54 protein-coding genes and 1 pseudogene (1 of these 55 cut by a window edge) are annotated in these 56,206 nt (G+C 63.1%); 35 read left to right on the top strand and 20 right to left on the bottom strand.

The features are described from left to right. Positions 1-1,688, top strand: the 3' portion of a protein-coding gene (locus tag VGP39_RS22725) for a type I secretion system permease/ATPase (protein WP_327570343.1). Its footprint begins 58 nt before the window's first position; only the last 1,688 of its 1,746 coding nucleotides appear in the window; its start codon lies off the left edge, out of view; the stop codon is at positions 1,686-1,688. After that, positions 1,685-3,007: an HlyD family type I secretion periplasmic adaptor subunit gene (locus VGP39_RS22720; RefSeq protein WP_327570342.1), complete on the top strand. Its 1,323-nt coding sequence runs from the start codon at positions 1,685-1,687 to the stop codon at positions 3,005-3,007. The genes VGP39_RS22725 and VGP39_RS22720 overlap by 4 nt, the downstream gene beginning before the upstream one ends. Positions 3,008-3,154: 147 nt before the next feature. On the opposite strand, the gene VGP39_RS22715 is transcribed toward VGP39_RS22720, so the two are convergent. Further along, positions 3,155-3,646 carry a CinA family protein gene (locus VGP39_RS22715; RefSeq protein ID WP_327570341.1) on the bottom strand — a complete coding sequence of 164 codons (492 nt, stop codon included), beginning with the start codon at positions 3,644-3,646 and terminating at the stop codon, positions 3,155-3,157. Between the two features lie 173 nt (positions 3,647-3,819). On the opposite strand from VGP39_RS22715, the gene VGP39_RS22710 reads away from it, so the two are divergent. From VGP39_RS22710 to VGP39_RS22700, 3 genes are read left to right on the top strand one after another with little or no spacing between them, the layout of a single operon-like run. After that, complete coding sequence (locus VGP39_RS22710) at positions 3,820-4,905, top strand: amidohydrolase family protein (RefSeq protein WP_327570340.1); 1,086 nt, start codon at positions 3,820-3,822, stop codon at positions 4,903-4,905. After that, the gene (locus VGP39_RS22705) at positions 4,902-6,011 is read left to right on the top strand and encodes an amidohydrolase family protein (RefSeq protein WP_327570339.1); all 1,110 of its coding nucleotides are present in this window, start codon (positions 4,902-4,904) and stop codon (positions 6,009-6,011) included. The genes VGP39_RS22710 and VGP39_RS22705 overlap by 4 nt, the downstream gene beginning before the upstream one ends. After that, positions 6,011-6,424, top strand: a complete 414-nt coding sequence (locus VGP39_RS22700) for a Rieske (2Fe-2S) protein (RefSeq protein ID WP_327570338.1) — start codon at positions 6,011-6,013, stop codon at positions 6,422-6,424. The genes VGP39_RS22705 and VGP39_RS22700 overlap by 1 nt, the downstream gene beginning before the upstream one ends. A gap of 151 nt (positions 6,425-6,575) precedes the next feature. Here the strand turns inward: VGP39_RS22700 and tcuB are convergent, their stop codons facing one another. The 3 genes from tcuB to VGP39_RS22685 all read right to left on the bottom strand — a co-directional run bounded on the left by tcuB (position 6,576) and on the right by VGP39_RS22685 (position 10,268). Further along, entirely contained in the window at positions 6,576-7,673 is a 1,098-nt protein-coding gene (gene tcuB / locus VGP39_RS22695; RefSeq protein ID WP_327570337.1) for a tricarballylate utilization 4Fe-4S protein TcuB, read from the bottom strand. 227 nt (positions 7,674-7,900) lie between these two features. Then, entirely contained in the window at positions 7,901-9,298 is a 1,398-nt protein-coding gene (gene tcuA, locus VGP39_RS22690) for an FAD-dependent tricarballylate dehydrogenase TcuA (protein ID WP_327570336.1), read from the bottom strand. 73 nt (positions 9,299-9,371) lie between these two features. Next, positions 9,372-10,268: a transcriptional regulator GcvA gene (locus tag VGP39_RS22685; RefSeq protein ID WP_327570335.1), complete on the bottom strand. Its 897-nt coding sequence runs from the start codon at positions 10,266-10,268 to the stop codon at positions 9,372-9,374. A gap of 110 nt (positions 10,269-10,378) precedes the next feature. Here VGP39_RS22685 and VGP39_RS22680 point away from each other — a divergent pair, with 110 nt between their 5' ends. Then, positions 10,379-10,582 (top strand): DUF1127 domain-containing protein, encoded by a 204-nt coding sequence (locus VGP39_RS22680; protein ID WP_327570334.1) that lies wholly within the window; start codon positions 10,379-10,381, stop codon positions 10,580-10,582. Between the two features lie 76 nt (positions 10,583-10,658). Next, on the top strand, positions 10,659-11,270 hold the full coding sequence (locus VGP39_RS22675) for a GNAT family N-acetyltransferase (protein ID WP_327570333.1): 612 nt from the start codon (positions 10,659-10,661) through the stop codon (positions 11,268-11,270). Between the two features lie 66 nt (positions 11,271-11,336). Here VGP39_RS22675 and VGP39_RS22670 read toward each other — a convergent pair whose 3' ends face one another. The 4 genes from VGP39_RS22670 to VGP39_RS22655 form a co-directional block, all read right to left on the bottom strand. After that, entirely contained in the window at positions 11,337-11,564 is a 228-nt protein-coding gene (locus VGP39_RS22670) for a hypothetical protein (protein ID WP_327570332.1), read from the bottom strand. Positions 11,565-11,731: 167 nt separating this feature from the next. Further along, positions 11,732-12,565, bottom strand: a complete 834-nt coding sequence (locus VGP39_RS22665) for an enoyl-CoA hydratase (RefSeq protein ID WP_327570331.1) — start codon at positions 12,563-12,565, stop codon at positions 11,732-11,734. Continuing rightward, positions 12,565-13,266, bottom strand: a complete 702-nt coding sequence (locus VGP39_RS22660; protein WP_327570330.1) for an SDR family NAD(P)-dependent oxidoreductase — start codon at positions 13,264-13,266, stop codon at positions 12,565-12,567. The genes VGP39_RS22665 and VGP39_RS22660 overlap by 1 nt, the downstream gene beginning before the upstream one ends. A 29-nt stretch (positions 13,267-13,295) precedes the next feature. Beyond that, the gene (locus VGP39_RS22655) at positions 13,296-14,294 is read right to left on the bottom strand and encodes a glutathione S-transferase family protein (RefSeq protein ID WP_327570329.1); all 999 of its coding nucleotides are present in this window, start codon (positions 14,292-14,294) and stop codon (positions 13,296-13,298) included. A gap of 140 nt (positions 14,295-14,434) precedes the next feature. Here VGP39_RS22655 and VGP39_RS22650 point away from each other — a divergent pair, with 140 nt between their 5' ends. Further along, a complete protein-coding gene (locus VGP39_RS22650) occupies positions 14,435-16,216 on the top strand; it encodes an acyl-CoA dehydrogenase family protein (protein ID WP_327570360.1) in 1,782 nt (593 codons plus the stop codon). Positions 16,217-16,355: 139 nt separating this feature from the next. After that, positions 16,356-17,444 carry a Zn-dependent alcohol dehydrogenase gene (locus VGP39_RS22645; protein ID WP_327570328.1) on the top strand — a complete coding sequence of 363 codons (1,089 nt, stop codon included), beginning with the start codon at positions 16,356-16,358 and terminating at the stop codon, positions 17,442-17,444. Between the two features lie 103 nt (positions 17,445-17,547). Here VGP39_RS22645 and VGP39_RS22640 read toward each other — a convergent pair whose 3' ends face one another. Further along, the gene (locus VGP39_RS22640; RefSeq protein WP_327570327.1) at positions 17,548-17,898 is read right to left on the bottom strand and encodes a nuclear transport factor 2 family protein; all 351 of its coding nucleotides are present in this window, start codon (positions 17,896-17,898) and stop codon (positions 17,548-17,550) included. Positions 17,899-18,022: 124 nt separating this feature from the next. Further along, a complete protein-coding gene (locus VGP39_RS22635) occupies positions 18,023-19,495 on the bottom strand; it encodes an amidase (RefSeq protein ID WP_327570326.1) in 1,473 nt (490 codons plus the stop codon). 331 nt (positions 19,496-19,826) lie between these two features. On the opposite strand from VGP39_RS22635, the gene VGP39_RS22630 reads away from it, so the two are divergent. The 5 genes from VGP39_RS22630 to VGP39_RS22610 all read left to right on the top strand — a co-directional run bounded on the left by VGP39_RS22630 (position 19,827) and on the right by VGP39_RS22610 (position 23,861). After that, positions 19,827-20,300, top strand: a complete 474-nt coding sequence (locus tag VGP39_RS22630) for a hypothetical protein (RefSeq protein WP_327570325.1) — start codon at positions 19,827-19,829, stop codon at positions 20,298-20,300. 95 nt (positions 20,301-20,395) lie between these two features. Further along, positions 20,396-21,088, top strand: coding sequence for a hypothetical protein (locus tag VGP39_RS22625; RefSeq protein ID WP_327570324.1), 693 nt, complete (start codon positions 20,396-20,398; stop codon positions 21,086-21,088). A 26-nt stretch (positions 21,089-21,114) separates the two neighbouring features. Continuing rightward, entirely contained in the window at positions 21,115-21,942 is an 828-nt protein-coding gene (locus VGP39_RS22620) for a hypothetical protein (RefSeq protein WP_327570323.1), read from the top strand. A 16-nt stretch (positions 21,943-21,958) separates the two neighbouring features. Continuing rightward, positions 21,959-22,693, top strand: coding sequence for a hypothetical protein (locus VGP39_RS22615; protein WP_327570322.1), 735 nt, complete (start codon positions 21,959-21,961; stop codon positions 22,691-22,693). 166 nt (positions 22,694-22,859) lie between these two features. Further along, entirely contained in the window at positions 22,860-23,861 is a 1,002-nt protein-coding gene (locus VGP39_RS22610; protein WP_327570321.1) for an ABC transporter substrate-binding protein, read from the top strand. 143 nt (positions 23,862-24,004) lie between these two features. On the opposite strand, the gene VGP39_RS22605 is transcribed toward VGP39_RS22610, so the two are convergent. The 3 genes and pseudogenes from VGP39_RS22605 to VGP39_RS22595 form a co-directional block, all read right to left on the bottom strand. After that, on the bottom strand, positions 24,005-25,168 hold the full coding sequence (locus VGP39_RS22605) for an alpha/beta hydrolase (RefSeq protein WP_327570320.1): 1,164 nt from the start codon (positions 25,166-25,168) through the stop codon (positions 24,005-24,007). Between the two features lie 136 nt (positions 25,169-25,304). Continuing rightward, positions 25,305-26,838 (bottom strand): annotated as a pseudogene (locus VGP39_RS22600) (acyl-CoA synthetase). Between the two features lie 159 nt (positions 26,839-26,997). After that, positions 26,998-28,173 (bottom strand): acetyl-CoA C-acetyltransferase, encoded by a 1,176-nt coding sequence (locus tag VGP39_RS22595; protein ID WP_327570319.1) that lies wholly within the window; start codon positions 28,171-28,173, stop codon positions 26,998-27,000. A gap of 143 nt (positions 28,174-28,316) precedes the next feature. On the opposite strand from VGP39_RS22595, the gene VGP39_RS22590 reads away from it, so the two are divergent. The 7 genes from VGP39_RS22590 to VGP39_RS22560 all read left to right on the top strand — a co-directional run bounded on the left by VGP39_RS22590 (position 28,317) and on the right by VGP39_RS22560 (position 36,796). Beyond that, complete coding sequence (locus VGP39_RS22590; RefSeq protein ID WP_327570318.1) at positions 28,317-28,985, top strand: TetR family transcriptional regulator; 669 nt, start codon at positions 28,317-28,319, stop codon at positions 28,983-28,985. Between the two features lie 75 nt (positions 28,986-29,060). Then, positions 29,061-29,819: an SDR family NAD(P)-dependent oxidoreductase gene (locus VGP39_RS22585; RefSeq protein WP_327570317.1), complete on the top strand. Its 759-nt coding sequence runs from the start codon at positions 29,061-29,063 to the stop codon at positions 29,817-29,819. 149 nt (positions 29,820-29,968) lie between these two features. Continuing rightward, entirely contained in the window at positions 29,969-31,843 is a 1,875-nt protein-coding gene (locus VGP39_RS22580) for an AMP-binding protein (RefSeq protein WP_327570316.1), read from the top strand. Between the two features lie 198 nt (positions 31,844-32,041). Continuing rightward, positions 32,042-33,169, top strand: coding sequence for an acyl-CoA dehydrogenase family protein (locus VGP39_RS22575; protein WP_327570315.1), 1,128 nt, complete (start codon positions 32,042-32,044; stop codon positions 33,167-33,169). A 171-nt stretch (positions 33,170-33,340) separates the two neighbouring features. Next, the gene (locus VGP39_RS22570; RefSeq protein ID WP_327570314.1) at positions 33,341-34,585 is read left to right on the top strand and encodes an acyl-CoA dehydrogenase; all 1,245 of its coding nucleotides are present in this window, start codon (positions 33,341-33,343) and stop codon (positions 34,583-34,585) included. Between the two features lie 96 nt (positions 34,586-34,681). Further along, positions 34,682-35,926: an acyl-CoA dehydrogenase gene (locus VGP39_RS22565; protein WP_327570313.1), complete on the top strand. Its 1,245-nt coding sequence runs from the start codon at positions 34,682-34,684 to the stop codon at positions 35,924-35,926. A 180-nt stretch (positions 35,927-36,106) separates the two neighbouring features. Next, on the top strand, positions 36,107-36,796 hold the full coding sequence (locus VGP39_RS22560) for a nitroreductase (RefSeq protein ID WP_327570312.1): 690 nt from the start codon (positions 36,107-36,109) through the stop codon (positions 36,794-36,796). Between the two features lie 193 nt (positions 36,797-36,989). Here the strand turns inward: VGP39_RS22560 and VGP39_RS22555 are convergent, their stop codons facing one another. Both VGP39_RS22555 and VGP39_RS22550 read right to left on the bottom strand, forming a co-directional pair. Beyond that, positions 36,990-37,772, bottom strand: coding sequence for an enoyl-CoA hydratase/isomerase family protein (locus tag VGP39_RS22555; RefSeq protein WP_327570311.1), 783 nt, complete (start codon positions 37,770-37,772; stop codon positions 36,990-36,992). 11 nt (positions 37,773-37,783) lie between these two features. After that, positions 37,784-38,893 carry a cyclic nucleotide-gated ion channel gene (locus VGP39_RS22550; RefSeq protein WP_327570310.1) on the bottom strand — a complete coding sequence of 370 codons (1,110 nt, stop codon included), beginning with the start codon at positions 38,891-38,893 and terminating at the stop codon, positions 37,784-37,786. A gap of 200 nt (positions 38,894-39,093) precedes the next feature. Here VGP39_RS22550 and VGP39_RS22545 point away from each other — a divergent pair, with 200 nt between their 5' ends. Together VGP39_RS22545 and VGP39_RS22540 are read left to right on the top strand one after the other, a co-directional pair. Continuing rightward, a complete protein-coding gene (locus tag VGP39_RS22545) occupies positions 39,094-39,747 on the top strand; it encodes a cyclic nucleotide-binding domain-containing protein (RefSeq protein ID WP_327570309.1) in 654 nt (217 codons plus the stop codon). 16 nt (positions 39,748-39,763) lie between these two features. Then, positions 39,764-40,639, top strand: a complete 876-nt coding sequence (locus tag VGP39_RS22540) for a DUF6537 domain-containing protein (protein WP_327570308.1) — start codon at positions 39,764-39,766, stop codon at positions 40,637-40,639. A 249-nt stretch (positions 40,640-40,888) separates the two neighbouring features. Here the strand turns inward: VGP39_RS22540 and VGP39_RS22535 are convergent, their stop codons facing one another. Further along, the gene (locus tag VGP39_RS22535) at positions 40,889-42,268 is read right to left on the bottom strand and encodes a TAXI family TRAP transporter solute-binding subunit (protein ID WP_327570307.1); all 1,380 of its coding nucleotides are present in this window, start codon (positions 42,266-42,268) and stop codon (positions 40,889-40,891) included. A 350-nt stretch (positions 42,269-42,618) separates the two neighbouring features. Between VGP39_RS22535 and VGP39_RS22530 the strand changes: the two genes are divergently transcribed. Together VGP39_RS22530 and VGP39_RS22525 are read left to right on the top strand one after the other, a co-directional pair. Further along, a complete protein-coding gene (locus tag VGP39_RS22530; protein WP_327570306.1) occupies positions 42,619-43,023 on the top strand; it encodes a DUF3307 domain-containing protein in 405 nt (134 codons plus the stop codon). Between the two features lie 152 nt (positions 43,024-43,175). Continuing rightward, complete coding sequence (locus VGP39_RS22525) at positions 43,176-43,580, top strand: hypothetical protein (RefSeq protein ID WP_327570305.1); 405 nt, start codon at positions 43,176-43,178, stop codon at positions 43,578-43,580. A gap of 131 nt (positions 43,581-43,711) precedes the next feature. On the opposite strand, the gene VGP39_RS22520 is transcribed toward VGP39_RS22525, so the two are convergent. After that, the gene (locus VGP39_RS22520; RefSeq protein WP_327570304.1) at positions 43,712-44,020 is read right to left on the bottom strand and encodes a YkgJ family cysteine cluster protein; all 309 of its coding nucleotides are present in this window, start codon (positions 44,018-44,020) and stop codon (positions 43,712-43,714) included. An 18-nt stretch (positions 44,021-44,038) separates the two neighbouring features. Further along, positions 44,039-44,668, bottom strand: coding sequence for a pyridoxamine 5'-phosphate oxidase family protein (locus VGP39_RS22515; protein ID WP_327570303.1), 630 nt, complete (start codon positions 44,666-44,668; stop codon positions 44,039-44,041). A gap of 124 nt (positions 44,669-44,792) precedes the next feature. On the opposite strand from VGP39_RS22515, the gene VGP39_RS22510 reads away from it, so the two are divergent. Further along, positions 44,793-45,680, top strand: a complete 888-nt coding sequence (locus tag VGP39_RS22510; RefSeq protein WP_327570302.1) for a LysR family transcriptional regulator — start codon at positions 44,793-44,795, stop codon at positions 45,678-45,680. Positions 45,681-45,795: 115 nt separating this feature from the next. Here VGP39_RS22510 and VGP39_RS22505 read toward each other — a convergent pair whose 3' ends face one another. Together VGP39_RS22505 and pobA are read right to left on the bottom strand one after the other, a co-directional pair. Next, positions 45,796-46,212, bottom strand: coding sequence for a PaaI family thioesterase (locus VGP39_RS22505; RefSeq protein WP_327570301.1), 417 nt, complete (start codon positions 46,210-46,212; stop codon positions 45,796-45,798). Positions 46,213-46,443: 231 nt separating this feature from the next. Beyond that, positions 46,444-47,613 carry a 4-hydroxybenzoate 3-monooxygenase gene (gene pobA / locus VGP39_RS22500; protein WP_327570300.1) on the bottom strand — a complete coding sequence of 390 codons (1,170 nt, stop codon included), beginning with the start codon at positions 47,611-47,613 and terminating at the stop codon, positions 46,444-46,446. Positions 47,614-47,746: 133 nt separating this feature from the next. Here pobA and VGP39_RS22495 point away from each other — a divergent pair, with 133 nt between their 5' ends. From VGP39_RS22495 to VGP39_RS22455, 9 genes are all read left to right on the top strand, one after another. Beyond that, positions 47,747-48,763, top strand: a complete 1,017-nt coding sequence (locus VGP39_RS22495; protein ID WP_327570299.1) for a TRAP transporter substrate-binding protein — start codon at positions 47,747-47,749, stop codon at positions 48,761-48,763. Between the two features lie 343 nt (positions 48,764-49,106). Continuing rightward, entirely contained in the window at positions 49,107-49,616 is a 510-nt protein-coding gene (locus tag VGP39_RS22490) for a TRAP transporter small permease (RefSeq protein ID WP_327570298.1), read from the top strand. Positions 49,617-49,622: 6 nt separating this feature from the next. Next, positions 49,623-50,939: a TRAP transporter permease gene (locus tag VGP39_RS22485; RefSeq protein WP_327570297.1), complete on the top strand. Its 1,317-nt coding sequence runs from the start codon at positions 49,623-49,625 to the stop codon at positions 50,937-50,939. Between the two features lie 2 nt (positions 50,940-50,941). After that, entirely contained in the window at positions 50,942-51,403 is a 462-nt protein-coding gene (locus VGP39_RS22480; RefSeq protein WP_327570296.1) for a DUF3237 domain-containing protein, read from the top strand. A gap of 235 nt (positions 51,404-51,638) precedes the next feature. After that, on the top strand, positions 51,639-52,439 hold the full coding sequence (locus tag VGP39_RS22475; RefSeq protein WP_327570295.1) for a crotonase/enoyl-CoA hydratase family protein: 801 nt from the start codon (positions 51,639-51,641) through the stop codon (positions 52,437-52,439). Next, positions 52,439-54,316 (top strand): feruloyl-CoA synthase, encoded by a 1,878-nt coding sequence (locus tag VGP39_RS22470; protein WP_327570294.1) that lies wholly within the window; start codon positions 52,439-52,441, stop codon positions 54,314-54,316. The genes VGP39_RS22475 and VGP39_RS22470 overlap by 1 nt, the downstream gene beginning before the upstream one ends. A 20-nt stretch (positions 54,317-54,336) precedes the next feature. Then, complete coding sequence (locus tag VGP39_RS22465; protein WP_327570293.1) at positions 54,337-55,098, top strand: SDR family NAD(P)-dependent oxidoreductase; 762 nt, start codon at positions 54,337-54,339, stop codon at positions 55,096-55,098. 235 nt (positions 55,099-55,333) lie between these two features. After that, positions 55,334-55,753: a thioesterase family protein gene (locus VGP39_RS22460; RefSeq protein ID WP_327570292.1), complete on the top strand. Its 420-nt coding sequence runs from the start codon at positions 55,334-55,336 to the stop codon at positions 55,751-55,753. An 85-nt stretch (positions 55,754-55,838) separates the two neighbouring features. Continuing rightward, positions 55,839-56,206, top strand: a 368-nt coding sequence (locus VGP39_RS22455) for an ABC transporter substrate-binding protein (RefSeq protein ID WP_327570291.1), incomplete at its 3' end; no start/stop codon positions are given.

Below are 56,206 nucleotides of genomic sequence, written 5' to 3'. Positions count from 1 at the left end.
GCAGCGCTTTCATCGGCGTCGGCATCATGAGCTGCATGATCAATCTGCTGTATCTGACCGGCTCGATCTTCATGCTGGAGATCTACGACCGCGTGCTTCCGAGCCGGAGCGTGCCGACGCTGGTCGCGCTGGTCATTCTCGCGGGCGGATTGTACATCGTCCAGGGCGTTCTCGACCTGATCCGGGGGCGCGTTCTGGCCCGCATCGGCACGTCGCTCGATGAGGCTCTCAGCGGCCGGGTGTTTGAAACCGTGGTGCGGCTGCCGCTGATAGCCGGTGGCCGCAATGAGGGCCTTCAGCCCTTGCGCGATCTCGACAATATCAGGTCTTTCCTCTCCAGCATGGGTCCGGGCGCGTTCTTCGACCTGCCGTGGTTGCCGTTTTATCTGGCGATCTGCTTTGCCTTCCACGTCCTGATCGGCGTGACGGCGCTGGTCGGCGCGATCATCCTGGTCATCCTGACCATCCTCACCGAATTCATGACGCGCAGGCCGGCGCGCGAGGCCATGACTCTGGCCGCGCGCCGCAACGACCTTGCTGCCGCCAGCCGGCGCAACGCCGAAGTTCTGGTCGCGATGGGAATGTCGGGGCGCCTGACCAAGCGCTGGAGCGCGGTCAATGAGGAATACCTGACGGGAAATCAGCGCACCAGCGATGTCGCGGGCGGGCTAGGCGCCACAGCCAAGGTCATGCGCATGACCTTGCAGTCGGCGGTGCTCGCAGTCGGCGCGTATCTGGTGATCCACCAGGAGGCCACCGCGGGCGTCATTATTGCAGGCTCGATTCTGGCCGCGCGGGCGCTGGCCCCGGTCGATCTGGCGATTGCGCATTGGAAGGGTTTTGTGGCCGCGCGCCAGAGTTGGCACCGCCTGAATGGCTTGCTTGGATCGCTGCCGGCACCGGGCACTCCGACCCGGTTGCAGAACCCCTCCAAGCGCCTGTCGGTGGAAAATATCAGCATCGTCCCGCCCGGCACCCAGAAGGTCATCGTCCAGGACGTGACCTTCGCGCTCGACGCCGGCACCGGACTCGGCGTAATCGGACCGAGCGGATCGGGCAAGTCGTCGCTGGTGCGCGCCCTCGTCGGGGTGTGGCTGCCGGTGCGTGGAAAGGTCCGGCTCGATGCCGCCGCGCTCGATCAGTGGTCATCCGACGTGCTCGGCCGCCATGTCGGATATCTGCCGCAGGACGTCGAACTGTTTGCCGGGACGGTGGCGCAGAATATCTGCCGCTTCGATCCCGAGGCCATTTCCGAAAACATCATCGCCGCCGCCAAGGAGGCGGGCGTTCACGAGATGATCGTGAAGATGAGCGATGGTTACGACACCCAGGTCGGCGAACACGGCGTTTCGCTTTCGGCCGGACAGGCGCAGCGCGTTGCATTGGCGCGCGCGCTGTACGGCGAGCCGTTTCTCATCGTTCTCGACGAGCCCAACTCCAATCTCGACACCGAGGGCGACGAGGCGTTGACGCGGGCCGTCCGCTCGGCGCGCGAGCGCGGCGCCATCGTGGTGGTGGTCGCGCATCGCCCGATCGGCATCGAGGCGGTCGACATGCTGCTGGTTCTGAAGGACGGGCGCATGCAGGCCTTCGGTCCCAAGGAACAGGTGTTGGGGCAGGTCCTGCAGCGGGTAGCCCCGCCTTCTCCGATCAAGATCGTGTCCGAGGGAGGCGTTGCGAAATCATGAGCGACGTCAAGAAAGACGTTACGAAAAAAGGCGCGCGGCGTTCGATCAGGCTGCATCTGATCGTCGGGCTGGCGGTGGTTATCGTCCTTGCCGGCGGATTCGGCGGCTGGGCGTCGACGGCCTTGATCTCGGGCGCGCTGATTGCGCCGGGAGCCGTTGTCGTCGATACCAACGTCAAAAAGGTTCAGCATCCGACCGGCGGCGTCGTCGGCGAGGTGCGCGTGCGCGACGGCGACGTGGTCAAGGCCGGTGACGTGGTGGTGCGGCTCGATGACACCGTCACCAAGGCCAGCCTTGCCATCGTCAACAAGACGCTCAACGGGCTGTGGGCGCGCGCCGCGCGGCTGGAGGCCGAACAGCGCGGAGAGGAAAAGATCAGTTTCCCGCCGCAGCTGCTGGACCGCACCGATGACCCCGACGTCAAAAACGTGATGGCGAGCGAAAGCAAATTATTTGAAGTACGCGTCAACGGCCGCAGCGGACAGAAGTCGCAGTTGCGTGAGCGGGTTGCGCAGCTGAACGAGGAAATCGGCGGCCTCGCGGCGCAGGAAAAGGCCAAGACCCAGGAAATCGCGCTGGTCGAGAAGGAACTGGTCGGCGTGCGCTCGCTCTACGAGCAGCACCTGGTGCAGATTTCGCGCCTCACCGTGCTCGAGCGTGACGCGGCCCGGCTCAACGGCGAGCGCGCGCAATACATCGCCTCGCGCGCCCAGGCCAGGGGCAAGATCACCGAGATCGAATTGCAGATCATCCAGGTCGACAAGGATATGGTCAGCGAGGTCTCCAAGGATCTTCGCGAAACCAACGACAAGATCGGCGAATTCGTCGAACGCAAGGTGACCGCGGAAGACCAGTTGCGGCGCGTCGACATCCGCGCGCCGCAGGACGGCATCGTGCTGCAGTCGACGGTTCACACCATCGGCGGCGTGATCACGGCCGGTGACGCCATGATGATGATCGTTCCGCAGGCCGATGACCTGTCGGTCGAGGCCAAGGTCAACCCGCAGGATATCGACAAGCTGCAGATCGGCCAGAAGACCCTGCTGCGGCTATCGGCCTTCAACCAGCGCACCACGCCCGAGCTGAACGGCCTTGTCACCCGGGTCTCGCCCGACGTGACCACCGACCAGCGCACCGGGCAGAGCTATTACACCATCCGCGTCTCGATGCCGCCGTCGGAAGTCGCCCGGCTTGGTGACGTCAAGCTGATCCCGGGCATGCCGGTGGAAGCGTTCGTGCAGACCGGGGACCGCACCATGATGTCCTATCTGCTGAAGCCGCTGCACGACCAGCTGATGCGCTCGTTCCGCGAGCGGTGACGCTGTCTTCACCTCGCCCCGCAGGGGAGAGGTCGAAGCCGGAGCGCAGCGCAGGCTTCGGGTGAGGGGCCTCTCCACGCGCTCGGATTCGCGGATAGACCCCTCACCCGGACCTCTCCCCTCCGGGGAGAGGTGCAGGTCAAGCGATCACGTCTGGCGCGACAGATTCTGCAGCAGGAAATTCAGCGCGGTGCTCGCGAACACCTGCATGTTGGCGAGCCGGTCGGCGCTGCCGGTCTCCAGCGTCATCGCCAGCTGCCCCGACGATCCCGCGATCGCCATGCAGCTATGGCCGGCGGCATCGCCATAGCGATTGCCGGTCGGTCCGGTCGCTCCGGTTTCCGACAGGCCCCAATCGCAGGAAAAGCGGCTTCGAATTTGGCTCGCCAGCAGTTTCGCATAGGGCTCCGAGGCCGAGCGGATTCCTTTCATGGCGCCGTCGGGGATGTCCATCAGGATGCGCCGCGCGTCCCGCGTATAGACCACCGCGGAGCCGAGAAAATACGCGGAAGCGCCGGGCACCGCGAGCAGCGCCGCCGAGATCAGGCCGCCGGTCGAGGATTCGGCGACCGCAATGGTCTGGCGCCGCGCGATCAGTCTGGCGGCGATTTGCTCGGCGATCGGAACGAGGTCTTGCATCGGGCTACTCCGTCATGGCCGGGCTTGACCCGGCCATCCATCTTCCTCGAAAGACTCTTGCGAAGATAGATGGATACGCGGGTCAAGCCCGCGTATGACGGCGTATTGCTTTGCACGCCATATGCTATTCTCAGGCAAATGCGACAAATCCGGCGTTGGAGGAAATCAGCTTCATGACCGAGCCTGTCCCCGGCGGCGTGGATTGCGATCTGCATCCGGCCGTTCCTCACCTCACCAGCCTGCTGCCGTATCTCAGCGACTACTGGCGCGACCAGGTGACGACACGGGGCATGACCGATTTGGTATCGCAATCCTATCCGCAGAACTCCCCGATCACATCGCGACCGGATTGGCGACCGTCGCAGGGCAAGCCCGGCTCCAGCTTGGCTGACATGCAGACGCAGGCGCTCGATAAATTCGGAACGGCGGTTGGCATCTGCAATCCGCTGTACGGCGTGCAGATGGTGTTCAGCGAGGACATGGCAGACGCGTTCTGCCGCGCGCTCAACGACTGGCTGGTCAAGGAATGGCTCGACAAGGATTTGCGGCTGCGCGGCTCGATCGTGATTCCGGTGCAGAGCGTGGAGAAGTCGGTGGCGGAGATCGAACGCTGCGCCAGGGACAAGCGCTTCGTCCAGGTGCTGATGCTGGTGATGGGCGACGTGCCCTTGGGCAAGCGCGCCTATTGGCCGATCTATGCCGCGGCGGAGCGGCTCGGCCTGCCGATCGGAGTGCACGCCGGCAGCAACTACCACAATCCGCCGACCTCGGTCGGCTGGGGCTCCTATCACATCGAGGACTACATCGCGCAGGCGCAGGCGTTCCAGACCCAGTTGACCAGCCTGATCGTCGAGGGCGTGTTCGCGCGGCATCCGAATCTGAAAATGGTGATGCTGGAATCCGGGTTCACCTGGCTGCCGTCCTATCTGTGGCGATTGCACAAGTTCTGGCGCGGGGTGCGGATGGAAACGCCGTGGGTGGACCGCGCGCCGATGGAGATTGTGCGCAGCAATATCCGGTTCTCGCTGCAGCCGGTCGACGCGCCGCCGGATCCCACGACATTAAATCGCCTGTTTGACCATATGCAGTCGGACGAATTGCTCCTATTCTCGACCGACTATCCGCATTGGCAGTTCGACGGCGATGCCGTTCTGCCGGAAGGAATGTCGCCGGAGCTTGTCCGCAAGATCATGATCGACAACCCGCATGCGACCTACACGCGCCTGAAGAGTGCGGCGAGGCAGGAGATGACGCCATGAACATGCAGTTCCGCCCCGGCGCCGAGCAGGCTGCATCCGCATCCGTGAAAACCGCGATCGCCGATTGCGACATCCACCCGGCCCGCGCCACCGCGACCGAACTCTACCCCTATCTCGCAAAACGCTGGCATGCCCATCTCGAAACCTACGGCAAGCATGCCTATCAGGGCATGATGGAAGGCCCGCCGTACCCCAAGGCGCAGCCCAACGCCTCGCGCCGCGATGCCTATCCGCCCGAGGGCGGGCCGCAGGGCTCGTCGCTGTCCTTCATGCAGCAGCAGCATCTCGATCCCAACAACGTCGCGCTGGGTGTGCTGAATCCCCTGAATACGGGACAGGGCCTGCGCAACCAGGATTTGAGCGCGGCGCTTGCGAGCGCGATCAACGACTGGCAGATCGACAAATGGACCAGCAAGGACTCGCGCCTCAAGGGCTCCGTCGTGGTCGCCAACGAGGACGGTCCGGCGGCGGCCGCGGAAATCCGCAAGCGCGCCGGCGACAGGAATTTCGTGCAGGTGCTGCTGCTCAGCCGCAATGTCGAGCCGCTCGGGCAGCGCCGTTACTGGCCGATCTATGAGGCCGCGGAAGAGGCGGGGCTGCCGGTCGGCGTGCATGCCTTCGGCTTCGGCGGCAATCCGATCACCGCATCGGGCTGGCCGAGTTTTTACATCGAGGAGATGGTCGGCCATTCGCAGTGCCAGCAGACCGCGCTCGCCAGCATCGTGCTGGAGGGCGTGTTCGAGCGGCACCCGAGCCTGAAGATGATCATGATCGAGGCCGGCTTCGGCTGGGCGCCGTCGCTGTCGTGGCGGCTGGACAAGGTCTGGCAGAAACTGCGCAGCGAGGTGCCGCACGTAAAACATCCGCCGTCGGAAACCATCCGGGACCACATCTTCTGGACCACGCAGCCGATGGAAGACCCGGAACGACGCGATCACCTGTTCGACGTGATCGACTGGATCGGCTGGGACAAGCTGCTGTTCGCCACCGACTATCCGCATTGGGATTACGACGATCCGTCGCGCGTGCTGCCCGCCGGTGTCAGCGACGTCAACCGCGAGGCGTTTTATCTCGGTAATGCGCGGAAGCTTTACGGCGTCACCTGATGGCGCGTCATGTCATCGCCCCGGTGGATGAACTGCCCCCGGGCGCGCGCAAATTTCTCACCATCGGCGAGCGCCCGATTGCGGTGTTCAACATCAAGGGCGAGTTCTTCGGCTTGCTGAACCGCTGTCCGCACCAGGGCGCGGCGCTGTGCGAGGGGCCGCTGATCGGCCTCGCACAATCTTCCGACCCCGGCGAGATTCAGTATACGCGGCTCGGTGAGATCATCCGCTGTCCGTGGCACGGCTGGGAATTCGATATCCGCACCGGCCAGTCCTACTGCGACCCGAAACGGTTCAGGGCAAAAGCCTATCCGGCCCATGTCGAATCCGGCGCCAGCGTGGTGAAAGGCCCCTACATCGCCGAGACGCTGGCGGTATCGGTGGAGAACGATTACGTGGTGGTGGATTTGTAGCGTTGTCCCGCGAAGCGCTGCCACATCCTCATCGTCGTCCCCGCGAAGGCGGGGACCCATAACCCCCTGGCGGTTACGATTCGGCGAGATGTTCCAACATCCACATCATTGACGACACGGCGTATGGGTCCCCGCCTTCGCGGGGACGACGTTAGGGGTGTTGCCGCTCCTGCGCGTACCTGACAAGCGCGACATAGCGATAGATGCCGTGCACGAATTTGCCGGAGGGCATGGTGATGAACAGCGCGAATACCACGCCGAGGTGCAGCGCCAGCAGCGGGCCCATCGCGGCGGTGTCGCGCAGCAGCAGCAGCGCCATGCCGGTGAGACTGGTCATGAACAGCATCGCGATGAACGCGACATCCATGCCGGTGCGTTGCCGGTCGACCAGATCAGGATCGCGCTTCCATCTCTCCGCAAGCAGGCCGGCCGGCCCGATCAAGAGGCCGATGCCGCCGAGCGTGCCGAGCGCCACCGGCAGATCCCACCATGGATACGGCGCCTCGCGTGCCAGCAGATAGTGATACAGCGTGGCAACACAGGTCGATGCGAAGCAGAGGGCAAAACCGTAAAACGTAAAATGGTGATAAATCTTGCGTCGGTCGTTCGGCCGCTCGTCCTCGTTGACGCAGCCGACACCGCCGCCATCGAGATAGCGCAATCGCGTGGCGTCCTTCATCGCCTGCCACAGCGGGCGCGGCTCGGCGAGCATGCCGATGGGCTCGCCGATGTCGCGCCAGAACGCGCGCACGCCCATCGCGAGCGCAACGATCGCATAGAGAAACACCCCGCCGAACAGCGCCGCCATCGCATTGTGCGGCATCAGTCTGTAAAACGACCCGGGCCCGGTATGGACACCGAACAGCACCTGCCGGTCATTGAAAGCGGCGAAACCGAAGATGAACAGCGCGACGCTTAAGCTCGCGATGATGCTGATGGCAAGTCCATTGCGCGCGAAGGCGCCGGAGAAGGCCGCGGGCCAGGCATAGGCGGCATAGGATTCGGCGCGCGCGATCGCCAGCACCTTCGGGACATTGACGTTGAATTGGTGCGGCGGCGAGAACTGGCAATCGGTATAGCAGGCGCCGCAGCCGTGGCAGAGATTGGCGAGGTAGTTGAGGTCGCCGTCGGAAAACGCGCGGCGCATTTCCATCGCCGGAAATACCGCGCACAGCCCCTCGCAATAGCGGCACGAATTGCAGACCGTCATCAAACGGTCGGCCTCTTCAAGAATTCTGGTACCGTGCATGCGGTTATCTGTTTCCAGTCCGTGATCGAGGACTCCGCGTTGCCGCGGGGAACGGCGCCTTCACCTCTCCCCGAAGGGGAGAGGTCGGAGGGCATCGCAGATGCCATCCGGGTGTGGGGCAGCGGCATAACGATAGGCTGTAACCCCTCACCCGGATCGCATCTTTCGATGCGATCCGACCTCTCCCTGCGGGAGAGGTGAGTGCGCGGCGGTGCATCGATAGAACTTTAGTTCCGTGCATGTTGCGCTGCTTCCCGCCCGGCCACGCGGCCGAACACGCTGCCGATGGTCATGCCGATCCCCGCCGCATAGCCTTTGCCCAGCACGTTGCCGGCCATGATCTCGCCGGCGGCGAACATGTTGGCGGACTGCTTGCCGTCCTTCATCAGCATCCGCGCCTGCCGGTTCACGCGGGTGCCGAGATAGGTGAAGGTAATGCCGGGCCGCACCGGATAGGCGTAATACGGCGGCGTCTCGATTTTTCGCGCCCAATGGGTCTTGGGCGGGATCAGTCCCTCGGTGCGGCAATCGTCAAGGATGGTGTGGTCGAAGCTGCCGGGCCGTACCGCGGCGTTGAAATCGCCAACCGTTTGCTCCAGCGCGGCCGGATCAAGCTCGAATTTTCCGGCGAGCTCCGCGATGCTGCCGGCCCTGATCGGCGGAAACAGCGTCGGCATGAAACTGTTGAGGACGGTCGAATCGAAGATGATGTAGGCGATCTGGCCGGGCTGCGCCGCCACCAGCCGGCCCCAGATCGCGTAGCGTTTCGGCCAGATGTCCTCGCCCTCGTCGTAAAAGCGCTGCGCGTGCTTGTTGACGACGATGCCGAACACCACCGAATCGTGCCGGGTGATGATGCCGCCATCGAACTTTGGCGCGCGGGCGTCGATCGCCACCGCATGGCATTGCGTGGGATCGCCGACGTCCTGCACGCCCTTGGCCAGCAGCATCTTCAGGATCGAACCGCGATTATACGGCGTGCCGCGGATCAAAAAGTTGTCGGCGGCGTCGCCCCAATATTGCTTCAGCCACTCGATGTTGGCCTCGAAGCCGCCGGCGGCGGCCACCAACGTTGCCGCGCGCACGCTGGCGCGGCCGTCGTCCTGCTTCAGCGATGCCGACAAGAACATGCCGTCGTCGATTTCGAGATCGAGCACTTCGGCGTCGTAGAGAATATCGACGCCGAGGCGTTCGGCGGTCAGATAAAGCGCGTTCAACATCGCCCGGCCGCCGCCGAGGAAAAAGGAGTTGGTGCGGCCGAGGCTCAGCGTGCCGCCCAGCGACGGCTGCCAGCGTACGCCCTGCTCGACCACCCAGTTCAGGATATCCCTGGATTCCGCGATCATGAAACGCGCGAGTTCCTCGTCGGTTTGCCCTTCGGTAACGCGCTGCAGGTCTTCCCAGAATTCCTGTTCGGGATAGGGGCCGGTGAGAATCTCGGTCGCCGCGTCATGGGCGCAGCGCATGTTGCGGGTATGGCGGGTGTTGCCGCCGCGATAGAATTTTGGCGCGCCCTCCAGCACCAGTACCGACGCGCCGGACCTGCTCGCGCTGATCGCGGCGCACAGCGCGGCATTGCCGCCGCCGATCACCAGCACGTCGAATTTTCGGGAGAGATCGACCATGCGTCTTGTTAGCTGGTTTGCATGAAAAGCAAAACGCCTGCCCATGGAGGTGCGCCATGCGCCCGGTAGTTTTCTATGCCTTGCCCTGCACCGAGGCGATCAGCCATTGCCGGAACGCTGCGAGCTTTGGCGAATCGGCCCTGCCTGCGGGCGAGACCAGGTAAAATCCCGCGTCCGCCGGCAGCGTGATCTTGAACGGCACCACGAGGCGTCCCTTGGCGATGTCGTCCTGGACGTAGGAGGTGCGGCCGATGGCGACGCCGATGCCGTCGATCGCGGCCTGCACCACCATCAGGATGAGGTCGAAGGTCACGCCGTGGGGCTTCGAGATGTTGGTCGGCAGGCCCGCGGCGGTGAGCCAGAGCCGCCAGTCGTCGTCATTGTTGGTCGAGTGCAGCAGCACGTGATTGGCGAGGTCTTCGGGGCAGCGCAGCGGCTTGTCGCCGCTCAGCAGCGCCGGACTGCAGACCGGAAACAACTGATCCGCCATCAGCCAGTCGGCGCGCAGGCCCGGCCACTGGCCGCGGCCATAGCGGATCGCGGCATCGACGTCGCCGCTCTTGAAGTCGACAAGGCGGGTCGAGGTGGTGATGCGGACGTCGATGCCGGGATGCGCCTCCTGGAACGCGGACAGCCGCGGCAGCAGCCATTTTGCCGCCAGCGACGCCAGCGTCGAGACCGTGAGCACATGGTCGTTATCCCGGCGCAGCAGCCGGTCAGTGGCGAGCCTGAGATCGTTGAACGCGGCGCGGATGCCGGGCAGGTATTCCCTCGCCTCCGGCGTCAGCGCCAGCGCGCGGTTCTGCCGGACGAACAGGCGAATCCCGAGCTCCTCCTCCAGCCGACGGATCTGATGGCTGATCGCGGTCTGGGTGACGTTAAGTTCGGACGCGGCATTGGTGAAGCTCAAATGCCGGGCGGCGGCCTCGAAGGCGCGCAATCCATTGAGCGAGGGTAATCTGGCCGCCATTTGCTCTCAATATATGAGTTTATGTCATGTGACGAGGGACAAAGTGTCGTTTGTCGAAGTGCACTTCAAGGCAGATATTGACTGGCAGAGATTAACTTTAGGAGGCGACCATGTCCACCTGCACCCATCCATCGATGACTAATCATCATGGTTCCGGCCTCTGGGCCCAGATCAGCGAAACCTTGCATGTTTGGCGGGATCGCCAGCAGCAGCGCCGCGAACTGACCCAATGGACCGAGCGCGACCTGCACGATGTCGGCCTGTCCTGGAGCGACGTCGTTTACGAAGCCGAAAAACCGTTCTGGCGGGCGTGAATGCCGCCAAGGCCGGCGTTGCCTCTGAAGAGGGACGCCGGCCGAAATCTTCGAAAAGCTCTTACAGGAGCGTGCGATGATTGCGATCCGACTGAACGATCTGAAGCAATATTCCGACGTCCTGCTGTCGCGTAGCGGTAAGCCGTTGACGGTTCGCTTTGTCGAGCCGCGCGATGCGGCAGCGTTGCAGGACTATTTCCGTTCGCTCTCGGTGCGCTCCCGCTACAACCGTTTCTTTGGCGCCATGAGCGAGCTGCCGGCGGCGCAGCTCGATCACTTTACCCATCCCGGCGAGGACGACCGCTTCAGCGTGGTCGCGATGATGCAGGTCGACGGCATCGACACCATCGTCGGCGAGGCGCGCTACGCATTCAACACGGATACCGCAAGTTTTGAGCTGGGACTCTCGGTCGACGACCGGTATCAGGGCCAGGGCATCGGCCCGGCGCTATTGTCGAACCTGGAATGCCGCGCCGCCGCGTTCGGCGCCGGGCATATTTTCGGCGATACGCTGCGGTCCAATGACGCCATGATCAGCGTTGCCCGAAAGGCGGGATATTCGTTCGTGCCGACGCCCGGCGACTGGAAGCTGGTGCGCTTCGAAAAGCACATCAATGTTGCGCCCAAGGATATTCCTTGCGCCAGTTGGCGGCTGGCGGAAGAGGCGGCGCAGCAGGTGGCAGCTTAAGTCAGCGCCGTCATTCCGGGATGCGACTCTTGGCGCAGGCCCGGAATCCATAACCCCAAATCGTGGTTATGGATTCCGGGCTCGCTCGCTTTGCTCGCGCCCCGGAATGACGAGGCGCTTAATGATCTTGTCGTAAGACGCTTTTGACAGCAGACCGCTCTTGCGCATGTCGTTTGCCATTTCGATTAGTTCCTCGGTCAACCTTCTGTTTGCTGTAGTTTTTGTTTTTGTTGCCATGGCTTTTTCTCGTGCGTGCTTTACGCTTCGCAAGGTCGCCACAAACACCATCGTCATCCTGAGGTGCTCGCCGCCTCTTCGCGGCGAGCCTCGAAGGATGGAAGCAAGCGCTGGCGTCTGCGGCCATCCTTCGAGACGCCGCGCAAGGGCGCGGCTCCTCAGGATGACGGGAATATGTGGGACAGCCTACAGCTCCCGCAAGAAACCGGCGGTTGAGATGCTCGCTAGTTCCCGCGAAACACCGCCTTGCGCTTGTCGATAAAAGCCTGCACCGCCTCCTTGTGATCCGCGGTCATGGTGGTGCGGATCAGGCGCTCGGCCTCGTGGTCGCGTGCGGTGGAGAAATCGAACAGCAGGGCTTCGTCAAGATTGTCCTTCATGTAGCGCAAGGCGATGGTCGGCCCCTCGGCAAGCGATCTTGCCAGCGCGAACGATTCGTCCTGCAACTTCGCATCCGGCACCACGCGATTGACGAGGCCGATCTTTTCGCATCGGGCGGCATCGACCTTGTCGGCGGTGAACATCAGCTCGCGCGCCCGCGACGTGCCGACCAGCCGCGTCAGCAGCCACGCAATGCCGTAATCGCCGCTCAGGCCGACGCGCAAGTAACCGGTGGAGACGAACGCCGATTCCGCGGCGATGCGGATATCGCAGGCCATGGCGATGGCGAGACCGGCGCCGGCGGCCGGGCCGGGAAGGGCGGCGATGGTCGGCTTGCGCACCGACACCAGCGCGCCGGTGAGCAGGCGCTGGCGTTCCTGCAGGTCCGCCACTTTCTCGTCATAGGACATGGCGAGCCGCTTTGGATCGCGATGCGCCCCCATGCCCTTCACATCGCCGCCCGAACAGAAGGCGGTGCCGGCGCCCGTGATCAGCAGCGCGCCGACCTCCGGATTCTCGCCGCAGGCTTTGATCATGCTGCGCAGCGCCGGCGTCAGACGATCCGACAGCGCATTGCGCGCCTCCGGCCGGTTCAGCGTGATCACCGCGACACGGTCGCGGATCGTGCAGAGCAATTCGTCGGTGCCGGTGTCGATCTTGGTTTCGGTTGTGGCCATCAGAACTTCTCCACCCACGGCCGCAGCTCCAGTTCCCAGGTCCAGGCGCTGCGCGGCTGGCGCAATACGTTCCAGTAATTCAGTGCAATCGCATCGGGATCGAGCATCGAGTCCGGCCGGTCCGGTGCTTCCGTGCGCACCGCGCTGCGGATGCCGCCGTCGATCACGAAATGCGCGACGTGAATGCCTTGCGGCGACAGTTCGCGCGCCATGCTCTGGGCAAGGCCGCGCAACGCGAACTTGCCCATCGCGAAGGGCGCCGATTGCGGATAGCCCTTGACGCTGGCGGAGGCGCCGGTGAACAGGATCGCGCCGTGCTTGCTGGGCAGCATGCGGCGCACCGCCTGCTGCGCCACCAGAAACCCGCCGAACGCGCTGACCGCGATGGCCTGGGCGACATCGGCCGGCACCAGATCGACGAACGCGCCGCGCGCCCGGGCGCTGGCGTTGTAGACCACCACATCCGGCGCTTCGAGTTCGCGCTCGACCGCGCCGAACAGGCGCTCGACCTCGTCCGGGTCGGCGGCGTTGCAGGCAAAGGCGGACGCGCCGGTCTCGGAGCACAGCGCACCGAGCTTTTCGATGTGGCGCGCGGCGAGCGCGACCCGGAGCCCCTCTTTGGCGAACAGCCGCGACAGCGAAGCGCTGATGCCTTCGCCGGCGCCGACGATCAGCGCGGTCTTGTAGTTTGGAATCTCCATGGTCGGTTCCTTTCGAACGGTCGCAGCTTTCAGCCGCGCAGACCGGCAAGGCAGCCTGCGGCCTCCAGAACGGGATCAAGCGCCGACTTGTCGGGCACAGCGGCGTACTTTGCGCGCAGCATGCCCAGCGACCGCGCGTGATATTTTTGCGGTTTTTGGGTCCAGACATGATTGCCGAGGGTGACGCTGAATTCTTCTGGTCCATCGGCGATGGCCTTTTCGTTCGCCGCCGTCCACGGCACGAACAGCCGCCCGACCTGCTCGGTCAGGATCGGCATCATCGTCGGCTCGAGCGCCGCCCAGGTCTCGAACGCGCCCTCGGCCCTCGGCCACAGCATGCGGTGGACCCAGTCCAGCACATGCGGCGCGCCGCCGCCGATCAGCGCGCCCGCGGTCGGATCGGTCCACATTTCGTAGATCTGAGCCCACAGCCCGAAATCGCCGAACGCCGGCCGGCCGCCGAACAGATAGGGCCGCGAGCTAAGATGGGTGTCGAGCAGTGCGAGCATCTCGAGGAAACCTGCCTCGATCCGCGGCGCGTTATCGGCGTTGGAGCCGACAAACCAGACCCGGTCCACCATGCGCGCCCGCACCTTTTCGGTGAACACCGCGTGCTGGTCGTCGCCGGCATCGGGGCCCCGCATGCGCGCGATGCGCCCGGCCGAACTGATCTGGTCGACATCCCGCGCCCAGCGGTAGTGGAACATCCATTTGTTTCCCCATTCGTCGCCGAATTCTTCGGTCAATGCGGAGATGAAGCTTACAACCGCGTCGTCAGGATGGATCGACGGGTCGGGATGAAGCTTTTCGATTCGGTCGATGATCGGGGTGGAATCCTGAATGCCGGCGCCTTCCGGCGTCACCAGCAGCGGAATGATCGGCATTTTGGCGTGTTTTTCGAATTCCGCCTGGCTGGCGGCATTGCGCAAGACCCAATGGTGCGGAATGGCCTTGTAGCGGAAATAGGAGCGGACCTTGACCGAGTAGGGCGACATCTCCGCGCCGATGATGCGGTAGCCGTCAGCCATGGTGATCCTCCGAACGTTTCTTTGACGGCTTTATCGCCCACTTTATCTGTAGCATGATCTATAGCATGCAATGCGGCCTGTCGAAGCAGGGCGGCGAAGCCGCTGTCTTGAACATGGCCGCGGATCAGGGCGGAACGCAGATGCACGCACCGAGCAGACACGAAGCGGCAACGCCTGGCGATCAGCCCGGGCTGATCGCGCCGGATACGTCCGGCATGAACTTTTATCGAACCGATCCGGCGCTGGCCGATCTGTTGCGCATCCATCTGTCCGACCAGCTGTTTCGCCACATCGAGCCGCATCTCGACCGGCTCGGCGCTCTCGCCGGCGGCCATCTCGACGAATGCGCGCGGCTTGCCGACCGTCATGGGCCGGTGCTGCACCCGCGCGACCGGTTTGGCCGCGACGCGCAGTGGATCGAGTATCATCCGGCCTATCGCGAACTGGAGCGCGCCGCGTTCGGCGAGTTCGGCATTCACGCGATGTCGCTGCGCAAGGGCATTCTCGGCTGGCCGCAGACCTATCCGGCAGTGGCAAAGCACGCCTTTACGTTTCTGTTCAACCAGGCCGAGTTCGGGCTGGGCTGTCCGATCAACGTCACCGACGGCTGCGCAAAGCTGCTGTCGAATTTCGGCGATGCCGCGCTGAGGGCGAAATATCTCGATGGCCTGACCCAGACCGACATGAGCCAGCTGACCCAAGGCGGGCAGTTCATGACCGAGAAGGAAGGCGGCTCCGACGTCGGCAAGCTGACCACGAGCGCGATGCGGGAAGGCGATCACTGGCGCCTCACTGGCGAGAAATGGTTCTGCTCCAACGCGGATGCCAAGGTCGTCATGCTGCTGGCGCGGCCGCAAGGGGCGGTCGTCGGCACCCGCGGCGTCGGGCTGTTCCTGATGCCGCGCTTTCTCGATGACGGCTCGCCCAATCACTACCGGATCGTGCGGCTGAAGGACAAGCTCGGCACCCGCTCGATGGCCTCGGGCGAGATCAAGCTGGAGGGCGCGATCGCCTATGCGGTAGGTCGGCTCGATCGCGGTTTTGTGCAGATGGCGGAGATGGTGAATTCGTCGCGGCTGTCCAACGGCGTCAAATCCACCGCACTGATGCGCCGCGCTTATCACGACGCGATGGCGGTGGCGCGGGGACGCGTCGTGTTCGGCCGGCGCATCATCGACATGCCGCTGGCGCGGCGGCAATTGATGAAGATCATGCTTGCGACCGAGCAGGCGCTGTCGATGAGCTTTCTTACCGCCGACGCGCTGGACCGCGCCGAGGCCGGCAGCCAGGACGCCGCGGCGCTGCTGCGCATCCTGACGCCGACCCTGAAATTCCGCGCCACGCGCGACGCGCGCAAGGTCTGCGGCGACGCGCTGGAGATGCGCGGCGGCATCGGGTACATCGAGGAATTTGTTAACCCGCGGCTGCTGCGCGACGCGCATCTCGGCTCGATCTGGGAAGGCACCGGCAATATCGTCGCGCTCGATGCCTTGAAGCGCGCGGTGGGCCGTCATGGCGCCGATGCGGCCCTTGCCGCCGATCTGCACGCCCGCCTCGACGACTGCACTGATGTGCCGCGGGCCTGGCGCGACCGCTTGCGCGATCTCACCGACCGCGCCATCGGTTTTGCTCGCGAAGTGGCCGCTTGCTCGGACAACGAAGCCGAGTCGCGGCGTGCCACCAGCCTTTTGTATCATGTCGCAAGCGCCGTCGCCTTGGCGTGGGAAGGCGGACGCATCCATCGGATGCGCGGCGATGCGCGCCGGCTGCTGCTGTCGCGGCTGGTGATCGATCACCGCGTGGCGGCGGGCGATCCGTTCCGGCTCACGGAAAATGCAACGCAGCGCGCCATATCAGACCATCTGCTCGGCGACCCCGCCGTCGGCATGGCCGAGGTTGGCGAACTGCTTTTGGCCGCGTAGGGTACGTCGTCATTCCGGGATGCGCCCCTTGGCGCAGGCCCGGAATCCATAACCCCCAATCGTGGTTGTGGATTCCGGGCTCGGCCCCTTCGGTCGCGCCCCGTAAGGACGAACAAAAACGTAAAATGAGGAAACCCTAATGAAGGCCGCCGTCCTGCATGAAGTCAACAAGCCGCTGGTGATCGAGGATGTCAGCCTGCCGAAACCCGGGCCGCGCGAGGTGCTGATCCGCACATCCGTCGCCGGGCTGTGCCACTCCGACCTGCATTTCATGGAAGGGCTGTATCCGCATCCGCTGCCCGCCGTGCTCGGCCATGAGTCCGCCGGCGTGGTCGAGCAGGTCGGCTCGGATGTAACCTACGTCAAGCCGGGCGACCATGTGGTGACGTGCCTGTCGGTATTCTGCGGCACCTGCGACAATTGCGCCACGGGCCGCACCGTGCTGTGCACCGACACCACGGTAAAAATGCTGCCGGGCGCATCGAACCGGCTGTCATGGACGCGGTCGGAAAAACTGAACCAGTTTCTCAACCTGTCGTCCTTCGCCGAGCAGATGCTGGTGCACGAGAACGCCATCGTCAAAATCCGCAAAGACATGCCGCTGGAGCTTGCGGCGCTGATCGGCTGTGGTGTCATCACCGGCTATGGCGCGGTGGTGAATACGGCAAAAGTCACCGCGGGGGAAACAGTCGTGGTGATCGGGTGCGGCGGCGTCGGGATGGCTGCGATCAACGGCGCGGAGATCGCGGGCGCCGGCCGCATCATTGCGGTCGACACCAATCCCGCAAAACTGCAGCTCGCCACCAAGCTCGGCGCCACCGACATCGTCGATCCCCGCAACGGCGACGTGGTGCAGCAGGTGCGCGACCTGACCAACGGCGGCGTGCATCATTCGTTCGAAGTGCTGGGACGCAAGGAAACCGCCGAGCAGGCCTTCGCGATGCTGGCGCCCGGGGGCACCGCGACCATCGTCGGCATGATTCCGTTCGGGCAGAAGATCGAGCTGCACGGTTTTGACTTTTTGCGCGAGCGGAAAATCCAGGGCTCGTCGATGGGCTCCAACCATTTTCGCGTCGACATGCCGCGGCTGATCGAATTCTACATGCGCGGCAAGCTGCATCTGGAGGACTGGATTTCGGCCAAGCTGAAGCTGTCCGAGATCAACGAGGGCTTTGCCGCGATGAAGGCCGGCAAGACCGTGCGCAGCGTCATCATGTTCGATGCGTGATCAATAGTTGTCATGCGCGGGCTTGACCCGCGTATCCATCCATCTTCACAAGAGTCTTTCGAAGAGGATGGATTGCCGGGTCAAGCCCGGCAATGACGGCGTGTTACCGCGACACATGCGCCGAGACCGCGAGCCAGCGTCCGTTCTGCCTTGCCCAGCAGTCGGTATAGCGGCCAGCGGCCTGCTTTCCGTCCGGCATCGTATAGCTCGTGCTGGCATGGATGATCGCGAAGTCACCCATGATGCGAATCTTGACGTCGTGCGCCTCGAGATTCCTGATGGCGACCGGCACGGCGGTCTGTTTTAGAAAGCCGGCGCGGTCGACCAGCGACTTGTCCGGATTGGAGCAATAGAATTCTTGCGCCAGGATTTCGTCGAAACGCTTCACATCGCAATTCTGTACGGAAGCGACGTAGTCGCGGTTGAGTAAGGTCAGTTCGTCGAGATCGCTCATGGGTTTTTCTCCAGTGCTCGGTCCTCATGGTGAGGAGGCGCTCTTGCGCCGTCTCGAACCATGAGATGTGCATCTCATCCTTCGAGACGCGGCGAAGACGCCGCTCCTCAGGATGAGGGCGGTGCTAATCATCGAACATCGGCGGCGGAACGAAGCCGCCGAATTCGCGCTCGATCAGTTCGGCGAGCCTCAACGGCGTGCGGTCTTCCAGCCAGGGTCCGACGATCTGCACGCCAATCGGCAATCCTTCCGGCGAGAAGCCGATCGGGATTGCAGTCGCCGGCAGGCCGGGCAGCGTGGCGATGCCGGGCCAGGCCAGTTGGTCGGGATAGACATATTCCTTGCCGTCGATGTCGATGCGCCGCGCTTCCTGCTCCGGCGAATGGTCGTGCGGATAGGCCGGCGTCGGCATTATCGGACAGATAACGGCATCGAACGTCTTGAACAGCTCGCGCCATTGCGCCCTTAAGCGCGCCCGGGCGCCGTCGTCCAGCACCCAGGCGCGATGACTGAGCACGATGCCGCGCAACCGCTCGGCGGCGAGGCTGTTGTCGTCGGGCGCAAGCTTTGCGACTCCTGCCTGCGCGTTCGCAATGCTCTCCGGTGCAAAGAAGGCGGCAAGAAACGACATCAGCATCCGCATGTAGAGCCGCGACGACTCCGCGAAATCGGGCAGCAACGGACTTTGTCGCGTGACGCTAGCCCCGGATCCGGCGAGGCTGCCCGCCAGTCTTTCGATTGCGCCGCGCACGTCGTTGTTGGCCGGCAGTACCGGATCAGAATCGACCACGAGCACGCGAAAACTCTTCAACTCATTGTGGCGCGGCGGCGGCAGCGCGAGCTTGTAGCCGACGCCGGCTTCGAGCGGATCGGGCCCGGCGATGACGTCGAGCAGCAGCGCAAGATCGGCGGCCGAGCGCGCCATCGGCCCGATCACCGCCATGTCGCGATCGAGCCGTAATGGCGGAAACGGCGGCGGCGTATGGCCGCGCGACGGCACCAGGGCGAAGGTCGGTTTGTGCGCATAGACGCCGCAATGAACCGGGGGCACCCGCAGCGAGCCGCCGTTGTCGGAGCCGAGCGACAGCGGTCCGTAGCCCGCGGCCAGCGCCGCCGCCGAGCCGCCGGAGGAGCCGCCCGGCGTGCGGCCGAGATCATATGGATTGTTGGTGGTGCCGTAGATATCGTTGTAGCTCTGCCAGTCGGCGAGGCCTACCGGCACGTTGGTCTTGCCGAGAATCACGCCGCCCGCCTGCTTCACCCGCGAAATTGACAGCGCATCTTCCGGCGGCCTGAAATCCTTCTGCGGCGGAAAGCCCCAAGTGGTCGGCAGTCCCGCGACGTTGTAGGATTCCTTGACGGTGATCGGCAGGCCGAGCAGCGGCTTTGTCTCGCCGCGCGCCAGCGCCGCATCGGCGGCGCGGGCGGCGTCCAGCCCGCGCGAGAAATCCCGAACGCAGACCGCGTTGATCTTGATATCGTGCCGTTCGATGCGGCCGATGGCGTCCTGCGCCAGTTCCACCGCGGAGACTTTCTTCGCCGCAAGCGCTGCCGAACATTCGACGGCGGTCCTGAAACTCCATTGCGATTTGGCCAAGGCGCGCTCCCTGCTGGCTTGATCGCGTCCGATGATGCTCAGTTTGCGCGCGGCCTGCAAGTGCAATGCGTTCTTTCATGGGACCGAAAGCGCCCGCCATTGTTGTTCAACGACAAGCAATTCCGCGCGCGCCGGCAAACGGGGCTGGTAACGCCACGATATGCATGACCGCTTTAACGCACGCAATGGCTGCGACAACATGCGGCCGATGGTCGACCGCTGGCTCCGGCGCAGCACGCATCGCCGCGGCGGCGCCTTATCAATTTGCGCTTGTGTTACTGACTTTATGTGATCTAACATTTGGGCTTGGTTCATTTAGGGGAATTAATTTATGTCCGATGCAGCACAATCAAAACACGTTGGTCCCTTCATTGCAGCAGCCGCGCGGCATGACATCTTGGCCAAGATCGCCAAGACACATTTGGCGGACCTTGCGGAAGACGGTTCCGAAGGCCGACTGACTGCAAAAGATACGGATAAGGAAGACTTCGACAACGAGGCTCATAAACACCACAAAGAGGCCATGGACGACGAGAAGCAAAAAAATAACAAGGACGATCACGACGAAAAAAACTTTAAAGAAGGTAAGGATCAAAAGGAGGGGAAGGACGGCAAAGAAGAGAAAGACGACAAGGAGGGGAAAGACGACAAGGAAGACAAGGAAGGAAAAGAGGAGGAGAAGGACGGCAAGGACGGCGATGAAGATGCTCGGTCCCCCGATCATGGATCCGCAGCCCTCATTTCCGTGACCGGAGCGTTGAGTTCGCGTTCAGGGCCGCTGCTCGATCGAAAGGCCATCATTTGACAGTCGGCAGCGTCGCCCTCGTTGGAGGGAGGGACGACCCGACGATTGGCGCGATAGCCGAACGGGTTTCCCGCCGAGGGCATCGTGCAGTCAAGTTGTCCGTCGCGGACGCGGCGGAACTGTTTACGATCGAGGTAGGCCAAAACGCAAACCGGGTTACTCCCGATCTACCGACCTTCATGCGTCCGTTTTCCGGGGAGGATGGAAGGAACCTGTACGACTCCGACGCGCGCTTTCATGATGCCGAGCGCGTCGGCGCGCTCTGGGCAGCGGGAGCATTGATGCAATCTCCAGTCGTCAATCGGCCCGGCCCGTTTGGTTTCTCCGGCCGTTGCATGCCATCGTCATCGTTGACGGCGTTATCCTGCGGCGAGTTCGACGGACGATCCGAAGTTTATTTCAGAAACATACCGGCAGGCATGGGAATCGACAGCGAACTTATCGATGATATCGAGCAGCATCGGTTTGTTTCCAGCTCGAGTCCTGATCTCGGTGTTTATCGGTCGCGAAACACGAGTCGGTTGGCCGGTTACTATCCTGTGGCTGTCGTGGGTCAGACCTGCTTTCCGTGTCTTGAAAACAGCAGGCTGCTGAGTTCGCTTGCCGGCCGCAGCGTCGAGGTGATGGGGAAACTCGAACTATCTTTCGCTATATTGTTCTGGGGAATTCTGGCAGACGACACTGCGGTATTGGCGGGCGTTGCCCCGTGGCCTAGTCTGCCGCAGTTCGGAAACCAAGGCGAAGCGATCGTTGATTGTCTCGTGGGGCTGCTGTGCGACCCATCTTAGCGATCGGGCTGGCCGCCGATAGTACCATGAAGTATTTCGTGTCGACGGCGCGCGGCTTCGGCGCGAAAATCGAATTCTTCGATCTCGGTCGGATGACAAGCGAACCGTGGCGATTGACGGTGCCCGTTCCGTCCGACGACCGACTTGGAGATTTCAGGGTTCCCGGCGATTTTTCCGGTATTTACTGCAGGCCGATCGACCTCTCTGCCGCGCTTCCCGAAAACCAGAGTCGGGGTTGGCTCTCGAGCATGCGGGCTCTTTCGGTATTTCTTGCCTGTGTGCCGATCACGGTTGTAAACCGTCCCGGCTCTGCAAGTCACAATTCTGCAAAGCCCCTTCATTCGTTCGAGCTGCAACGCCTTGGATTCGACGTGGCGCCTAGTATCACGAGCTCTGATCCGGCCCGGCTGCGGGCTTTCGTGGCGGAACAGGGAGATGTTGTCCTGAAAGCCGTTTCGGGAATGCGTGCCAACACGCGACTCTTCAAGTTGTCAGAACTCGCGAGCTTCGAACCTGCCTCTGGTCCAATTCACCTGCAGCGATTGACGGAGGGACACGACGTCCGCGCCCACGTGGTCGGTGAAACCGTGGTGGCGGAAGCCACCTACGCCAATGGGATCGATTACCGACTCGATCGCGAAGCTCGTCGTGAAGCCATCGAAATTCCGGATCGGTTGCGGAAACAGCTGGTCAGGGCTACCCGAAAACTCGGACTGCAATTCGCAGGCTGGGACTTCAAGGTAAGCGGCGAAAAATACTGGTGTCTCGAGGCTAATCCCATGCCCGGCTATAACTACTACGACCAGCGGCTGGACGGCCGTATAACGCGCGCGCTTGTCAGCTACCTGAATTGAGACCGGAGTTGTTTGGATGTCTACCGAAGCTTTTGACAAGCGGCTGATCAACATTCCAATGCTGCGAGAGAGCGAATGCGCGTCGATCCTCGAGCAGATCAACGGCCTCCGGCACCGCTGGATCACGCGAAATCCGAACAGGTTTTATTCTCTCGGCCGCGCGACCTATTTGGATACGATGGGTATTGAGCCGGCAAAAGGCGCTTTTCAATGCAGGTTGAAATCTGACAACTATCTGCTTCAAATCTCTTTCAAGTCCCTTTATCTGGTGCTTGGCGAGCTACTCCAAGGCGTGTTGGGAGGCAAAGTGGAGATCACGAGGGAATTCGCCGTGCCCGGCTTTCATATCTTTTTAGGAGAGGCATCAGCCGGTGCGGGAATGGCATCCCCACATTTCGATATGCAATATAGGTTGTTGAAATGGGCGGAAGAAAAAGATGAGGCCGAGCCTATCTCGTTCACCTTGCCTATTCGACTGCCGCGGGCCGGCGGCGGACTCGATGTATGGAAGGATACGCCTGCCGATATGGAGGGGCGGTACAGGCGCGGCGAAATGGCGTCCATTCACCAGTATGCGGAGAAACTCGGGCCGCGACACTTTCACCGATACAGCCTCGGCCACCTGACCGTTCATCTAGACCGCGTGCTTCACCGTGTTGGAAGCGTTGCCGGGGTGCAGCCGGACGACGCGCGCATCACGCTTCAAGGCCATGGAAGAAAATTGGACGGTGTTTGGCATATTTATTGGTAAGCCTCGACCGATGCGCGCCGATGGTCCGCCAGCGCCTGTACCTGCTTCCGGAGCACAATCCCGCAGGGCTGCCGAGCATTTCTCGTGAGATGCAGACGGTTGCCCAAAGCGCAGCCGGCTTTGTATTCTCCTTCATGAGCAAGAACATCCGGCAGGGGAGCGCACCATGAAGCTAAGTAATTTCGCTGGCGCAATGTTGGCGCTTGCGGCTAGCCTCGGCGCCGCTTCAGCCACGGCCGCCGAAATCCGCCTCGCCGAGCAGTTCTCGATGGGCTACCTGCAGTTCAATGTCATGAAGCGGGACAAGCTGATCGAGAAATATGCCGGACAACGCGGGCTGAAGGACTTCAAGGTCTCCTGGCAGCGCTTCAACGGTCCGGCGGCGATGAACGAGGCGCTGCTCTCGAACTCCACCGACATCGTCGCCGGCGGCGTGCCCGGCCTGATCACACTGTGGGACAAGACGATAGGCACCTCATTCGAGGTCAAGGGAATTTGCGCGCTGAGTTCGCAGCCGTTTTTGCTCAACACCTCCAATCCGGCGATCAAGTCGATCAGGGACTTTTCCGACCGCGACCGCATCGCGGTTCCTTCCATCAAGGTGTCGGTTCAGGCGGTGGTGCTGCAGATGGCGGCGGCCGCGGCTTTCGGCGAGCAGAATTATTCGAAGCTGGATTCGCTCACCGTCTCGATGTCGCCGCCTGACGCGACCATCGCGCTGCTCACCGGCTCCGGCAGCATCACCACGGTGTTCAGCGTGCCGCCCTTCCAGTTCCAGCAGCTGGAGCAAAAAAATATCCATACCGTGCTGTCGTCGTTCGAGGTGCTGGGGCCGCACAGCTTTACGGTGGCCTGGACCTCGGCGCGGTTTCGCAAGGACAATCCCGAACTTTACGCCGCGTTCGTGGACGCCATGAAGGAAGCAACAGCAACGGTCACGGCGAACCCGAAACAGACCGCGCAAACCTGGATCGACGATACCAATTCGAAGCTTGCGGTGGAGATGGTGACGAAAGTCATGACCGGTCCCGATGTCACTTGGACCATGACGCCATCGGCGACGATGAAATTCGCAAAATTCATGCGCAAGGTCGGCAGCATCAAGCATGAGCCGGCATCGTGGCAGGACATGTTCTTTCCGGAGATCGGCGATTTGAAGGGGAGTTAATAGCGCTGTCATTCCGGGGCGCGCGTCTTCGCGCGAACCCGGAATCCATAACCCCAGTATTCGCGTTCAGCATCCAACTTCATCACAGGGGCTATGGATTCCGGGCCTGCGCCAAGAGGCGCATCCCGGAAGGACGAGGAGTTTTAACCTCCGATCTTGGCCTGCTTGAAAAACTCCAGCAGCAACCGGCTCACTTGCTCCGGCTGCTCCTGCTGCACCCAGTGTCCCGCGCCATCGACCAGATGGCAGCCCAGCATGCGCGAGCAGGCGGTCGTCTGCATCGCTTCGAAGACGCCCGGCCGCTGGTAAGTGCCCCAGTCCTGCTTGCCCGAAATGAAGCAGGAGGGCACGTCGATGCTGCGGCCGGAAAATGTTTCGAGCTCGGTGGTGAACGCGCCGGAGGTGCCGCAGCGATACCATTGCAGGCCGCCCTGGAATCCGGTGCGGGTGTATTCGGCGCTGTAGAAGGTCAGTTCGCTGTCCGGCAGCCATTGGTTCGCCGCGATGTGCGCGGGCGAGGGCATTTCCTCCGCCACGGTCTCCGCCATGTCCTTGGCGAAGTCCATCACATAATAGGTCGGCAGTTTTGCCAGTTCGCTCGCGGTCCATGCCTTGAGCGGATAGGGCGCGTTGTCTTTCCAGTCCGCGCTTTTGTGATGGTAGTAGGCGCGCAGGAAATCATGCACGCCCTGGCGCGCATGATGCATATTGGCGTTGGCCTCGCGCGTCGAATAATACCATTGGTAATGCTTGCGCGGCCGCGGCAACGCGGCGAGGTCGCGATGCACGGGATCGTCGCGCTTCGGCTTTGGCGGGCCATCGGCAGTGTCGAATGGAAGCGGCGGCGGTCCCGCGAACGGCGCGCTCATCAGGACCACTGCGCGAAATACGTCGGGCCGCACCAGCGCGCACCATGCGGCGACCGATGAGCCGGCATCATGGCCGACCACCGCATCGACCGCGCGATAGCCGAACGCCGACACCAGCCCCAGCACATCGCGCACCATGTTGAGCAGCCGGAATGAATTGAGCTCGCCGTCATAGTCGGCATTCCAGCCGGTGGTGCGGCCATAGCCGCGCTGGTCCGGCGCGATCACGTGATATCCCGCCGCGGCCAACCTCGGCATCACCTTGCGCCAGCTGTAGGCCAGCTCCGGAAAGCCGTGCAGCAGCAGGATGCACGGGCGGCCGCGCGTCTCGTAACCGGCTTCGAGCACGTGCATGCGCAGGCCGTTGATGCCATCGACGAAGCGCGAGCGTATGCCGGGCGGAAGCGGGATGTCGGAAAGAGAAGACGATGCGTTCATGCAAATCCGTAGAGGTCCGTAGGGTGGGCACACCACCGGACGCAAAGCGTCCGGTGGCGTGCCCACCATTGAGCAAAGATGTTTCGTTGTCGATGGTGGGCACGGCGCGAAGGCGCGCCTTTGCCCACCCTACGATCTATTTCTTCGGCCAATAACGTTCGCGCAAATGCCGCTTCACCAGCTTTCCCGTCGGCGTGCGCGGCAGTTCGGCTTCGAAGTCGATGCTCTTCGGGCATTTGATCGGCGACAAATGCTTGCGGCAGAACACGATCAGGTCCGCCTCGAATTCCTTGCCGGCGCGCGCCATGTCATGCGGCTGCACCACCGCCTTGACCTCTTCGCCCATCTCCTCGTTGGGCACGCCGAACACCGCGACGTCGGCAATGTCCGGATGCGTGATCAGCACGTCCTCGGTCTCCTGCGGGTAGATGTTCACGCCGCCGGAGATGATCATGTAGGATTTGCGGTCGGTGAGATAAAGAAAGGCCTCGTCGTCGAGATAACCGACGTCGCCGAGCGATCGACCAGCCGCGATCGTTGAAGGCGCGTTTCGTTTTCTCCGGATCGTTATGATAGGAAAACACCGGCGCGTCGGCGAAATAAACCGTGCCGATTTGCCCGGTCGGCAATTCCTTATCGTTCTCGTCCAGAATCCTGACCTTGCCGACCACGGCGCGGCCGACGGTGCCGCGATGCTCCAGCCATTGCTGCGAGGTCGACACCGTGACGCCGTTGCCTTCGGAGCCGGCGTAATATTCGATCAGTTTTGGGCCCCACCACTCGATCATCTTTGCCTTCACCTCGACCGGGCAGGGCGCCGCGGCGTGGATCGCGCCTTTCAGCGAGGAGACGTCGTAAGCTTGCCGCACCTCGTCCGGCAGTTTCAGCATGCGCACGAACATGGTCGGCACCAGCTGCGACTGCGTGACCTTGTGCTTCTCCACCAGCTTCAGAAATTCCTCGGCATCGAAGGATTCCATGATGATGGAGGTGCCGCCGAGCGTGATCGCCATCATGTTGAAGCGGAGCGGCGCTGCGTGATACAGCGGCGCCGGCGATAGATAAACACTGTCGGACGACATGCCGCACATATCGGCGCACAGCAGTTTCAGGAAGGGATTGGGCAGGTCGATCGGGTTTTTCTCGTTCTCGCGCTTGATGCCCTTGGGCCGTCCGGTGGTGCCCGACGAATACAGCATGTCATAGCCAGCGACTTCGTCCGGTATCGGCGTGACCGGCTGCGCGATGGCTTCGGTGTCCCATGAGCGAAAGCCGGGGAGGGGTTCGTCGATCATGAAGAACAGCGGCGCATCAGGCGCATCGCTGACCAGGCCCTTGATCGCATCGGCGCATTTCGGCGAGGTGATGACGACCCTGGCGCCGCAGTCTTTCACGATATAGGCGATTTCGTCCTGGGTCAGATAGCGGCTGATCGCGGTGTAATACAGCCCCGCGCGCTGCGCCGCCCAGCAAATCTCCATGAACGCCAGCCGGTTCTCGATCAGGAACGCGATGTGATCGCCGGCTTGCAGGCCCAGCGCGCGGAACAGCTGCGCCCCCTGGTTCGATAGTTCGTCGAGTTCGCGATAGGTGATCGCCTTGCCGGAGCTCGCCATCTGGTAGGCGATCTTGTCCGGCTGGGTGCGCGCCTGCACCGAGGGGTGGGTCATGGGGAGGTCCTAAAAATCCTATGTCGTCCCCGCGAAGGCGGGGACCTATAACCCCTGGCGTGCATGAGATAGCGTGGAGTCGGCCCCCATGCTCAACATCACCGTCGGTGGTTATGGGTCTCCGCCTTCGCCGGGACGACAACAGCTTTTACTGTAATCCTACAATCTTTCCACGATCGTCACATTGGCCATGCCGCCGCCTTCGCACATGGTCTGCAGGCCGTAGCGCTTGTTGTTCTGCTTCAGCGCGTGTACCAGCGTGGTCATCAGCTTGGTGCCGGAGCCGCCGAGCGGATGGCCGAGCGCGATGGCGCCGCCGTTGACGTTGAGCCGCGCGGGGTTCGCGCCGGTGGTCTTCAGCCACGCGGTCGGCACCGACGCGAAGGCTTCGTTGACCTCGAACAGGTCGATGTCGTCGATCGACATGCCGGCCTTCTGCAGCGCGCGCTGCGTCGCCGGCAGCGGCGCTTCCAGCATGATCACGGGATCGCCGCCCATCATGGTCATGTGATGAATCCGCGCCATCGGCTTGACGCCGAGTGACTTCAGGCCCTTGTCGTTGACCACCATCACACCGGAGGCGCCGTCGCAGATCTGGCTGGCGCTGGCGGCGGTAAGCTTGCCGCCATTCTCGTTGATCAGTTTTACCCCTTTGATGCCGGCCAGCGTCGCGTCGAAGCGGATGCCCTCGTCGATATGATGGGTGTCGGTCGATCCATCGGCGCGGGTGATCGTCAGCGGAACGATCTCGTCCTTGAACTTGCCGGCTTGCGTGGCGGCAATGGCGCGCTGGTGGCTTTCATAGGCGTATTGGTCGAGGTCGTCTTTGGAGAGACCATATTTCTCCGCCATCATCTCCGCGCCGGTGAACTGGCTGAACACGATGTTCGGATAGCGCTGTTCGAGTTTTGGGCTCTTGTAATGGCCAAAGCCGTTCTTGGACGGCAGCGACGACGCAAGGCCCATCGGCACCCGCGTCATGCCCTCGACGCCCGCCGCGATCACCACATCCATGGCGCCGGACATCACCGCTTGGGCGGCAAAGTGCAGCGCCTGCTGCGAGGAGCCGCATTGTCGGTCGATCGAGGTGCCCGGCACGCTCTCCGGCAGTTTCGAGGCCATCACCGCATTGCGCGCGACGTTGTTGGACTGTTCGCCGGCCTGCATCACGCAGCCCATGATGACGTCTTCGATCTGAGCGGGGTCGGCGCCGGAGCGTTCCACCAGCGCGTCCAGCACGGAAGCTGCGAGATCGACCGGATGCCAGCCCGCGAGGCGTCCCCCCTTCCGGCCTCCGGCGGTGCGTGCGGCGGCGACGATATAGGCCTCGGCCATGTGCGATCTCCCCTGATTTTTGCTGATGGATGCCTGAATGTTGCGCGCGATTTACGAGACGTGCAGGATTTAGTCAATCAATCAATTAACTCTTGAGTGCAGCCGTATCATGCGCTAACTGCGGGCCAGTTTCAGGATCATTGATGGCACCGCATCTGAATACCAGCGCCGCGAGCCGGCTTCCGGCCGCACGCAACACCACCGCCGACAGGCTGCTGGTCGCCGCGAGCGAACTGATGATCGAGCGTAACTCGATCGATGTGTCGCTCAGCGACATCGCGCAAAAATCCGGCATCAACGCCGCGCTGGTGAAATACCATTTCGGCAACAAGGACGGGTTGCTGCTGGCGCTGCTGGCGCGCGACGCCGCCACCGAGGTGACGCATCTCGAATATCTGCTGGCGCAGCCGATATCGCCGACCGCGAAGCTCAGGCTGCATATCGCCGGCATCATCAAGGCGTATTACCAGTTTCCCTACATGAACCGGCTGATCCACTATCTGCTGCATGAGAGCAGCACCGAAGCCGCCGATGAGGTGTCAAAATTCTTTGTCGGGCCGCTGCTGGATTTCCAACGCCGCCTGCTGGCGGAAGGCGTCGCTGCGAACGAGTTCCGCAAGGTCGATCCAGTGTTGTTTTATACCAGCCTGATCGGCGCCTGCGATCACCTGTTCTTCGGCCGTCACGCGATGTCGCGCGCGACCGGCGTCGGTCCCGTCACCGACAAGGTATGCCGCGAATACATCGCGCATATGGAAGCACTGATTTTCGGCGGAATGTTAGTTAAGACGCGAATGGCGAGTAGCGAATAGGGAAGAAAGAACGTCCGTTTTCCATTCGCTACTCGCCATTCGCCATTCGCCAACGCCCCAAGGAAAGGTTTTGTCATGCAATTGAAAGACGTCTCCGTTCTCATCACCGGCGGCGGCTCCGGTCTTGGCGCCGCGACCGCGCGCGCCATGGCCGCGAAAGGCGCGAAGATTGCCGTGCTCGACCAGAGCAAGGAAAATGCCGAGAAAGTCGCCGCCGAAGTCAGCGGCGTCGCACTGGTCGGCGACGTCACCAGCGAGGACGACGTCAAAGCGGCGATTGCGAAAGGTGAGGCCGCCAACGGTACCGCGCGCATCCTGGTGAATTGCGCAGGGATCGGCGGCTCGGCGCGCATCGTCGGCAAGCAGGGCGTCTATCCGCTGGACAAGTTCACCCGGGTGGTCATGGTCAACCTGGTCGGCACCTTCAATGTGCTGCGGCTGTTCACCGAAGCGCTGTTGAAAGAGCCGCCGGTCGGCGAGGAGCGCGGCGTCATCATCAACACCGCCAGCGTCGCGGCCTATGAAGGCCAGATCGGGCAGGTCGCCTATTCGGCGTCGAAGGGCGGCGTGGTCGGCATGACCATTCCGGTGGCGCGCGATCTCGCGCAGCATCTGATCCGCGTCAATACCATCGCGCCCGGCCTGTTCCTGACGCCGCTCTTGATGGGATTGAACGAAGAGGCGCGCAAAAGCCTCGGCGCACAGGTGCCGCATCCCGCGCGCCTTGGCGATGCCTCCGAATACGGCGCGCTCGCGGTGCACATCGTGGAAAATCCGATGATCAACGGCGAAACCATCCGCCTCGACGGCGCGATCCGGATGGCGCCAAGGTAGTTGCAACAAATCATGCGTCGTCCCCGCGAAGGCGGGGACCCATACCCCCTGGCGTTTCCTGTTGCAAAAGGACTTTGCCACAATGCCTCAAGGATACGACACGGCGTCGCGGGGACGACGAGGGAAGCGTTGGGGCGGGAGAGAATAACATGAACGTCAATGCAGCCGCGGTGATGCGACAGCCGGCCTTTCGCAAGATCGAATGGCTGGAGCGCGACATCGCGGTCGAGCGCCGGCCCGACGGCGTCATCATCATGCAGTCGCGGGTTCCGCTGAAGACTTACGAAAAGCACATCCCGGCCTCGCTCGCAAAATGGGCGGTCGAGAAAGCAGATCGAACCTGGCTGGCGCAGCGCGCAGGCAGCGACAGGCAATGGCGCAAGCTGTCGTTTGCGGAAGGCAAACGAACCGTCGATGCGCTGACGCAGGGCATTTTGAATTTGAAGCTGCCGGAGGGCCGCCCGGTCGCGATCCTGTCGGGCAACTCGATCGAGCACGCGCTGATGACGATGGCGGCGATGCAGGCGCGGATTCCGGCGGCTCCCGTTTCGCCGGCCTATTCGCTGATGAGCCAGGATCACGCCAAGCTGAAATATCTGTTCGCCCTGATCAAGCCGGCGCTGGTGATGGTGCAGGATTGCCCGGTGTTCGAGAAGGCACTCAAGGCGCTCGATCTCGACGGCGTCACGGTGGTGCATGTCACGCGGCCCGTTGTCGGCATCGCGAGCATCGCGTTTGCCGACCTCGCTGCGACCCCGGTCACGTCCGATGTCGAAGACTCCATCGCAAAGATCACGCCGGATACCGTGGGAAAACTGCTGTTCACCTCGGGCTCCACCGGCATGCCGAAGGCGGTGATCAACACCCAGCGGATGATGTGCGCCAACGCCGCGATGATGATGCAGGTGCGGCCGCGCGATCCCAATGCGCCGCAATCCACCTATCTCGACTGGATGCCGTGGAATCACACCATGGGCGGCAACGCGCTGTTCAATCCCGTGCTGACCGAAGGCGGCACGCTCTATATCGATGACGGCCGGCCGATGCCCGGGATGATCGAGGAGACGCTGCGCAATCTGCACGAAATTTCCCCGACCTATTACGCCAACGTGCCCGCCGGCTATGCCGCGCTGGCGAGCGCCATGGAGAAGGACGACGCGCTGTGCCGGAGTTTTTTCAAGAACCTCGCCTTGATGGCCTATGGCGGGGCGCGGCTGCCCGACGATCTCTATGACCGGATGCAGGCGCTGGCGGTGCGCGCCACCGGCGAGCGCGTCGTATTCTACACCGGCTGGGGCTCGACCGAGACCGCGCCGACTTCCACCGCCACCTATTGGGACACCGAGCGTGTCGGCCTGATCGGGCTGCCGTTCCCCGGCGTCGAGTTGAAACTGGTGCCGACCGGTCCGAAATACGAAATCCGCGTGCGCGGCATCAACGTCACGCCGGGCTATTACAGCCAGCCTGAACTGACCAAGGCTGCGTTCGATGAGGAAGGCTTTTATCGCATCGGCGACGCTGCAACCTTCGTCGATGACAGCGATCCCGCGCAGGGCCTGATCTTCGCCGGCCGCGTGGTGGAGGATTTCAAGCTGACCACCGGCACCTTTGTGCAGGTCGGGCCGCTGCGCACGGACGCCATCGCGGCCGCGACGCCGGTGGTGCAGGACGCGTTGGTGGCGGGGCAGGACCGGCCTTACGTCGGCTTGCTGGCATGGCCCAATCTGCATGCCTGCCGGCAGATCGTCGGCGATCCCGAGGCGAGCTATGAGGACGTGGTCAGACATCCCGACGTGCTGGCGTGCCTGAAGCGCGGCCTGCAGGCGCATAACGCGGCCTCGGCCGGCGCCAGCAGCCTGCGCATCGCCCGCGCGATGCTGATGGTCGAGCCGGCCTCGATCGACGGCAACGAACTCACCGACAAGGGCTACATCAACCAGCGCGCCGGCCTCGACCGCCGCGCCGATCTGGTGGCGCGGCTCTACGCCGAGCGGCCGGGAGAAGATGTGATCGTGCTGCAATAATACGCCGATGTCGTCCCCGCCAACGGGTCCGGCTATTGCCGGCCCGATGACAGGCTCCGGCGGGGACCCATACGCCGAGGAGTCGCGATTTAGGATTGGAGCGAAAGCCCGGACGAAACACAAACGCCAGGGGTTATGGGTCCCCGCCTGCGCGGGGACGATACCTGGAGAGTTCCTCTCACAACAGAGTAACACGCCATGAATTTCGATTTCTCCGACGACCAGAAGCAACTGCGCGACGAGGCGCGAAAATATCTCGCTGAAAAATCCTCGCCCAAGGCGGTGCGCGCCGTGCTCGACGGCAATGCGGCTTATGACCAGGACCTCTGGAAGGGCCTCGCGGAAATGGGTTTTCTGGGCGTCGCGATCCCGGAAGCATTTGGCGGCGCGGGCGCCGGGCATCTTGAGCTCTGCGTGATCGCCGAGGAGATGGGCCGCGCGCTGGCGCCGGTACCGTTCTCGTCGACGGTGTATCTCGCCGCCGAAGCGCTGATGCTGGCCGGCAGCGACGAGCAAAAGCAAAAATGGCTGCCGAAAATCGCAGCCGGTGAGGCGATCGGCACGCTGGCGCTGTTCGAGGGCAAGGGCAATCCGTCGCCGCAGGCGATCAAGCTCAGCGCATCCGGCGGCACGCTCACCGGCGTCAAGAAACCGGTGCCGGACGGCGCCATCGCCGATTTCGCCATCGTCGCCGCGCGCACCGGATCGAGCGGCCGCGAGACCGATATCTCGCTGTTCATCGTCGACATGAAAGGCGAGGGCGTTGAAGCGAAAGTCTTGACCAATGTCGATCCGTCGCGCGGCCAGGCCGAAATCACCTTCAAGAACTGCAAGGCCGAACCGGTCGGCCCCGCCAATGAAGGCTGGAGCATCGTCAGCCAAGTGCTCGACCGCGCCGCGGTGCTGATGGCGTTCGAGCAGGTCGGGGGCGCCGACCGCGCACTGGAGATGGGCCGCGACTACGCGCTGGACCGCATCGCCTTCGGCCGGCCGATCGGCTCGTTCCAGGCCGTAAAGCACATGCTGGCCGACATGTATGTCTCGGCGACGCTGGCGCGCTCGAACTGCTATTACGGCGCGTGGGCGCTTTCGACCAACGCTTCCGAATTGCCGGAAGCCGCGGCCGCGGCGCGGATCAGCGCGACGCAGGCGTTCCAGCATTGCGCGAAGAACAACATCCAGGTCCATGGCGGCATGGGATTCACCTGGGAGTTCGACTGCCACATGTACTACCGCCGGGCCAACGCGCTGGCGCTGGGATTGGGCAGCCTGTCGTACTGGGAAGACGCGCTGATCGACCGCATGCGGAAAAGGAACGCGGCGTAATGTGTGGCGGCGCAAAGCACCCAGTCGTCGTCCCCGCGAAGGCGGGGACCCATACGCCGTGTACTCGCAATTGAAACGCTGGGCAGAAACCGTGCTTAAACTTGGACGCCGGTGGTTATGGGTCCCCGCCTTCGCGGGGACGACGGCAGTGAGTGGGGAAAGGTTTTACCAATGAATTTCGACGATACGCCGCAGGAAGCCGCGTTCCGCGCCGAGGCGAAAGCGTGGATATCAGCCAACGCGCCGAAGCAGTACGAGGACGAGCTGAAAAAAGCCTCGCTCGGCCGCACCCAGCTCAAGGGCGCGAGCATCCTCGAAGTTGCAAAAGCCTGGCAGAAGAAAAAGGCCGACGCCGGCTGGGCCTGCCTGCACTGGCCGAAGGAATATGGCGGGCGCGGCGCGACGCCGATCGAGCGGGTGATCTGGCAGCAGGAGGAGGGCGCGTTCGGCAAGCTGAGCGGGATGTTCATCATCGGCCACGGCATGTGCGGCCCGACCATGATGGCGTTCGCCGGCGAAGAGCAGAAACGCAAATATCTGCCGCCGCTGGCGTCGGGCGAGAAAATCTGGTGCCAGTTGTTCTCCGAGCCGGCCGGCGGGTCGGATGTCGCGGGCCTGCGCACGCGGGCGGAAAAGCATGGCGACGACTGGATCGTCAACGGCCAGAAAATCTGGACATCCGGCGCGCATTATTCCGATTACGGCATCCTGCTCACCCGCACCGATCCTGATGTGCCCAAGCACAAAGGCCTCACCATGTTCTTCCTCGACATGAAGAGCCCGGGGGTCGAGATCAAGCCGATCAAGCAGGCCAACGGTGCGTCCGACTTCAACGAGGTGTATTTCACCGATGTGAAGATTCCCGATCACCAGCGGCTCGGCGAGGTCAATGACGGCTGGAACGTGTCGCTGACCACGCTGATGAACGAACGCATGTCGATCGGCGCCGGGGTTTCGACCGGATTTCCGGAGCTGTTCGAATTCTGCAATAACCTGATGCTGGAAGACGGCCCCGCGATCGACGACCGCGGCGTGCGCTCCAGGCTCGCCAACTGGGCGGTGAAGGCCAGCGGATTAAAGTACACCAGCCTTCGCGCCATCTCGGCGCTGTCGAAGGGCGAGCGGCCGGGACCGGAAAACTCCATCGGCAAGCTGGTCGCAGGATCGATGATCCAGGACGTCGCGGCCTATGCGCTGGATTTGCAGGGCGCGGCCGGCGTGCTGAGCGGGCCTGACGACGCCGAGGCCGCGGGAAAATTCCAGGCCATGCTGCTGCGTGCCCCCGGCACCCGCGTCGAGGGCGGCACGGATGAGATCATGCGCAACATCATCGCCGAGCGCGTGCTCGGCCTGCCCGGCGATATCAGGGTGGACAAGGACGTGCCGTTCAACAAGATCGCGACCAAGGCAAGATGATCAGTAGGATGGGTAGAGCGAAGCGAAACCCATCACAGACGCCGATAATGATGGGTATCGCTTCGCTCAACCCATCCTACGAAGAGGGCTCACCAAATGAATTTCGACGATACCCCGCGGGAAGCAGCGTTCCGCGCCGAGGCGCGCCAATGGGTGGACGCCAACGCGCCGAAGCAATACGAGGCCGAACTGTCGAAGGCCTCGCTCGGCCGCATCCGGCTTGCGAAGGAAGAGATCGTCGACGTCGGCAAGGCATGGCAGAAGAGGAAGGCCGATGCCGGCTGGGCCTGCCTGCACTGGCCGAAGGAATATGGCGGCCGGGGCGCCACCCCGATCGAGCGCGTGATCTGGCAGCAGGAAGAAGGCGTTTACGGCAAGCTGACGCAGCCGTTCCAGATCGGCGAGGGCATGTGCGGGCCGACGGTGATGGCCTATGGCAGCGAGGAGCACAAGCGGCACTATCTGCCGAAGCTTGCCTCCGGCGAACAGATCTGGTGCCAGCTGTTTTCGGAGCCCGCAGGGGGATCCGATGTCGCGGGCCTGCGCACGCGCGCGGAGAAAAACGGCGACGACTGGATCGTCAATGGTCAGAAGATATGGACTTCCGGCGCGCATTATTCCGACTACGGGTTGTTGATTACCCGTACCGACCCTAGCGTGCCCAAGCACAAGGGGCTGACCATGTTCTTCCTCGACATGAAGAGTCCCGGCGTCGAGATAAAGCCGATCAAGCAGGCCAACGGCATGCAGGAATTCAACGAGGTGTTTTTCACCGACGTGAAGATTCCCGATCACCAGCGCCTGGGGGCGGTCGGCGATGGCTGGAACGTGTCGCTGACAACGCTGATGAACGAGCGGATGTCGATCGGCGCGCGGCTCGCGACCGGATTCCCCGAAATGTTCGATTTCTGCTCCAACCTGATGACCGACGAGGGCCCGGCGATCGACGACCGCGCCACGCGCTCGAAGCTCGCAAGCTGGGCGGTGAAGGCGAGCGGCCTGAAATACACCAGCTACCGCGCGATCTCGGCACTATCCAAAGGCGAGCGTCCGGGGCCGGAGAATTCGATCGGCAAGCTGGTCGCGGGCTCGATGCTGCAGGATATCGCCATGCACGCGATGGACCTGCAAGGCGCTGCAGGCGCCTTCACCGGCGAAGCCGAGGAAGACGCGCGCGGCCAGTTCCAGCAGATGCTGCTGAGTTCGCCGTCGATGCGCATCGCCGGCGGCACCGACGAGATCCTGCGCAACATCATCGCCGAGCGCGTGCTCGGGCTGCCAGGCGATATAAGGGTCGACAAGGACGTGCCGTTCAACAAGATTCCGACCAAGGGGCGGTAGCTTTGTCCCGGACGCGGCATTCTTCATGCCGCTCCGCAGAGCCGGGACCGCCACAACACCGAGGCGTCATGGCCGGGCTTGACCCGGCCATCCATCTTCTTCGAAAGATTCTTGCGAAGGGGATGGATGCGCGGGTCAAGCCCGCGCATGACGAGTATTGTATTTGCTACTGAGGAATCAATGACACAGCAACCCGCCCCCATCGACGTCCTCGAAACCCTGCTGCGCGAGCGCTACTCCGTGCGCGCCTTCAAGCCCGAGCCGGTGCCGCGCGAAACCATCGATCGCGTGCTTGACGCGGCGCAGCGCACGGCGTCGTGGTGCAACAGCCAGCCGTGGCAGGTGCTGATCGCGAGCGGCGCGGCCAAGGAAAAATTCCGCAAGGCGATCTATGCCGAGGCCTCCTCCGGCGCGCCACAGGATGGCGACTTTGAATTCCCGCGCGAGTATCGCGGCGTCTATCTGGAACGCCGCCGCGAGAGCGGCTTTCAGCTTTACAACACGCTCGAGATCGCGCGCGGTGACAAGGCGGCTTACGCCAGGCAGGCGCTGGAGAATTATAACTTGTTCGGGGCGCCGCATGTCGCCATCATCCATACCGACGAGGCGCTGGGGATTTACGGCGCGATCGATTGCGGCGCCTATGTCGGCAATTTCATGCTGGCTGCGCAGGCATTGGATCTCGGCACTATTCCGCAGGCCGCTCTTGCGCGCCATTCCGGCATGATCCGCCGGCATTTCGGCCTCGGTGACGACCGCCGCGTGGTGTGCGGCATCTCGTTCGGCTTTGCCGACCACGCCCACAGGATCAACAGCTACCGCACCTCGCGCGCCGCCGTGGCCGACACGGTGACGTTCGTGGGGGAATAGCGGTTCGTGTCCCGGACGCGGTGCGGCATTCTTCATGCCGCGCCGCAGAGCCGGGACGTAAGGGGCACCGGCCCTTGTTACGACCCCGGCTCTGCAGCGCACCACGCCGTGAAGTGCGGCGCCATAGCGCGTCGAAGACGCGCGTAAACGCGCTAACGGCGCTGCGTCCGGGGAACGTCTCCGTTTGGACCAGCTAAAACTTCGGCGGACGTTTTTCCGCAAATGCCTTGATGCCTTGCTTGATCTCGGCGCTGCGCATGCTGTCGCGGGCGCGCTGGTCGCAGGCCTCCGTGTCAAGCTGGCCGCGGGAAAATTCGTTGATGGCGCGCTTCATGCCGCGCATCGCGATCGGCGCGTTGCCCGCGAGAATGCCGGCCAGCCGGCCGACTTCTTCATCGAGGGATTCGGCAGGCACGCAAGCAGTGAGATAGCCGATCCGCAGCATTTCGCTGGCTTCGATCTTCTGCGCGGTGAGAAACAGCTTCCTGGCGTTGTCGGCCCCGAGCCGCGAAACGTAGCGTTTGATACCGCTGGTGTAATAATGCAGCCCGAGCCGCGCCGCCGGCATGAACATCTCGGCGGTGTCGACGCCGATGCGGAAGTCGCAGGCCAGCGCCAGATCGGTCGAGCCGCCATAGACGCCGCCATTGAGCCGGCAAATCGTCGGCATCGAGAGATCCTCCAGCCGGTTCGCCACCACCTCGAACGCCGATCCCGCGCTCTGCTGTTCGCCCGCGCCGGCGGCGCGCTCGGCGATCGAGCCGAGATCGTAGCCGGCGCTGAAGGCGCGGCCGGTGCCTGTCAGCACCAGGACGCGGATGGCGGGATCAGCCTCTAACCGGCCGAACAGTTTCAATAGCGCCTCGAGATCGTCGGGCTGCAGGCGGTTCAGATGTTTCGGGCGGTTGAGGCGGATGGTGGCGCGCGGGCCGTCGATGGTAAGAATTGGCGTGCTCGCCGCGGGCGCGTCGGACATGTCTTTCTCCGCTATCTGTTTTCCTGCGCGCGCCGTTCGGCTTCCGCGTCGATGGTGTGGGCGAGATCAGGATGCCGCGCCATCAGCACGTGAAAATCCACGAGGTCGAGCACCAGCAGCCGCGACAGCTCGGTGGTCATGATATTGGCCGATCGCTGGCGGTTGCCGAGCAGCGCCATTTCGCCGAAGAAATCGCCCTCGCCGAGCCGTACCTTCTTGCCCGGCAGATCGACCTCCACTTCGCCGGAGGCGATGAAATACATGCAGTCGCCGGGCTGGCCCTTGCGCACGATCATGGTGCGCGGTGGCAGGTCCATGGTGCGCAGCACGTGGGTGACATCGGCGATCGCCGCCGGGCCGAGCGAAGCGAAGAACGGCACCTTGCTCACCGAGTCCCAGGTTTTCAGGAAATTATCGCGGCGGGTTTCGGTGGCAAAACCGGTGGCGAGAATACCGGTCCAGAGCCCGAACACGCCGAGGCCGCTGATCATCACCATCGCCGCGACGAGGCGGCCAAGCGGCGTCACCGGCACCACGTCGCCATATCCGACGGTGGTCAGCGTCACGACGGCCCACCATAGCGTCGCCGGCAGGCTGCCGAAAACGGCAGGCTGCACGCTGCGCTCCAGCGCGTATACTGCGACCGAGGCAAACAGCAGGACCATCAGGAACAGCACGAGCACGCTCAAGAGCGGCCCGGATTCCAGCACCAGCACCCGGCGCAGCCGCCGCAGGCCCGGGATCCCCGGAACCAGCTTGAGCAGCCAGAGTACCCCCAGTAGCGATGCCGACCTGACATCGGTGCCGCAGGCAATGGCTGTTGGCACCGCGAGCGCGGCGACCGCATCCACCAGCCCGCCGCCGGAGACGGCGTAGGCCAACCCACGCTCGGCGCGGATCGCATGGACCAGGCGCGCCAGCCATTCGAACGCGAAAAAGGCGAGGCAGGCCCAAAGCGCGGTTTCCACCCAGCGACGCGCGGCCTCATAGGCAGGCTCGACGGTGAGAATGACCAGCGCGAGCAGGCCGGCCGCGACGATGGCGTAGGAAACCACGGTCATGCGGCGGACCGACATCGCCGCGAATTGCGCCAGATACGGGAAAATGAACGGCCTGGACATCGGCACAAGGTGCCCGCGCGGCAGAGGGGCGTCAACGACGCGCTGCGGGAGACGCCGAGCCCCGGTCAAAACGCTGTCTTTTGCCGCCTATATCAAACGCTCCCGGGGGACTTTATAATTCATGCCGGCCGGATCGCGCGCGTGCCGCGTCGCCGGGATATAATCGCAATGGTTCACTCCAAAAAATTGGCTGGCTCGCAATGGATACATCACATTTGGCGGAACACATCGGAGCAGCGGGCAGCGTGATCGCATCGGTCTTCGTGGTTGCGACCTACACCATGCGAACGATGATTCCGCTGCGGGTGTTCGGTATCCTCACCAACGTCGTCCTGATTGCGACGGCGATTCCAAGCCACAATTACCTGCAACTGGTGTTGCACGGGTTTCTGCTGCCGATGAACGGCTACCGGCTGCACCAGATGCTGCAGCTGGTGCGCGAGGTGAAAAAATCCGTCAACAGCGACCTGTCGATGGAATGGCTGAAGCCGTTCATGACCGAGCGCAAATGCGCCGCCGGCGAAGTGCTGTTCTACAAGGACGAGAAGGCCGACAGCATGCTCTACATCGTCAGCGGCCGGTTTCGCCTGGTCGAATCCGGCATCGAATTCCCGGTCGGCGCCATTGTCGGCGAACTCGGCATGCTGTCGCCATCGAACATGCGGACCCAGACGCTGGAATGCATCGAAGCCGGAGTGGTCCTGAGCGTGAGCTACACCCAGGTCGAGGAACTCTACGTGCAGAACCCCGCATTCGGCTTTTACTTCCTGCGCCTCGCCAGTGCCCGGTTGTTCCAGAACATCGAAAAGCTCGAGCAAAGGCTGGCGCAACACACTGCGCCGGCCCCGGCATAGAGAGGGCACGCTGGAGGTGGCAGACGTCTGGTCCTCGGTCCGCTATCTGCTCGCCGATTTCATCGGCGACGACGACGCCGCGCCGCCGTTTTTGCCGCACGGCCTGCCCGATGCGGTGGTGCCGGTCGCCAGCGAAGGCATCGAGCGGCTGACCGATTATCAGGGCCCCGGCTACGCCCAACTCTATGTCGACCGCCTGAAGCGGTTCGTCGGCCGCCGTGGCGTTGACGACGCCTTGTTCTGCGAAATCGCGCGGCTGATGGCACAGCGCATGAGCTACGACGATCCGATCCGGATCGCACAGGCAAAACTCGCCGAGCTCGACGCGGGCGCCGCGAAGGCGACCGCGCGCAGCGCTGATGACATCAAGAAATTCCGATGGGACGAGCTTGTCGAAGCGCTTCCCGCCGCCGTCGCGGAACCGGTGCTCGGCGTGCTCGACTGGAGGGGATGGCTGCACCGTCCGGTCTCGATCCGCTTCAGCACCGCCGGCAGGCTTGGCATTCGCCGGCTGAAGATCGAGGCGGGCTTGCGGCGCTGGCGGCTGTTCTCGGTGCGCTATGGCAGCGAGCGCGCCTGGGTCGAACGATGGCTGCACATGATCGACCGCGCGCTGAACAAGCAGCCGCAGGCCGCGCCCGAGATCGTTGAGACCGCGACCATGGTTCACGATTATGGCGACGTCTATCGCCAGGGCCTTGCGGACTGGCACCTGATCATCGACGGCCTCGCCAAACCGACCTTCGACGGCACGCTCGCACTATCGGATCTGGCCGGCGCGATCAGGCAAGCCCGCGCCGCCGCGCTGCCCGACCCGCGGCAGGCCGCGCTGAAGCGCAAGATCGCGGAGATCAGGGGGCGGGCGGTGCCCCCGACGCAGCGTAGCGCGTAGCGTTCTCAACCTCTCCCCGCTCTTTCGCGGGGAGAGGTCGAAGCCGGAGCGTAGCGAAGGCTTCGGGTGAGGGGCGAGGCAGTGCGTCAAACCCGCGCGAAGGACTCTCGGGTCGGCTAATTGCGTTGCAGGCTTCCGACCCGACAAGTCTTCGATTTAGCAACGCCGTGCCTGGCCCCTCACCCGGCGCTTCGCGCCGACCTCTCCCCGCGAAAGAGCGGGGCGAGGTTAAGAGGACGCGGTGCCTACTCAAGCGCTGTGCACGGTCTTGACGCTGACGACGTTGTCGTCGTGCGAGGCGTGGCGCTTGAGGTGATCGCGGCGCATGCCGATCTCGTCGCGGACGAATTCGTAGCCGAGCCGGAACGTGTCGAGCCCGTCGCTGGAAATGGTGCCATCCCTCAAGCCGACCACCGCACCCCGCAGGATCGCTTCCAGTTCATCCTGCAGCGCGTCGATTTCATCCATGGTATGGGCGTGCTCGATCCGCTCGCCGACGCCGAGGATAGCCGTCGCCAGCTCGCTGGCTTTCTCCGGCGCGACGCGGGTGATCTTGGTGTAGATGCCGGCGAAGATCGAGCCGATGATGCTGAGCGCGGCGGCACCGAGATACATCATGTCGCTGTAGCGATCCATGAACGATTTTGTATCGTCGTTGATGTATTCGGCCGCACCCGGATGCGCGATGATGAGGGCGTTCTTGTCGGTATCCGCAGGCTCGATCTTGGCGGCGAAGCCGTCGTCGAGCGCCAGCTCGGATTTATTCTCGTAGATGATGCGCGCGAGTTCGCCGGCCGAGCCGGTGGACATCCTGGACTGCGCCACCAGCAGCCATTGCAGGGCGATGGTCTCGAGGTCGTCGTCGGGGATTGCAGGCGCCGACGACAGCATGCCGGTTTCCAGCGTCTCCGATGAAATACCCGGGATGCGCCGCGCGATGGCCTTGGCCTCGTCGATGGCGTTCAGCGTGAAGCCGCCGGCCTGGCGGGCGTATTTCTCGTAAGACTTGTCCTTGATCATCTTCGAGGCATGCGCGACCACCGCGACGGCGCCATAGCCGGACGCGAACAGTTTATCGAGCGCGGAATCGGCCGGCACCGTCTGGATGCGCAAGGCGCTCGCGTCATCGACGGGCTCGAGCGTCCGGCGCAGGAAGGCTTCGTTCTCGCTGCCGCCGACCACGGCGACCTTGGTCTTCTTCAGTGCCGCCAGCGATTTGATCTTCTTGCCCTTGGGGGTGATCAGCAGCAGCACGTCATGTTCGAGAATGGCGATGGCGCGGGCGCGGGCTGGGAGCCTGGCGTCGGTCCGCAGCACCACCAGATCGGCCTGGCGGCGGTCGAACTGCGCCACCGCCTTGGCGTCGTCCGCATTGGCGACGATCTTGAGCCGCAGCTTTGAGCTGTTGTTCTTCAGCACTGTGGCGAGCTTGGCGGCGAAACGTGCCTCGACGCCATTAGCCTCGCCGGTGGCGAACACCAGCGTTTCGGAATGCCGAAACCAGATGCGGCCGCCCCAGACCGTTGCGAGGGTCAGGACCACTGTCAGCGCCGCGAACAGCAGCAGCTGCCGGCGATTGCTGAGTGCTGCCGGTCTTTCCACCGATGACGGGGGTTCTTCCACGCTCATGGCTCATATCCGGACGGCCGAAGCGCTACGTCGGTGTTGCAATGATGGTCCGACGGACGCCCGAACCGGCTCGTAAATATCTAGAAAGCAACGACAATTCTCGGCCGCCGACGATATCCCACTAGCTGTGGATTGCAATCGCCGCGGCGCGGTAACCTTAACCCCGCGGGATGCCGCGGTTGTAACGCGCGATTGTCACACCCTGTGTTTTTCCAGGCTCCTACAGGTGCAATCCGGCGCGGGAGGTGCCATAAATGGGAAATTATCGTCAAATTGTTTCGCGGGTTGCGTTGAACGCCTGAAGTTGCGGTGTTGCGGTTTCTTGTCGGTTTTAGCGAAGGGCGTCAGCTTTGTCGTTCCCCTCCATGTCGTCATCGGTCGCGGTCGGCGCGCTGGTCGGTTGGATGCTCGTCCTCACCTTCAAGCACATCGTCGCCGATTTTTTCCTGCAGAACACCTGGATGGCGCTCGGCAAGGACCAGAAGACCGGCTGGGCGCTGCCGCTGCTGGCGCACTGCCTCGTTCACCTTGCGGTGTCGATGCTGCTGATCCTGATCATCGCGCCAAAATTCTGGTTCGTCGCCTTCATCGATTTTGCGATCCACCTCATCGTCGATCGCGCCAAGGGATTTTGCGTCGCCACCTTCAACGTGACGATGGACCATCAATGGTTCTGGTGGCTGATCGGGATCGATCAGGCGCTGCACCATCTCACCGGCTTTGGCCTTTCGATCTTCATGGCGGCGAACGGCTGATTTCAAATCGTCATGCCCGGGCGAAAGCGGGGGTATCCGGCAGCATGAGGCGCCATTCCGATTCGCGGGCATTGTTCAAGCCCGGCTCGCTGCGGTGGTTAACCTTCCGTTAGCAAATTGCATTGCATCCTGCGGCTTGGGGGAGATTTGCCATGTTTTCCAGCCGCGACGCTTTCGAGAACGATTTCTGCCCGGTCCGGGACGATCTGCTTGGCGCCATGTACCGCGCCAACGAAAACGGCCTGCCGCAACTGGTGGAGAGCGTCTCCGCCGACGTGCGGGCGATGCTGGCGCTGTTCTGCTACAAGCGAAGCCATTTGCACTCGCTGGCGCTGGCGATCGCCGCCAGCTGCAACGAGCGCGACCTCATTCAATTGGGCGGCCGCGTCGGCTCCACGCTCTACGCGCTGTCGCAAGAGACGCCGGCCGCACGCGCGGCACCTTCCTCCTCTTACGGCAACCGCAAGCCGATCACGCTGTCAACCAAGCCGCTCAGCACCTTCGCGCCGCTCGACGACGAACTGGACGAAGATTTTGCGCAAGCTGCGACGGCGTAACGCTCGTCGTCCGCGCGAAGGCGCGGACCCATATTCCCTGGCCTTGCTTGTTGCAGAAGGTATCTGCCCCAGCCGCTAAAACGCGACGACACGGCGTATGGGTCGCCGCCTTCGCGGGGACGACTCCCAGATTAGGCCAACACCGGCAAGCCATGCCTGCGACGCGCCATGGCGCATTCGGGATCGCCGGGCATGCAGGTTCGGCACACCTCCGGGCGCACCGCATAGATTCCGCACGACGTTGCAATGCCGATCTTGCCGGTCAACGCCGAGCAACGTTCGCCGTCGCAGCGCATGCCGGACAGCTTCTCGTTGACGAATTTTTGCGGGATCAGATCGAGCGCGGCGTCGTCTTCGGTGGTGAACCGCGGCCAATTGCTTGAATACGCGCAGCAGGCGCCGCAGGCCTGGCAGGGGCTGGTGTCGCCGATGGTCTCCATCGTGGCGGTTTAGCGCGATCAGGTCGCCGCCGATACCGCGCTTTTCGATCTTGCCAGCTCCGCTTCCAATTCCGCGATCCTCGCGTCACGCGCGGCCAGTGCCGCTGCGACATCGGCGGCGTCGAACTTTTGCGGGATGTGTTGCGGGCAGTTGGTGTCCCACGCCGATACCTTGAACAGGATCACCTGTTCCGGACGCGCCTTGTAGCCTGCCGGCATCAGCGATTTCAGCAGCGCGGGATCGTCATCGACCACGCGGGCCTCTCCCCAGATCTTTACGCGGCGGCGGTGCGCGTAATCCATTGAGAAGATGTGAGCCTTGGGATTTTCGGCAAGATTGCCTTGTGTGATGTATTGCCGGTTGCCGCTGTAATCGGCGAAGGCCAGCGTGTTCCTGTCCAGAATTTTGACAAAACCTTTCGGCCCGCCGCGGTGCTGGATATAGGGCTGGCCGTCGGCGGTGGCGGTCGCCATGTAGAAACTGCTGGTCTCAGCCAGAAAAGCCGCAAGGTTCTCATCCACCTCGGTGCGCCAGCCGCCGTTCTGCTCGACCCGTGCATAGGCGTCGCGCGACCCCTTGCGGGTCTGAATGGCCTTGACCGCAGGGCTGAAAGCCACGTCGCTTGGGTAGGTGTGGGTGTCGGACATCGCAGGACCCTCCTGAATTCGTTCGGCGGAGCGAAGCTCGCCTCAGGCTCGAACATAGTTCTATCTGAAATTTCAACAATCCGCTCGCTTGACACTTCATCATTGCAATATATGAAATAATCCCATGGATCGCATCGACGCCATGGCCGCCTTTGTCGCGGTCGCCGACCTTGAAGGTTTTGCGCCGGCGGCCCGCAAGCTCGGCCTCTCGCCATCAAACGTGACCCGGCTGATCGCGGCGCTGGAGGAATGTCTCGGCGCGCGGCTGTTGCAGCGGACCACGCGCTCGGTGTCGCTGACCGACGTCGGCGCGCGTTATCTGGAACGCGCCCGCCGCATCCTCGCCGACGTCGAAGAAGCCGAAATTTCCGCGCAGGCCGAACGCACCCAGCCGAGCGGGCGGCTCGTCGTGTCCGCCCCGATCGGGTTTGGCCGTATCCATGTCAGTCCGGTGATGTCGGCGTATCTGCAACGCTATCCCGACGTCAGCGGCGAACTGCGCCTGTCGGACCGCATGATCAACCTCGTGGAAGACGGCGTCGACCTCGCGGTTCGCATCGGCCATCTGGCCGATTCCAGCCTGGTGGCGCGTGGTGTCGGCGACATGCGGCGGATCGTGGTGGCTTCAAAGGATTATCTCACGCGGCGCGGCGAACCCAGCACGCCGGCTGCCATCGCCGGCCACGATACGATCCAGTTCGGCGCGTCGGACTGGCACTTCGTCGAGGATGGCCGCGAGGTTCGCGTGCCATGCACGCCGCGCCTTATCACCAACAGCGCCGATGCCGCGATCTGGCACGCCGAGCAGGGCGGCGGGCTGACACGGGTGCTGGCCTATCAGGCCGCGGCGGCGATCGAGGCCGGCCGGCTGAAGATCGTGCTGGCGAAATTCGAGCAGGTCGCATTGCCGATCCACATCGTCTATCCAACCTCGCGGCTGCTGTCGGCCAAGGTGCGGACGTTCGTCGATCTGGTAGTGGAGCTCAGCGATTGGGAGTTCGGGAAGCGCTGAAATACCAAAGTCGTCATGCGCGGGCTTGACCCGCGCATCCATCTTCTTGGAAAGACTCTTTGCGAGAATGATGGATTGCCGGGTCAAGCCCGGCAATGACGGAGCTCGTTGCTGGCTACGCCTTCTTCACCACCCGGAACGTTCCATTGGCGCGCGCGATCACCGCGCCATCGGCTTTCACAAAACACTGCGCAAAGCAGATCGTGCTGCCGGTCCTGATCACATCGGTCTCGACCGTGAGCCATTGCCCGATCTGCGCGCTGCTGATGAAATCGATGGCCATGCCGACCGTCACCAGCGACACGGCGCCGCGCAATTGGTGGCCGCAGCTGTGCCCCATCGCCTTGTCGGTCAATGCGGCAATCAGCCCGCCATGGACGAAGCCGCGCGCATTGGTGTGCGGTTTGGCCAGCCACAGTCCGAGGATGATCGCTTGCGGCGTCTGCTTCTGGTAGATCGGCTCCCACGGATCGGTCAGCGGGCTGCCGCGGGACTGGCGCTCAAAGCCTTCGGGGATGGTTTGTTCGGTCATGCCTGCTTGATCCTTGCAAGAGCCGCCATTGAACCGGATCGGCAACGGAAATACAGAGCAACAAAGTTTAAAACAGCATCCCGCCGCCAACAGCGTGTGAGCTTGGCGTCGCCCCATTCGTCACTGCGAGCGAAGTTCGTAGGATGGGTAGAACGAAAGCGAAACCCATCATCCCTGCGTGCCGATTGCCGTGATGGGTTTCGCAAGCGCTCAACCCATCCTACAAGATTGTCAAAACGGCAGTCCGACGTAATTCTCCGACAATGACGCCGCCGCAGCCTGCGAACTCACCAGATAATCCAGTTCCGCCAGTTGTATCCGCGCGCCGAACTCGCCGGTGTCGGGAAATTTGTGCAGCATCGAGGTCATCCACCAGGAAAACCGCACCGCCTTCCACACCCGCGCCAGCGCTGTTGCCGAATAGGCGTCGATGCCGGCGGAGGATTTCTCGGCGTAGAACTCGCGCAGCGCCTGCGACAGATAATGCACGTCGCTGGCGGCGAGATTTAAGCCCTTGGCGCCGGTCGGCGGCACGATATGGGCGGCATCGCCGGCCAGAAACATTTTTCCGAACCGCATCGGCTCGGCGACAAAGCTGCGTAGCGGCGCGATGCTCTTTTCGATCGACGGGCCGGTGACCAGATTGTCGACGGCCTTGCGGTCGAGCCGCCGCTTCAGCTCATCCCAGAACCTGCCATCCGGCCACTGGTCGATATGATCGTCGAGCGGACATTGCAGATAATAGCGGCTGCGGTGCATCGAGCGCATGGTGCACAGCGCGAATCCGCGCGGGTGATTGGTGTAGATCAGTTCGTGCGACACCGGCGGGGTCTCCGACAAAATCCCAAGCCAGCCGAACGGGTAGACCCGCTCAAAGGTCTGAATCGCGGACGGCGGCACGCTCTGCCGGCTGACACCGTGGAAACCGTCGCAGCCGGCGATGAAATCGCAGGCGATTTCGTGTGTCACGCCGTCCTTGGCATAACTCACGCGCGGACGATCGCCATCGAAATCATGCGGCGTGACGTCGGCGGCCTCGTAGACCGTGGTCAGGCCGGAATCGGCGCGCGCGGTCATGAGATCGCGTGTCACTTCGGTCTGGCCGTAGATCATCACGGTCTTGCCGGTGGCGGCATGCATGTCGATGCGATGCCGCGCGCCGCCGAAGGCCAGTTCGACCCCATGGTGGACCAGGCCCTCGCGGTGCGCGCGCGTGCCCGCGCCGACTTCATCGAGCAGCGCCACCGTTCCTTCCTCGAGCAGGCCGGCGCGGATGCGGCCGAGCACATAGTCCGGCGTCTGGCGCTCCAGGATGACGTTGTCGATTCCGTAAGCGTGCAGCAGTTGGCCGAGCAGCAATCCCGCCGGCCCCGCACCGATGATTGCGACGTTTGTCCGCAATACTTGCTCCCCCGATTGTTGTAGGCTTGATCCGTCGAGTGTGCGGCTGCGCATACTTGCAATGATAATTATATCATATAACAATATCCGCAAAGGGCCGATCAACGGCCGATGCCGCGAGGGAGAGATGTCGATGAGGAAAGCGTTTTTGGCGTTGCTGCTGGCCGCCAGTGTGACGCCTGCGTTCGCGCAGGACAAGAGCTTCGAACTAAAGCTGTCGCACTGGGTGCCGGCGTCGCATCCGCTGCAAAAGGCGCTGGAAGACTGGGGCAGCGCGGTCGAGAAAGAATCCGGCGGCACCGTCAAATACAAGGTTTACCCGGCCCAGCAGCTCGGCAAGGCGTTCGACCACTACGACATGGCGCGCGATGGCATTGCGGACGTGACGTACATCAATCCGGGTTATCAACCCGGCCGCTTCCCGATCATCGGCGCCGGCGAGCTTCCGTTCCTGATGTCGGACGCCAAGGGCGGCTCGATGGCACTCGACGCCTGGTACCGTAAATATGCCGAGAAGGAGATGAAGGACGTCAAGTTCTGCCTGGGTTTCATCCATTCGCCGTCGTCGTTCCACTCCCGCACCAAGAAGATCGTCGTGCCGGATGACGTCAAGGGCATGAAGATCCGCCCCGCTCACGCCACCATGGCGAATTACGTGACGTCGCTTGGCGGCACCAACGTACAGTCCTCGGCGCCGGAAGTCCGCGACATCATCGAACGCGGCGTCGCCGACGCCGTCACCTTCCCGTGGGGATCGGTGGTGTTGTTCGGCATCGACAAGGTGACGAAATATCACATCGACGCGCCGCTCTACGTCACGACCTTTGCGTTCGTGATGAACAAGGACAAATACAATCAGATGTCCGCCACGCAGAAAAAAGCGATCGACAACAATTGCAACACCGAGGCCGCCGGCCGGGTCGGCGAACCCTGGGGCAAGTTCGAGGACACCGGTATCGAAAAGATCAAGGGGATGTCGGATCACGAGGTCTACAAGCTGACGCCGGAGCAGACCGCGCTGTGGAAGAAGGCATCCGAGCCGCTGATCAAGACCTGGGCCGAGAATGTCAAAAAAGCCGGCGGGGATCCGGACGCTGCGATGACCGAACTTCGCGCCGCTCTCACCAAATACAACGCCCTGGCGCAATAAGACCTGACGCACGCCGGTACGGCGGCGGGATGGTCCTGCCGCCGTCGTCCCCTGCAATCGCTAGAGCATGATGGCTTCAGGTCAAATCGCCATGACGTTCAGGTCACCTCTCCCCGCAGGGGAGAGGTCGGATCGCATCGCCAGATGCGATCCGGGTGAGGGGCTTATCCGTGAATCCAAGAGCGCTTGGAGAGACCCCTCACCCGAAGCCTGCGCGAAGTTTATCATCGGGCGGCGCTTCGCGCCGACCCGGTGGCTCCGGCTTCGACCTCTCCCCCGCGGGGAGAGGTGACGCGAGCCGCCTCAACCTAAATTCATCACGCGCTAGCCTCGCGGAGCGGACATGAATCGCGCATCTATGGATCGTTTCATTGACACGATCGAATGGATTGCGGCCGGATTCGTCGGCATTGTCGCGCTCAACATCTTCATCTCGGTTATTCTGCGCAATACCCTCAATTATGCGATCCCCGACTCGTTCGATATCGGGCGCATGCTGCTGGGCATCTTGATCTTCTGGGGCATCGCCGCCACCAGCTACCGGGGCGGGCACATCACCGTCGATCTGATCTGGGCCAATGTCGGTCCGAAATACCAGCGCATGATCGACGTGTTCGCGACGCTGGTTCTGCTGTTCGTGGTGGCGGTGCAGACCTGGACGCTGTTCGACAAGGTACGCGGCACCTACAACGACAACGTCCTGACGTTCGACATGCACATGCCGACCTGGCCGTTTTTCGCCGTCGCATGGGCCGGCGACGTCTCCGCGGTGCTGCTGATCGCGATTCGTACCTATCGGCTGATTTTTTACCCGGAGCTGATGCGCGAACCCGAAATCAAGATCGCAGAGTAGACTGGGATGAGCACCGACGCCGTCGCCGTCCTGGGATTCGTCGCGCTGTTCGCGCTGATGCTGCTGCGGGTGCCGGTGGGCATGGCGATGGGCCTGGTCGGCGTCACCGGCTTCGGTTACCTGGTCGGCTTCTCGCCGGCGCTCAAAATGGTCGGCCAGACCTCGATGCGCACGGTGACCGACTATACATTCGGCGTGATTCCGATGTTCCTGCTGATGGGGACGTTCGTCAGCAATTCCGGCATGAGCCGGGAGCTGTTCCGCGCCGCCAACGGGTTTGTCGGACATTTGCGCGGCGGGCTGGGGATTGCCACGGTGGCGGCGTGCGGCGGCTTTGCCGCGATCTGCGGCTCGTCGGTGGCGACAGCCGCGACGTTTTCGGCCGTAGCCTATCCGGAGATGCGGCGGTTCGGCTATCCGCAATCCTTTGCCACCGGCGTGATCGCGGCCGGCGGTACGCTGGGCGCCATGCTGCCGCCGTCGACCGTGCTCGCGGTGTACGGCATCATCACCGAGCAGGACATCGGCAAGCTGTTCATCGCCGGCATCATTCCCGGCCTGCTCGCGATGACGATGTACATGCTGACCATCGCGCTGATCGGCTATTTCAGGCCGGGTTTTTTGCCCACCGGTCCGCAGACCACATGGCGCGAGCGCTTTGCGGGCCTGAAAAATATCTGGGCGCCGGTGCTGCTGTTCGTATTCGTCATCGGCGGGCTTTACGGGCTGCCCTTCCTGCCGCGCTTCACCCCGACCGAAGCCGGCGGCGTCGGCGCTACCGGCGCGTTCCTGATCGGCGTGCTTACCGGGCGGTTGGACAAGGAGAAGATCCTCACTTCGCTGCTGCAGGCGACCCGTACCGCCGCCGCGGTCTTTACGGTGCTGATCGGCGCATTGATCTTTGGATATTTCCTCACGGTGACGCAGACCCCGCAGAAGGTCACGGAACTCCTCACCGGCCTCGGTCTCGGCCCTTACGGCATCCTCGCCCTCATCATGGTGATGTATCTGGTGCTGGGTTGCCTGATGGACGCGATGGCCATGATCATCCTGACGGTGCCGATCATCTTTCCCGTGATCATCCATCTCGGCTTCGATCCGATCTGGTTCGGCGTCATCATCGTCATGACGGTGGAACTCGGCCTGATCCATCCGCCGGTGGGGATGAACGTCTTCGTGATCAAGAGCGTGGTCAAGGACGTGTCCTTTGCCACGATTTTCAGGGGCGTGATCCCGTTCGTGGTGACCGACTTGATTCGGCTGGTGATCCTGATCCTGTTCCCGGTACTGGCGCTGTGGCTGCCGACACGTATGGCTGGATAATTATGGCGCCGCAGCTTGCGACCAAATACGTCTTCAGCCTCGCCATAAAAGTCGGCGCGCCGATCGTTGCCGGCGACCTCGGCCATGGCGTGAGGCGCATCATTCCGATCCTCGGCGGCGAGGTGCGTGGGCCGGGCATCCACGGCACCATCCTGCCATGCGGCGCGGATTTTCAGGTTATCCGTCCCAACGGTTTTACCGAGCTGGAAGCCAAATATGCGTTTCAGATGGAAGACGGCGCCGTCGTCTATATCGAGAACATCGGCATCCGCTTCGGGCCGAAGGAAGCATTGGACCGGATCGCGCGCGGCGAGATGGTCGATCCCGCGCTGATCTATTTCCGTTCGGTGCCGAAATTCGAGACCGGCGCCGAAAACTGGCGCTGGCTGATGCAAAACCTCTTCATCGGCGCCGGCGCCCGGCATCCCGACCGCGTCGAACTCGACGTGCATCAGGTGCTGTGACTCTTACCCTCCCCTGGAGGGGGAGGGTCGACGCGAATGAAATTCGCGGCGGGGTGGGGTGAAGGTCTCTCGTCGCGAGCGGTGTCTGAGGCGGAGACTGTCACCCCACCCCGTCGAGCATCTACCGATGCTCGCCGAGCCTCCCCTTCGGGGGAGGGTAGGGGGGATCTCCTTATTGACTCTTCCCAAATTCGTTATAGAACATAACTATTCTATCTGGGAACCAATAGCCGCCATGGGAAACGCCTCTGTCGCAGCCGCGGGCCCGTCCGCGCTGCTCGTGATCGAGCAAACCGGCCCGGTCCTGATCGTCGGCCTGAACCGTCCGGCCAAGCGCAACGCGCTGAATGACGGCATTATCCTGGCGATCCAGGACTGTTTCTCGAACATCCCCGACGACATCGGCGCCGTGGTGATCCATGGCGTCGGCGAGCATTTTTCTTCCGGGCTCGACCTGTCCGAACTGACCGAGCAGGACGCCACTGCCGGCCTGATCCATTCGCAGATGTGGCACCGGGTGTTCGACCGCATTCAATACAGCCGGGTGCCGGTGATCGCGGCGCTGAAGGGCGCGGTGATCGGCGGCGGGCTGGAATTGGCCTGCGCGGCGCACATCCGCGTCGCGGAGCCGTCGACCTATTACGCGCTGCCGGAAGGCCAGCGTGGCATCTTTGTCGGCGGCGGCGGTTCGGTGCGGCTGCCGCGGCTGATCGGGGTGGCAAGGATGACCGACATGATGCTGACCGGTCGGGTCTATTCCGCGACCGAGGGCGCGGCTTATGGCTTTTCGCAATATCTCACCGACGCGGGCAACGCCCTCGGCAAGGCGATGGAACTCGCGGAGCGGGTCGCGGCCAATGCGCCGCTGACCAATTTCGCGGTACTGCAGGCGCTGCCGATGATCGCCGAGGCCAATCCGCAGACCGGGCTGCTGATGGAATCGCTGATGGCGACGGTGGCGCAGAGCGACAAGGAAGCAAAACGCCGGATTCGCGATTTCCTCGACCGCAAGACCGCGAAGGTGAAGCCTTCCTGATGAGCGCGACGCCGAACAAGATTCCTGCGCCTCCCGATGCGGCTCATGCGCTGCGCGCGATCTCGTTCGGCAATCCCGCCGTCAGCATCGACCGCCGCGACGACGGCAGGATCTATCTGCGCCCCAAAATCGCGCTCGGCGACTATCCGGTTCGCATCACCGATCGTCTTCATCACTGGGCGGCTACGGAGCCGAACCGCGTCTTCATGGCCGAGCGCGACGGCAGCGGCTGGCGCACCATCACCTACGCGCAACTGCTGGCCTCGGCCCGGCGCATCGCCTCAGGCTTGCTCGCGCGCGATCTGTCGCCGGACAGGCCGATCGTGATTCTCTCCGGCAATTCCATCGATCACGCGTTGATGGCGTTCGGCGCGCTTTACGCGGGAATTCCGTTCTGCCCGGTATCCCCGGCCTATTCGCTGATTTCGAAAGACTACGGCAAGCTCGGCTTCTTGATGAAGCTGCTGACGCCGGGGCTGGTGTTCGCGGACGACGCAACCAGGTTCGGCGATGCGCTACGCGTCAACGTGCCGGTTGAAACGGAAATCGCCGCCTCACGCGGCGAAGTGCGCGGCCGCAGCGTGACCCCGTTGGCTGACTTGCTGGCAACGCCGGAGCATCCGCGGCTCGATACGATACACAAAGCCATCGGTCCGGACACCATCGCAAAATTCCTGCTCACCTCGGGCTCGACCGGCAATCCAAAGGCCGTCATCAACACCCAGCGCATGATCTCAGCCAATCAGGTGATGCTGCGCGAGACGCTGGCGTTCTTGAAGGACGAGCCGCCGGTCATCGTCGACTGGCTGCCGTGGAATCACACTTTTGGCGGCAACCACAATATCGGGCTGACGCTGTTCAACGGCGGCTCGATGTATCTCGACGAAGGCAAGCCGATGCCCGGCGGCATCGAGGAGACCGTGCGCAATCTGCGCGAGATCTCGCCGACGGTGTATTTCAATGTGCCGAAGGGCTATGAATCGCTGCTGCCGTATCTGCGCGACGACAAAGCGCTGCGGCAGAAATTCTTTGCTCGCCTGCACGCAATGTTCTTCTCGGGCGCGGCGCTGTCGCCCTATGTCTGGAACTCGCTCGACGAACTGGCCGTGCAGGAAACAGGTTTTCGCGTGCCGATGCTGACCGGCCTCGGCGCCACCGAAACCGCGCCGTTCTTCATGTCGGTCACGCCCTTAACCAGCCGCTCCGGCCATGTCGGCCTGCCGGTGTCGGGCAATGATGCAAAGCTTATTCCGAACAACGGCAAGCTGGAGGTCCGCGCCAAGGGGCCCAACGTCACGCCGGGTTATTGGCGCCAGCCGGAATTGACCGCGAAAGCCTTCGATGAAGAGGGTTTTTACATCTTCGGCGACGCCATCAAACCGGTTGATCCGGACGACTTTCACGCCGGCTTCGATTTCGACGGCCGGATTTCCGAGGATTTCAAGCTTGGCAGCGGCACCTGGGTCAGCGTCGGGCCGCTGCGGGCGCGTTTTGTCGCGGCCTGCGCGCCGCTGCTGCGCGACGTCGTGATCGCCGGCATCAACCGCGACGAATTGTCGGCGCTGGTGGTGCTCGACCTCGACGGCTGCCGCGTTATCAATCCGGCGCTTCCCGCCGGCGATCTAGCGGCTGCAGCTTCCGATCCGGTCGTCCGTCAAGCCTTTGCCGATCGGCTGAAACAATTTGCAGCGGACGCAACCGGCTCGTCGACGCGCATCACCCGCGCGGTGCTGCTCGACACGCCGCTGTCGATCGACAAGGGCGAAGTCACCGACAAGGGGTCGATCAACCAACGCGCGGTGCTGGATCATCGCGCTTCTCTGATCGACGCGCTGTATGCGCCGACACCAGATTCGCACGTCATCTCGCTCGCATAGAAAAATCATTCGGAGGAACCATGCAACTAAAAGATCAGGCCGCCATCGTCACGGGAGGCGCATCGGGGCTGGGCGCCGCCACCGCGCGAAAGCTCGCAGCGCAGGGCGCCAGGGTCGCGGTATGCGACCTCAACATAAAACTGGCCGAGGAACTGGCCAAAGAGATCGGTGGTGTCGCAGTGGCCTGCGACGTCGCCGATGCCGCGTCCGGCGAAGCGGCCGTGATTGCCGCATCGAAGGCGCATGGGCCGGCGCGCGTGCTGGTGAACTGCGCCGGCATCGGCGTCGCCAAGCGCGTCGTCGGCCGCGAGGGGCCGCATGGGCTGGCGGATTTTGACCGCGTGATCAGGGTCAATCTGATCGGCTCGTTCAACATGCTGCGGCTTGCGGCGGCGGAAATGACAAAGCTGGAGCCGCTCGATGGCGGTGAGCGCGGCGTCATCATTTCCACCGCATCGGTTGCGGCTTACGACGGGCAGATCGGACAGGCAGCTTACTCGGCGTCGAAGGGCGGCATCGTCGGCATGACGCTGCCGATCGCGCGCGAACTGGCGCAGTTCGGTATCCGCGTGCTGACGATCGCACCCGGCCTGTTCCTGACGCCGTTGCTCGGCGCGTTGCCGCAGGCGGCGCAGGACAGCCTCGCCTCGGCAATTCCGTTTCCGCATCGGCTGGGCGCGCCGGATGAGTACGCCTCGCTGGCGCTGCACATGATCGACAATCCCTACCTCAACGGCGAAGTCGTGCGGCTCGATGCCTCGCTGCGCATGGCGCCGAAATGATGTTAACTCGCGCGATGAATTCAACGTCACCTCTCCCCGCTCTTTTGCGGGGAGAGGTCGGATTGCGAAGCGATCCGGGTGAGGGGCGAGGCACTGCGATCAATTCATTTGCAGCATTTAAAGGTCGCTCTCGTGCGCGACCCGCCAGTCCGCGGCGCGTCGTGACGCATTGCCACGCCCCTCACCCCGACCCTCTCCCCGCGAAGAAGGGCGGGGAGAGGGAGAAGAGGTCCTGATGTTCGTCAACCGCCGCGACGTGCAGATCCAGTGGGGCGACTGCGACCCCGCCAACATCGTGTATTACCCGCGCTATTTCGAGATGTTCGACGACTCCACCTCGATCATGTTCGAGGCCGCCGGCTTCTCCAAGCAGGACATCGTCAGGAAGTATGGCCTGGTCGGCATACCCATGGTGGACACGCGCGCGAAATTCCACATCGCCTCGACCCATGGCGACTGGATCAGAATCGAGAGCCGGGTCGAGGCCTGGCGGCGGTCGAGCTTTGACGTGGTCCACAACGTGTTCAAAAGCGAGGCGCTGGCGATCGAGGCGTTCGAGACCCGCGTGCTGGTCGGGCGTCATCCGGACGATCCGGGAAAGCTTAAATCCGCAGCGGTGCCCGAAGAGATCATCGCACGGTTCAAGCAGGGCTGACTTGGGCCCAAGCATAACCTAAAGAAGGGACTGATCCGGCAACGGAATTCGACTACCAGAACAACAACACCAACGGGAGGAATGAATGAAGAAGTCTTATCTGTCCGCTGCGGCGTTCGCAGCCGCGCTGGCGCTGCCGGCATTGCCGGCGATGGCGCAAAGCAATGAAATCGTGGTCGGCATCACCGTCACCACCACAGGTCCCGCAGCGGCGCTCGGCATTCCCGAGCGCAACGCGCTGGATTTTGTGGTCAAGGAGATCGGCGGCGTGCCGATCAAGGTGATCGTGCTCGACGATGGCGGCGATCCGACCGCGGCCACCACCAATGCGCGGCGTTTCGTCACCGAATCCAAGGCCGACGTCATCATGGGCTCATCGACCACGCCGCCGACCGTCGCGGTATCGACGGTCGCCAACGAAGCCGGCGTTCCGCATCTCAGCCTCGCGCCGTT

Origin of the sequence: Bradyrhizobium sp. (assembly GCF_036009065.1) — a bacterium.
Taxonomy (GTDB): Bacteria; Pseudomonadota; Alphaproteobacteria; order Rhizobiales; family Xanthobacteraceae; genus Bradyrhizobium.
The sequence above is the reverse complement of the archived record's forward strand: the minus strand, read 5'-3'. Positions and strand labels throughout refer to the sequence as shown.

Bases quoted from the DNA above. Each gene is read 5' to 3' on its own strand.
- VGP39_RS22720 (WP_327570342.1), top strand. From the start codon at position 1,685: ATGAGCGACGTCAAGAAAGACGTTACGAAAAAAGGCGCGCGGCGTTCG.
- VGP39_RS22715 (WP_327570341.1), bottom strand. From the start codon at position 3,646: ATGCAAGACCTCGTTCCGATCGCCGAGCAAATCGCCGCCAGACTGATC.
- VGP39_RS22710 (WP_327570340.1), top strand. From the start codon at position 3,820: ATGACCGAGCCTGTCCCCGGCGGCGTGGATTGCGATCTGCATCCGGCC.
- VGP39_RS22705 (WP_327570339.1), top strand. From the start codon at position 4,902: ATGAACATGCAGTTCCGCCCCGGCGCCGAGCAGGCTGCATCCGCATCC.
- VGP39_RS22700 (WP_327570338.1), top strand. From the start codon at position 6,011: ATGGCGCGTCATGTCATCGCCCCGGTGGATGAACTGCCCCCGGGCGCG.
- tcuB (WP_327570337.1), bottom strand. From the start codon at position 7,673: ATGCACGGTACCAGAATTCTTGAAGAGGCCGACCGTTTGATGACGGTC.
- tcuA (WP_327570336.1), bottom strand. From the start codon at position 9,298: ATGGTCGATCTCTCCCGAAAATTCGACGTGCTGGTGATCGGCGGCGGC.
- VGP39_RS22685 (WP_327570335.1), bottom strand. From the start codon at position 10,268: ATGGCGGCCAGATTACCCTCGCTCAATGGATTGCGCGCCTTCGAGGCC.
- VGP39_RS22680 (WP_327570334.1), top strand. From the start codon at position 10,379: ATGTCCACCTGCACCCATCCATCGATGACTAATCATCATGGTTCCGGC.
- VGP39_RS22675 (WP_327570333.1), top strand. From the start codon at position 10,659: ATGATTGCGATCCGACTGAACGATCTGAAGCAATATTCCGACGTCCTG.
- VGP39_RS22670 (WP_327570332.1), bottom strand. From the start codon at position 11,564: ATGACGATGGTGTTTGTGGCGACCTTGCGAAGCGTAAAGCACGCACGA.
- VGP39_RS22665 (WP_327570331.1), bottom strand. From the start codon at position 12,565: ATGGCCACAACCGAAACCAAGATCGACACCGGCACCGACGAATTGCTC.
- VGP39_RS22660 (WP_327570330.1), bottom strand. From the start codon at position 13,266: ATGGAGATTCCAAACTACAAGACCGCGCTGATCGTCGGCGCCGGCGAA.
- VGP39_RS22655 (WP_327570329.1), bottom strand. From the start codon at position 14,294: ATGGCTGACGGCTACCGCATCATCGGCGCGGAGATGTCGCCCTACTCG.
- VGP39_RS22650 (WP_327570360.1), top strand. From the start codon at position 14,435: ATGCACGCACCGAGCAGACACGAAGCGGCAACGCCTGGCGATCAGCCC.
- VGP39_RS22645 (WP_327570328.1), top strand. From the start codon at position 16,356: ATGAAGGCCGCCGTCCTGCATGAAGTCAACAAGCCGCTGGTGATCGAG.
- VGP39_RS22640 (WP_327570327.1), bottom strand. From the start codon at position 17,898: ATGAGCGATCTCGACGAACTGACCTTACTCAACCGCGACTACGTCGCT.
- VGP39_RS22630 (WP_327570325.1), top strand. From the start codon at position 19,827: ATGTCCGATGCAGCACAATCAAAACACGTTGGTCCCTTCATTGCAGCA.
- VGP39_RS22620 (WP_327570323.1), top strand. From the start codon at position 21,115: ATGAAGTATTTCGTGTCGACGGCGCGCGGCTTCGGCGCGAAAATCGAA.
- VGP39_RS22615 (WP_327570322.1), top strand. From the start codon at position 21,959: ATGTCTACCGAAGCTTTTGACAAGCGGCTGATCAACATTCCAATGCTG.
- VGP39_RS22610 (WP_327570321.1), top strand. From the start codon at position 22,860: ATGAAGCTAAGTAATTTCGCTGGCGCAATGTTGGCGCTTGCGGCTAGC.
- VGP39_RS22605 (WP_327570320.1), bottom strand. From the start codon at position 25,168: ATGAACGCATCGTCTTCTCTTTCCGACATCCCGCTTCCGCCCGGCATA.
- VGP39_RS22595 (WP_327570319.1), bottom strand. From the start codon at position 28,173: ATGGCCGAGGCCTATATCGTCGCCGCCGCACGCACCGCCGGAGGCCGG.
- VGP39_RS22590 (WP_327570318.1), top strand. From the start codon at position 28,317: ATGGCACCGCATCTGAATACCAGCGCCGCGAGCCGGCTTCCGGCCGCA.
- VGP39_RS22585 (WP_327570317.1), top strand. From the start codon at position 29,061: ATGCAATTGAAAGACGTCTCCGTTCTCATCACCGGCGGCGGCTCCGGT.
- VGP39_RS22580 (WP_327570316.1), top strand. From the start codon at position 29,969: ATGAACGTCAATGCAGCCGCGGTGATGCGACAGCCGGCCTTTCGCAAG.
- VGP39_RS22575 (WP_327570315.1), top strand. From the start codon at position 32,042: ATGAATTTCGATTTCTCCGACGACCAGAAGCAACTGCGCGACGAGGCG.
- VGP39_RS22570 (WP_327570314.1), top strand. From the start codon at position 33,341: ATGAATTTCGACGATACGCCGCAGGAAGCCGCGTTCCGCGCCGAGGCG.
- VGP39_RS22565 (WP_327570313.1), top strand. From the start codon at position 34,682: ATGAATTTCGACGATACCCCGCGGGAAGCAGCGTTCCGCGCCGAGGCG.
- VGP39_RS22560 (WP_327570312.1), top strand. From the start codon at position 36,107: ATGACACAGCAACCCGCCCCCATCGACGTCCTCGAAACCCTGCTGCGC.
- VGP39_RS22555 (WP_327570311.1), bottom strand. From the start codon at position 37,772: ATGTCCGACGCGCCCGCGGCGAGCACGCCAATTCTTACCATCGACGGC.
- VGP39_RS22550 (WP_327570310.1), bottom strand. From the start codon at position 38,893: ATGTCCAGGCCGTTCATTTTCCCGTATCTGGCGCAATTCGCGGCGATG.
- VGP39_RS22545 (WP_327570309.1), top strand. From the start codon at position 39,094: ATGGATACATCACATTTGGCGGAACACATCGGAGCAGCGGGCAGCGTG.
- VGP39_RS22535 (WP_327570307.1), bottom strand. From the start codon at position 42,268: ATGAGCGTGGAAGAACCCCCGTCATCGGTGGAAAGACCGGCAGCACTC.
- VGP39_RS22525 (WP_327570305.1), top strand. From the start codon at position 43,176: ATGTTTTCCAGCCGCGACGCTTTCGAGAACGATTTCTGCCCGGTCCGG.
- VGP39_RS22520 (WP_327570304.1), bottom strand. From the start codon at position 44,020: ATGGAGACCATCGGCGACACCAGCCCCTGCCAGGCCTGCGGCGCCTGC.
- VGP39_RS22515 (WP_327570303.1), bottom strand. From the start codon at position 44,668: ATGTCCGACACCCACACCTACCCAAGCGACGTGGCTTTCAGCCCTGCG.
- VGP39_RS22510 (WP_327570302.1), top strand. From the start codon at position 44,793: ATGGATCGCATCGACGCCATGGCCGCCTTTGTCGCGGTCGCCGACCTT.
- VGP39_RS22505 (WP_327570301.1), bottom strand. From the start codon at position 46,212: ATGACCGAACAAACCATCCCCGAAGGCTTTGAGCGCCAGTCCCGCGGC.
- VGP39_RS22495 (WP_327570299.1), top strand. From the start codon at position 47,747: ATGAGGAAAGCGTTTTTGGCGTTGCTGCTGGCCGCCAGTGTGACGCCT.
- VGP39_RS22490 (WP_327570298.1), top strand. From the start codon at position 49,107: ATGAATCGCGCATCTATGGATCGTTTCATTGACACGATCGAATGGATT.
- VGP39_RS22485 (WP_327570297.1), top strand. From the start codon at position 49,623: ATGAGCACCGACGCCGTCGCCGTCCTGGGATTCGTCGCGCTGTTCGCG.
- VGP39_RS22480 (WP_327570296.1), top strand. From the start codon at position 50,942: ATGGCGCCGCAGCTTGCGACCAAATACGTCTTCAGCCTCGCCATAAAA.
- VGP39_RS22475 (WP_327570295.1), top strand. From the start codon at position 51,639: ATGGGAAACGCCTCTGTCGCAGCCGCGGGCCCGTCCGCGCTGCTCGTG.
- VGP39_RS22470 (WP_327570294.1), top strand. From the start codon at position 52,439: ATGAGCGCGACGCCGAACAAGATTCCTGCGCCTCCCGATGCGGCTCAT.
- VGP39_RS22465 (WP_327570293.1), top strand. From the start codon at position 54,337: ATGCAACTAAAAGATCAGGCCGCCATCGTCACGGGAGGCGCATCGGGG.
- VGP39_RS22460 (WP_327570292.1), top strand. From the start codon at position 55,334: ATGTTCGTCAACCGCCGCGACGTGCAGATCCAGTGGGGCGACTGCGAC.